The 54372-nt window shown below is 70.9% G+C and carries 49 protein-coding genes; 22 read left to right on the top strand and 27 right to left on the bottom strand.

The features are described from left to right. The coding region (locus tag AC5020_RS12570) for an ATP-binding protein (protein ID WP_464988554.1) at positions 1 to 297 on the top strand (297 nt) is incomplete at its 5' end. Between the two features lie 7 nt (positions 298 to 304). On the opposite strand, the gene AC5020_RS12565 is transcribed toward AC5020_RS12570, so the two are convergent. The 4 genes from AC5020_RS12565 to AC5020_RS12550 all read right to left on the bottom strand — a co-directional run bounded on the left by AC5020_RS12565 (position 305) and on the right by AC5020_RS12550 (position 2660). After that, entirely contained in the window at positions 305 to 1015 is a 711-nt protein-coding gene (locus AC5020_RS12565; protein WP_464988553.1) for a transcriptional regulator, read from the bottom strand. Positions 1016 to 1178: 163 nt separating this feature from the next. Then, on the bottom strand, positions 1179 to 1601 hold the full coding sequence (locus AC5020_RS12560; RefSeq protein WP_464988552.1) for a hypothetical protein: 423 nt from the start codon (positions 1599 to 1601) through the stop codon (positions 1179 to 1181). A 139-nt stretch (positions 1602 to 1740) separates the two neighbouring features. Further along, on the bottom strand, positions 1741 to 2163 hold the full coding sequence (locus AC5020_RS12555) for an organic hydroperoxide resistance protein (RefSeq protein WP_377792552.1): 423 nt from the start codon (positions 2161 to 2163) through the stop codon (positions 1741 to 1743). After that, positions 2160 to 2660, bottom strand: a complete 501-nt coding sequence (locus AC5020_RS12550; protein WP_464988551.1) for a MarR family winged helix-turn-helix transcriptional regulator — start codon at positions 2658 to 2660, stop codon at positions 2160 to 2162. Before AC5020_RS12550 ends, AC5020_RS12555 begins: the two co-directional genes overlap by 4 nt. Before the next feature lie 169 nt (positions 2661 to 2829). Between AC5020_RS12550 and AC5020_RS12545 the strand changes: the two genes are divergently transcribed. Further along, positions 2830 to 3744, top strand: a complete 915-nt coding sequence (locus AC5020_RS12545) for a LysR family transcriptional regulator (protein WP_464988550.1) — start codon at positions 2830 to 2832, stop codon at positions 3742 to 3744. A 52-nt stretch (positions 3745 to 3796) separates the two neighbouring features. Then, the gene (locus tag AC5020_RS12540; RefSeq protein ID WP_464988549.1) at positions 3797 to 4333 is read left to right on the top strand and encodes a hypothetical protein; all 537 of its coding nucleotides are present in this window, start codon (positions 3797 to 3799) and stop codon (positions 4331 to 4333) included. Positions 4334 to 4381: 48 nt separating this feature from the next. On the opposite strand, the gene AC5020_RS12535 is transcribed toward AC5020_RS12540, so the two are convergent. Next, positions 4382 to 4666: a YciI family protein gene (locus AC5020_RS12535; RefSeq protein ID WP_377804473.1), complete on the bottom strand. Its 285-nt coding sequence runs from the start codon at positions 4664 to 4666 to the stop codon at positions 4382 to 4384. Between the two features lie 286 nt (positions 4667 to 4952). Between AC5020_RS12535 and AC5020_RS12530 the strand changes: the two genes are divergently transcribed. From AC5020_RS12530 to AC5020_RS12520, 3 genes are read left to right on the top strand one after another with little or no spacing between them, the layout of a single operon-like run. Next, positions 4953 to 5534 carry an ArsR/SmtB family transcription factor gene (locus tag AC5020_RS12530; protein ID WP_464988548.1) on the top strand — a complete coding sequence of 194 codons (582 nt, stop codon included), beginning with the start codon at positions 4953 to 4955 and terminating at the stop codon, positions 5532 to 5534. Between the two features lie 2 nt (positions 5535 to 5536). Next, positions 5537 to 6727, top strand: a complete 1191-nt coding sequence (locus tag AC5020_RS12525; protein ID WP_464988547.1) for a serine hydrolase domain-containing protein — start codon at positions 5537 to 5539, stop codon at positions 6725 to 6727. Next, positions 6724 to 7104, top strand: coding sequence for a hypothetical protein (locus AC5020_RS12520; RefSeq protein ID WP_377804479.1), 381 nt, complete (start codon positions 6724 to 6726; stop codon positions 7102 to 7104). Before AC5020_RS12525 ends, AC5020_RS12520 begins: the two co-directional genes overlap by 4 nt. A 3-nt stretch (positions 7105 to 7107) precedes the next feature. Here AC5020_RS12520 and AC5020_RS12515 read toward each other — a convergent pair whose 3' ends face one another. Beyond that, complete coding sequence (locus AC5020_RS12515) at positions 7108 to 7884, bottom strand: alpha/beta hydrolase (protein WP_464988546.1); 777 nt, start codon at positions 7882 to 7884, stop codon at positions 7108 to 7110. A gap of 113 nt (positions 7885 to 7997) precedes the next feature. Between AC5020_RS12515 and AC5020_RS12510 the strand changes: the two genes are divergently transcribed. Beyond that, positions 7998 to 9482: an alpha-amylase family glycosyl hydrolase gene (locus tag AC5020_RS12510; protein WP_464988545.1), complete on the top strand. Its 1485-nt coding sequence runs from the start codon at positions 7998 to 8000 to the stop codon at positions 9480 to 9482. 129 nt (positions 9483 to 9611) lie between these two features. On the opposite strand, the gene AC5020_RS12505 is transcribed toward AC5020_RS12510, so the two are convergent. The 9 genes from AC5020_RS12505 to AC5020_RS12465 form a co-directional block, all read right to left on the bottom strand. Then, entirely contained in the window at positions 9612 to 10769 is a 1158-nt protein-coding gene (locus tag AC5020_RS12505; RefSeq protein WP_464988544.1) for a serine hydrolase domain-containing protein, read from the bottom strand. A gap of 72 nt (positions 10770 to 10841) precedes the next feature. After that, on the bottom strand, positions 10842 to 11291 hold the full coding sequence (locus AC5020_RS12500) for a thioesterase family protein (RefSeq protein ID WP_464988543.1): 450 nt from the start codon (positions 11289 to 11291) through the stop codon (positions 10842 to 10844). Next, positions 11288 to 12250 (bottom strand): 3-hydroxyacyl-CoA dehydrogenase NAD-binding domain-containing protein, encoded by a 963-nt coding sequence (locus tag AC5020_RS12495; RefSeq protein ID WP_464988542.1) that lies wholly within the window; start codon positions 12248 to 12250, stop codon positions 11288 to 11290. The genes AC5020_RS12500 and AC5020_RS12495 overlap by 4 nt, the downstream gene beginning before the upstream one ends. An 11-nt stretch (positions 12251 to 12261) precedes the next feature. Beyond that, positions 12262 to 13158, bottom strand: a complete 897-nt coding sequence (locus tag AC5020_RS12490) for a beta-keto acid cleavage family enzyme (RefSeq protein WP_464988541.1) — start codon at positions 13156 to 13158, stop codon at positions 12262 to 12264. 161 nt (positions 13159 to 13319) lie between these two features. Next, positions 13320 to 14192: a TetR family transcriptional regulator C-terminal domain-containing protein gene (locus AC5020_RS12485; RefSeq protein ID WP_464988540.1), complete on the bottom strand. Its 873-nt coding sequence runs from the start codon at positions 14190 to 14192 to the stop codon at positions 13320 to 13322. Between the two features lie 81 nt (positions 14193 to 14273). After that, entirely contained in the window at positions 14274 to 16070 is a 1797-nt protein-coding gene (locus AC5020_RS12480; RefSeq protein WP_464988539.1) for an ABC transporter ATP-binding protein, read from the bottom strand. Next, on the bottom strand, positions 16070 to 17017 hold the full coding sequence (locus AC5020_RS12475) for an ABC transporter permease (RefSeq protein WP_464988538.1): 948 nt from the start codon (positions 17015 to 17017) through the stop codon (positions 16070 to 16072). Before AC5020_RS12475 ends, AC5020_RS12480 begins: the two co-directional genes overlap by 1 nt. Further along, positions 17017 to 17973 (bottom strand): ABC transporter permease, encoded by a 957-nt coding sequence (locus AC5020_RS12470; protein WP_494564437.1) that lies wholly within the window; start codon positions 17971 to 17973, stop codon positions 17017 to 17019. Before AC5020_RS12470 ends, AC5020_RS12475 begins: the two co-directional genes overlap by 1 nt. Further along, the gene (locus AC5020_RS12465) at positions 17973 to 19472 is read right to left on the bottom strand and encodes an ABC transporter substrate-binding protein (protein WP_464988536.1); all 1500 of its coding nucleotides are present in this window, start codon (positions 19470 to 19472) and stop codon (positions 17973 to 17975) included. The genes AC5020_RS12470 and AC5020_RS12465 overlap by 1 nt, the downstream gene beginning before the upstream one ends. A gap of 421 nt (positions 19473 to 19893) precedes the next feature. Between AC5020_RS12465 and AC5020_RS12460 the strand changes: the two genes are divergently transcribed. The 3 genes from AC5020_RS12460 (at position 19894) to AC5020_RS12450 (ending at position 24327) form a co-directional block, all read left to right on the top strand. Next, positions 19894 to 20265, top strand: coding sequence for a hypothetical protein (locus AC5020_RS12460; protein WP_494564436.1), 372 nt, complete (start codon positions 19894 to 19896; stop codon positions 20263 to 20265). A 244-nt stretch (positions 20266 to 20509) separates the two neighbouring features. Next, positions 20510 to 22516, top strand: a complete 2007-nt coding sequence (locus AC5020_RS12455; protein WP_494564435.1) for an ABC transporter ATP-binding protein — start codon at positions 20510 to 20512, stop codon at positions 22514 to 22516. Beyond that, a complete protein-coding gene (locus AC5020_RS12450) occupies positions 22513 to 24327 on the top strand; it encodes an ABC transporter ATP-binding protein (protein ID WP_464988534.1) in 1815 nt (604 codons plus the stop codon). Before AC5020_RS12455 ends, AC5020_RS12450 begins: the two co-directional genes overlap by 4 nt. A gap of 112 nt (positions 24328 to 24439) precedes the next feature. Here AC5020_RS12450 and AC5020_RS12445 read toward each other — a convergent pair whose 3' ends face one another. Both AC5020_RS12445 and AC5020_RS12440 read right to left on the bottom strand, forming a co-directional pair. After that, positions 24440 to 25096 (bottom strand): GNAT family N-acetyltransferase, encoded by a 657-nt coding sequence (locus AC5020_RS12445; RefSeq protein WP_464988533.1) that lies wholly within the window; start codon positions 25094 to 25096, stop codon positions 24440 to 24442. 344 nt (positions 25097 to 25440) lie between these two features. Continuing rightward, the gene (locus AC5020_RS12440; RefSeq protein ID WP_377018699.1) at positions 25441 to 25950 is read right to left on the bottom strand and encodes an Hsp20/alpha crystallin family protein; all 510 of its coding nucleotides are present in this window, start codon (positions 25948 to 25950) and stop codon (positions 25441 to 25443) included. Positions 25951 to 26158: 208 nt separating this feature from the next. Here AC5020_RS12440 and pcp point away from each other — a divergent pair, with 208 nt between their 5' ends. After that, on the top strand, positions 26159 to 26791 hold the full coding sequence (pcp, locus tag AC5020_RS12435; protein ID WP_464988532.1) for a pyroglutamyl-peptidase I: 633 nt from the start codon (positions 26159 to 26161) through the stop codon (positions 26789 to 26791). Between the two features lie 692 nt (positions 26792 to 27483). Here the strand turns inward: pcp and AC5020_RS12430 are convergent. The 3 genes from AC5020_RS12430 to AC5020_RS12420 form a co-directional block, all read right to left on the bottom strand. Beyond that, entirely contained in the window at positions 27484 to 28398 is a 915-nt protein-coding gene (locus AC5020_RS12430) for a rhomboid family intramembrane serine protease (RefSeq protein WP_464988531.1), read from the bottom strand. A gap of 58 nt (positions 28399 to 28456) precedes the next feature. Beyond that, complete coding sequence (locus AC5020_RS12425) at positions 28457 to 29611, bottom strand: winged helix DNA-binding domain-containing protein (protein WP_464988530.1); 1155 nt, start codon at positions 29609 to 29611, stop codon at positions 28457 to 28459. Between the two features lie 192 nt (positions 29612 to 29803). Next, a complete protein-coding gene (locus tag AC5020_RS12420; RefSeq protein WP_377018694.1) occupies positions 29804 to 30340 on the bottom strand; it encodes a peptidylprolyl isomerase in 537 nt (178 codons plus the stop codon). Positions 30341 to 30589: 249 nt separating this feature from the next. Here AC5020_RS12420 and AC5020_RS12415 point away from each other — a divergent pair, with 249 nt between their 5' ends. The 7 genes from AC5020_RS12415 to AC5020_RS12385 all read left to right on the top strand — a co-directional run bounded on the left by AC5020_RS12415 (position 30590) and on the right by AC5020_RS12385 (position 38518). Beyond that, positions 30590 to 31381, top strand: a complete 792-nt coding sequence (locus tag AC5020_RS12415) for a hypothetical protein (RefSeq protein WP_377018693.1) — start codon at positions 30590 to 30592, stop codon at positions 31379 to 31381. A gap of 244 nt (positions 31382 to 31625) precedes the next feature. Further along, positions 31626 to 32174 carry a GNAT family N-acetyltransferase gene (locus AC5020_RS12410; protein ID WP_464988529.1) on the top strand — a complete coding sequence of 183 codons (549 nt, stop codon included), beginning with the start codon at positions 31626 to 31628 and terminating at the stop codon, positions 32172 to 32174. Positions 32175 to 32298: 124 nt separating this feature from the next. Beyond that, entirely contained in the window at positions 32299 to 32925 is a 627-nt protein-coding gene (locus AC5020_RS12405) for a hypothetical protein (RefSeq protein ID WP_464988528.1), read from the top strand. A 26-nt stretch (positions 32926 to 32951) separates the two neighbouring features. Beyond that, a complete protein-coding gene (locus AC5020_RS12400; protein ID WP_464988527.1) occupies positions 32952 to 33695 on the top strand; it encodes a MerR family transcriptional regulator in 744 nt (247 codons plus the stop codon). 1 nt (position 33696) lies between these two features. Beyond that, on the top strand, positions 33697 to 34344 hold the full coding sequence (locus AC5020_RS12395; RefSeq protein WP_377018689.1) for a hypothetical protein: 648 nt from the start codon (positions 33697 to 33699) through the stop codon (positions 34342 to 34344). 54 nt (positions 34345 to 34398) lie between these two features. Then, positions 34399 to 35319 carry a tRNA glutamyl-Q(34) synthetase GluQRS gene (gene gluQRS, locus AC5020_RS12390; protein WP_464988526.1) on the top strand — a complete coding sequence of 307 codons (921 nt, stop codon included), beginning with the start codon at positions 34399 to 34401 and terminating at the stop codon, positions 35317 to 35319. Positions 35320 to 35392: 73 nt separating this feature from the next. Next, on the top strand, positions 35393 to 38518 hold the full coding sequence (locus tag AC5020_RS12385; protein WP_464988556.1) for a YhgE/Pip family protein: 3126 nt from the start codon (positions 35393 to 35395) through the stop codon (positions 38516 to 38518). A 150-nt stretch (positions 38519 to 38668) separates the two neighbouring features. Here AC5020_RS12385 and AC5020_RS12380 read toward each other — a convergent pair whose 3' ends face one another. Both AC5020_RS12380 and AC5020_RS12375 read right to left on the bottom strand, forming a co-directional pair. Beyond that, the gene (locus AC5020_RS12380; RefSeq protein ID WP_464988525.1) at positions 38669 to 40036 is read right to left on the bottom strand and encodes a UDP-glucose dehydrogenase family protein; all 1368 of its coding nucleotides are present in this window, start codon (positions 40034 to 40036) and stop codon (positions 38669 to 38671) included. A 170-nt stretch (positions 40037 to 40206) separates the two neighbouring features. Further along, the gene (locus AC5020_RS12375) at positions 40207 to 43095 is read right to left on the bottom strand and encodes an ABC transporter transmembrane domain-containing protein (protein ID WP_464988524.1); all 2889 of its coding nucleotides are present in this window, start codon (positions 43093 to 43095) and stop codon (positions 40207 to 40209) included. A gap of 450 nt (positions 43096 to 43545) precedes the next feature. Here AC5020_RS12375 and AC5020_RS12370 point away from each other — a divergent pair, with 450 nt between their 5' ends. Together AC5020_RS12370 and AC5020_RS12365 are read left to right on the top strand one after the other, a co-directional pair. Then, entirely contained in the window at positions 43546 to 45036 is a 1491-nt protein-coding gene (locus tag AC5020_RS12370; RefSeq protein ID WP_464988523.1) for a hemolysin family protein, read from the top strand. Continuing rightward, positions 45033 to 46049 carry a CNNM domain-containing protein gene (locus AC5020_RS12365; RefSeq protein ID WP_464988522.1) on the top strand — a complete coding sequence of 339 codons (1017 nt, stop codon included), beginning with the start codon at positions 45033 to 45035 and terminating at the stop codon, positions 46047 to 46049. The genes AC5020_RS12370 and AC5020_RS12365 overlap by 4 nt, the downstream gene beginning before the upstream one ends. A gap of 48 nt (positions 46050 to 46097) precedes the next feature. Here AC5020_RS12365 and AC5020_RS12360 read toward each other — a convergent pair whose 3' ends face one another. The 4 genes from AC5020_RS12360 to AC5020_RS12345 form a co-directional block, all read right to left on the bottom strand. After that, positions 46098 to 47318 (bottom strand): M20 family metallopeptidase, encoded by a 1221-nt coding sequence (locus AC5020_RS12360; RefSeq protein ID WP_464988521.1) that lies wholly within the window; start codon positions 47316 to 47318, stop codon positions 46098 to 46100. A 43-nt stretch (positions 47319 to 47361) separates the two neighbouring features. Continuing rightward, positions 47362 to 48141, bottom strand: a complete 780-nt coding sequence (locus AC5020_RS12355) for an NUDIX hydrolase (RefSeq protein ID WP_464988520.1) — start codon at positions 48139 to 48141, stop codon at positions 47362 to 47364. 80 nt (positions 48142 to 48221) lie between these two features. Then, positions 48222 to 49226, bottom strand: coding sequence for a class II fructose-bisphosphatase (gene glpX / locus AC5020_RS12350; protein ID WP_464988555.1), 1005 nt, complete (start codon positions 49224 to 49226; stop codon positions 48222 to 48224). A gap of 124 nt (positions 49227 to 49350) precedes the next feature. Then, entirely contained in the window at positions 49351 to 50613 is a 1263-nt protein-coding gene (locus AC5020_RS12345; RefSeq protein ID WP_464988519.1) for a multidrug effflux MFS transporter, read from the bottom strand. 200 nt (positions 50614 to 50813) lie between these two features. On the opposite strand from AC5020_RS12345, the gene AC5020_RS12340 reads away from it, so the two are divergent. Further along, positions 50814 to 51749: an aldo/keto reductase gene (locus AC5020_RS12340; protein ID WP_464988518.1), complete on the top strand. Its 936-nt coding sequence runs from the start codon at positions 50814 to 50816 to the stop codon at positions 51747 to 51749. A gap of 256 nt (positions 51750 to 52005) precedes the next feature. Then, entirely contained in the window at positions 52006 to 53691 is a 1686-nt protein-coding gene (locus tag AC5020_RS12335; RefSeq protein WP_464988517.1) for a ribonuclease J, read from the top strand. 83 nt (positions 53692 to 53774) lie between these two features. Here the strand turns inward: AC5020_RS12335 and AC5020_RS12330 are convergent. After that, on the bottom strand, positions 53775 to 54372 hold a 598-nt coding region (locus AC5020_RS12330; RefSeq protein ID WP_464988516.1), incomplete at its 5' end, for an STAS domain-containing protein.

Raw genomic sequence — 54372 nt, 5'->3', positions numbered from 1 at the left:
CGCAACGCTGTCCAGCACGGCCGGGAGCTGCTCCGGGTCCAGGTGCTCGGCGCTGGTGATGGACTCGAGATCCGCGTCCGCAACGGCGTCCCGCCCGGCACCGAGATCGATGCCGAGCGGCTGTTCGAACGCTTCTACACGGCGGACCGCTCCCGCTCCGGGCGCACCAGCGGGCTGGGCCTATCGATCGTGCAGGTGCTGGCCGAGCACCTGGGCGGCAGCGTGGCTGCCGCCCAGGACCGGGAGGCCAGCACCGTGGAGATCGGCGTGAGCATCCCGCGCCCGACGAGCGGATGAGACCGGCTCAGGGCGCGGGGATCTCGAACTCGTGGCGGAACTCCGGGATGGTCTCGTCCTCGCCGAGGATCTCCGTCTCCGGTCGCACGTATGCGGCGGTGTAGGACTCCTGGCGCTCACCCTCGACCGTGAAGCCGATCCACGCCGGCTCCGTGGCACCATCGCGGCGCGGGGCCCTCTCGAACTCGGTGTAGCCGGCCTCGGAGATCTCCTCGCCCAGGGAGCTCTTCGCGTTCTCCTCCTCGTCCCCGTACTGGATGAAGAAGTCACGCATGGAGACGACGCCGCCGAACTCCTCGCCGGGCGTCACCTCGATCTGCAGGTAGAGGACCTCGCCGCCCTCCTCGATGTAGATCGAGTCGTGCTCGGAGGGCATGTCGCGCATGGCGGAGATGACGGTGATCTCGTCTCCGGTCTCCTCATCGGTGAAGGTCTCGTCGATCGGCACCTCGACGGACTCGCCGGCCGGGGCGGAGCCGGTGTTCTCGTCGGACTCGTCCTCCTCGGCCTCGCTCTCGTCGGCCTCGTCCTCCTCGGGCTCGCTCTCGTCGGCCTCGCCGCCGCCGTCGGAGGCGTCGACCTCCGCCGCGGGAGCCTCCTCCTCGACGGCGGGGGCGTCCCCCTCGGCAGCCTCCTCGGGAGAGCCGCCGCAGGCGGACAGGGCGAACATGGCGAGCGCGCCGGCGGCGGCGCTGCGGGTGAAGATCGAGCGGGTCACGGGTTCCTCCATGAGGTCGTGCCGGGCCTCGAGCTCTCGTCGTGCGCCGGCGCTGTTGTGGACGTCATGAACGGTATGTCGGATCCGCCCGACCCGCGATGGGGAGAACTCCCCTCCCGACCTACCCGCGACTATCAGGCTGACCACGTGCCCCCGGCCCGGTTCACCGAAGGCGACCGTGCCGGACGAACCAGAGGAGGATGACGACGAGCGTGGCCGCGCCCAGCAGCAGCCCGTTGACCCACGAGTACGCCAGCGCATAGACCCACGTGAACACCGATAGCACGGACTCAGGGCTGGAGACGATCGCCGGCAGCAACGGCCACATCAGCGCTGCCGCATAGGCGACCGCTGCCGCCGGGAGGAAGAACCGAGCGCGAGCGAGACGGCGATCAGCGAGCATCAGGGCACCGGCCCACACGAGCACGCCGCACGTCGCGCCCAGGCCGAGTTCGAGCAGGACCGAGGAACCCGCCCCGAGCAGCGCCCCGAGGGCGATGATCCACAGGCTCGTGCGCCGCGGTCGGGCGGTCCCGTACCGGACCTCGAGCACCGAGGGCCCCGGGCCGTCGTGCGAGCCGGCCACGATCCACCACCCTCCCTTCGACCCGTGCGATTCCGGGCGCCCGCGCTCATTGTCCTGTGTGGCGGCTCCGGACGACGCGGATTCCTCGCACCACGCGGATTCCTCGCACCACGAGGCGATGGACGACGACGAGCGCTGCTCAGTCGTCCGAGACGGTGACCGTGACCTCGATGTTCCCGCGGGTGGCGTTGGAGTACGGGCACACCTGGTGGGCGGCGTCGGCGAGCTCCTGCGCCTGGTCGTGGGGAAGGTTCGGGATGACGACCTCGAGCTGGACGGCGAGCTGGAACCCGCCCTTGTCGTCCGGGCCGATCTGGACGCGGCCGCCGACGGTGGAGTCGCTGACGTCGGCCTTGGCCTTGCCTGCCACCAGGTTCAGGGCCGAGTGGAAGCAGGCGGCGTAGCCGGCGGCGAACAGCTGCTCGGGGTTGGCCCCGTTGCCCGAACCGCCCATCTCGGTGGGAGTCGCCATGTCGAGATCGACCGTGCCCTCGAGCGTGCGGACGTGACCGTCACGGCCCGTGCCGGTCGAGAGAGCCTCTGCGGTGTAGAGGGCCTTCATGATGTCTCCTTCGCTGTCGCCGAGCCGGGCCGGCGGGTGGCCCCGGCGGGTTCGCCGGGAGAATCGGGGGCGGTGAGCGCACGCATGCTGCGCGTGAGCTCCTGCAGGGTCGAGATCAGGTCTCGGGCCTCCTCGGGGCCGGCGAGACCGCTGCCGTCGGCGATGCAGCCGGGCACGTGGGCCAGCTCGCCTCGCAGGTGGCGGCCCCGCTCGGTGAGCACGACAGTGACCACGCGCTCATCCGGCGCTGTGCGGCGCCGCTCGAGCAGCCCGGCCGCCTCCATCCGCCGAAGCATCGGCGACAGGGTGCCGGAGTCGAGCTGAAGGACCTCCCCCAGGTCCGAGACGCTCTGGTCCCCGTCGCTCCACAGCAGCACCAGCACGAGGTACTGGCCGTAGGTGAGGCCCCAGGGCTCGAGCAGCGCGCGGTACGCCTGGGTCGTGGCGCGCGAGGCCGCGTAGAGGGAGAAGCACACCATCTCGTCCGTCGTCGCCATGGGGCCATCCTGCCTCGGTTCTGTATTGCGCGCAACCTAGTTGCACACAACCTTTCTCGGATCGTCTGTTCTCACGGCATCTCTTCTCATGACCGCGTGCGCGAGCACCGCCCGCGCACATCACACAAAGTCATAAGCACTGCTTGCGACGAGTGCCTACCATGGAAGCATGGACCCTCGACGGCTGCTCATCTTCCGCACCGTGGTGCGCAACGGCTCGATCGGCGCCGGCGCCCGTGAGCTGGGATGGACCCAGCCCGCGGTCTCCCAGCACCTCGCCGCCCTGGAGAAAGAGGTCGGCACCCAGCTGCTGCTGCGCTCCTCCTCCGGGATCACGCCCACGGAGGCGGGCCGACGTCTGTCCGCACACGCCGAGGCGATCGCGGCCCAGCTGCACGCCGCGGAGGAGGAGCTCGCCGACATCACCGCGCTGCGTCGCGGCACGGTGAAGTTCGGGACCTTCCCGTCGGCCGCCGCGGTGCTGCTGCCGCCGGTGCTGGCACACCTCCAGGAGACCGCGCCGGATCTGGACGTCACCTTCGACGAGCTCGAGCCCCCCGACGCCGTCGCCGCGCTGCGCGAGGGCGACCTCGACCTGGCCCTGGTGTTCCGCTACCCCTGCAGCGACATCGATGCCGAGGGCACCCTGGAGTGGACCCCGCTGATGGAGGACCGCGTGATGGCCGTCCTCCCCCGCGACCACCCGCGCGCCGAGGACCCCGACCTGACCCTGGCCGACCTCTCCGAGGACTTGTGGATCGCCGGCTGCGAGCGGTGCCGGGCGAACATGCTCTCCAGCGCCCGTCGGGCAGGATTCGTGCCGAAGGTGCGCCACTCCAGCGACGACTCGACCGTGGTCCAACGGCTGATCATGCACGGTGGCGGAGTCGCCCTGATGCCGGAGACGGCACTGGAGGCGGCCCCGACGCAGGACGTGGTGGTGCGGGCGCTGCCGGATCTGGATACGCGGATGATCGGCCTGATCAACCGCCGCGGCGCCCAGTCGATCCCGGCCGTCAGCGCCGTGCGCGACGCCCTGGTCGCCGAGACCAACAAGCGCTCCAGCACCGCAGCGCTGATCTGAACCGCCACCCGACGTTCAGTCCATCCCGAAAGTCCCTGCGTACCCTGGTGCCATGACCAGCCGCGACGCATCCGCACGCCGAGATCGCCGAGCAGGCCGGCCCCCGGCGCGAGCCTGGCTGCGACCGGGCCTGCTTGCCGTGGGAGGTCTCGCGGTCGCCGCCGCCCTGGTCGTCGCCGACCAGCTCATCGCCGCCATCGCCCTCGCACTGTTCGCCCTGTTCATGGCGTTCTGGACCTCCCCGCTGCGATCGGGCCCGCACACTCCGCTGGCCACGGCGCTGCAGCGGCGCGCCGACGACGTCTCCATCATCCTGTGGGCCCCCGGCAACCCGCTGTCGGCGCGCATGCAGACGGCGATCCGCACACCCCGCGAGGACGTGCTCTGGGTCAACGCCTACCGTGACCCGGAGGCCCGCGCCCTGCTGGACGAGCACGGCGGCGAGGACGCCCTCCCCTTGGTGATCGTCGGCCAGGACGTCAAAGCCACCGCGACCGTCGGCGACCTGCTGGACATGCAGGCCACGGGCCGACGTCGAGCTGCCGGCGAGGGCGACGGCGAGCTCGACGCGGGAGCGACAGGGGCGTGACGGCGCCCTGACGCTTCAGACGCCCTGACGCTTCAGACGCCCTGACGCTCAGGCGCCGGGGAGCTCCCCGATCGAGACGGTCCACTCGCGCGCGCTGCGGTCGATGACCACACCGTCGCGGAGGAACGGATCGCCGTCCACCGCGGCCAGGGCCTCCTCCTCGGAGCCGGCGCGCACGATCAGCAGACCGCCCGGGGTCCCGCCGAGCGGTCCGGCCAGCAGCAGCGTCCCCGCGGCGTGCAGCTCCTGCAGGTACTCGCGGTGCTCCGGCCGCACGGCCTGCACCTTCTCGGCATCGTCGGTGTAGGTGTACTGCACGGCGAAGACGGCCATAAGACTCTCCCGGAGACTCGAGGGGCGCGGGCCGGTGAGGTCCACCGGCCCGACGGTGCACCCCTCATCGTGCCGCATTCGCGGTCGACCCGAGCATGCCGGCTCGTACGCCCCTCCCGCCCCTGTGCACAGCACGCACCCCGCTGCTACTCTGTTATTCCGTAATTGCGTAGGAATTGGCTTCCGCACGTCCGAGATCCGGCACGGCAACGACCCGGCACGACCGCGGTCCGACGGTGATCTGACGCGACCGTGCGAGGCCCCGACGTCGAGGGGGACCTGAGCGATGGATGACGAGGGCAGCACCGGCGAGATCGCGGCTCGCCTAAGACGCCTCGAGCAGCGGGTCGCGAAGCTCGAGAAGGACCGGGCACACTCCTCGACGCGCCCGGACCCGGTCGCGGACACGCGCTCGGCCGTCGCGCAGCCATCGGACCAGGCGACCTCGACGCCGGACCCCGCGGGCAGCCCGTGGTGGGCGCTGAACGCCCTGAAGGGGCAGGTCGAGTCGCCGGGAGCGGTCGTCTACACGGGGACGGTCGACGTCGGCCTCGGTCATCTCGAGTACCAATGGGGACGGCCGACGGAGTTCCTGCTCGCGACGGACTGGGCCGAGCACGCAGAGACCGTGGCCGCGCTGGGCCATCCGCTGCGGCTGGCGATTCTGCGCCGGCTGATCGACGGCGAACGCACCGTCGCCCAGATCGTCGACGAGCTGGAGCTCGGCTCGACCGGCGTCGCGTACCACCATCTGTCCGCGCTGCAGAACGCCGGATGGGCGACCTCTCCCCGACGCGGCACCTGGACGATCCCCGCCTCACGGGTGATCCCGCTGCTGACCATCGTCGCCGCTGCTGAGAAGGGCTGACCATGACCGACCAGCATCCCGACCGCACCGAGGCCGACCCCGAAGCCGACATCGGCACCGACGCCGACATCGATTCCGGTTCCGATCCCGACGCGCCCTCCCGGACGGGCACGTCCTTCTCGCGGCGCACGGTGCTCGCAGCCGGCATCCCGGCTGTGGCCGGCGTCCTCGCCATCACCGCGCTGTCCGGTCCGCGCCCTGCCCGCCTCGGCGATCCGACCGGTGACGAGCAGGTGACCGCCGCCCTGCAGCCCCACCTGAGTGGCCATCGCCGCGTCGCGATCGCCTATCTCGACGGCAGCGGCACCACCCGCTTCGGGGGCTTCGGAGCCGAGGCGACCGACGAGTTCGAGGTCGGCTCGGTGACCAAGACGTTCACCGGCGCGCTGCTGGCCTCAGCCGTCGAACGTGGGGAGGTCACGGTGCAGAGCACGGTCGCCGACGTGCTCGGGGACGAGGCCGAGGGCAGCGCGATCGCCGATGTCACGCTCGCCGAGCTCGCCACCCACACCTCCGGCATCCCGTCGCTCGCCCCGAGCTGGTGGACCGGCAGGTTCACCGGCACGCTCCTGCGCCAGGATCCCTACCCCGCGCGAGACGGCGATGAGGTGATCGCCGACGCGCTGGGCATCACGCCGAACGGCCGCGGCTCCTATGCGTACTCCAACCTCGGCGTCGCCCTGCAGGGCCAGCTGCTCGCACGCGCCGCAGGCACCGACTACGCCACGCTGCTCGGAGACAGGATCCTCCAACCGCTCTCGCTGGCCTCGACCTACGCTCCGATCACCCCGGAAGGCCTGCGGGATACGGCCACGCGCGGCCACACCAGTGCCGGGCTTCCCAACGCGGCATGGACCATGCACGGTGTCGCCCCGGCAGGCGGCATCCGCTCGACCGCCGAGGATCTCGCGCTCTACCTGACCGGCATGATCGAGGGGACCGCGCCGGGCGCGTCGGCCGCCACCGAGGTCCTGTTCACCGAGAGTCAGTCCAGTGAGACCTCGATGAACTGGTTCCACGAGGACATGGGCACAGGGCAGCTGATGACCTGGCACAACGGCATGACCGGGGGTTTCGCGGCGTTCACCGGGTGGGACCCGTCCACGGGCCGCGGCATCGTGCTCCTGACCGACACCGCGCGGTCGCTCGATGACGTCGCCGTGGCCGTCCTGACCGGGGAGGTCGAACTGTGAACACCGTGCTGGCCTCCCTTCCCCTCATCGCCGGCGTCGCGGTCCTCGCGCTGCTGGTCATCTCCATCGTCCAGCTGTGGATCCGATACGAGCATCCGGTTCGCATCTTCCTGCGGACGCTCAGTGCCGCCAGCATCATCGGCATCCTCGGGCTCGCAGGCATCCTGCCGGCGTCGATGTGGTGGGGTCCGTGGCTGCTCTCGCTGGTCACGATCGCCGGCGTGATCGTCGCCTGCCGGCGCGCGCTCGTCAGCTCGCCTCCCGCAGAGCCGACTGCGCGGCAGGCCAAGAATCTGCGGCCCCCGAGCCGGCTCAACCTCGCCGGTGAGGTGATCGTCTATCTCGCCGTGGTCGCGGTCGCGCTCTACGCGGGGTGAGGCTCAGCCCCGGATCGGCAACCAGTCCAGCACGTCCTGGATCCCCTGGTCCCAGAACTCCCAGGCGTGCGCACCGGGGCGGAGACGCGAGGTCAGGCCGACGCCGTGCCGCTCCGCCGTGGCGATGAAACGCCGGTTCTGCCCGACCAGCTCGTCCTCGGTGCCGCAGTCCAGGAACAGCGCCGGCAGCTGCTGCGCGTCCCCGGCCGCGAGCAGCCCGAGCAGATCGTCATCGGTGCCGGCGAGATCGCGGCCGGCCCAGACCCGCTCGGCGAGGTTCCCACGGTTCCCGTGGAGTGACAGCGACGCCGGATCCAGCGCCCCGGAGAGGCTCGCGGCCGCCGCGAAGCGGTCCGGATGGTTCAGCGCCAGCTTGAACGCACCGAATCCGCCCATCGACAGCCCCGCCACGAAGGTGTCCTCGCGGGCGGTGGAGACGCGGAATGTCCGCGCGACCAGCTCCGGCAGCTCCTCGGAGACGAAGGTCCAGTACTGCTCCCCCACCGCTTCGTCGACGTAGAACGAGCGGCGCACCTCGGGCATCACCACGGCGATGCCCTTGTCCGCGGCGTAGCGCTCGATCGCGGTGCGGCGCTCCCACACGGTGCAGTCGTCGCTGAGACCGTGCAGCAGGTACAGCACCGGCGCCGCTGCGCCGTCTGCAGGTCGGCGGTCCGTCCCTTCCATGCCGATTCCTGCGGCGGACTGCGGCATCAGCACCACCATCGAGGTGCCCATACCGAGGGACTCGGCGAAGAAGTCGGTGCGCAGCCGGATCATCGGTGCTCCCTCCCGGGGATGTTGACGGTGGGGGCGCGTCGGCCCGCCTCGAGACCCCATTGAACACCGGGCCGGGCTGGGTGCGCCGGGAAGGCCCCGCCTACGATGGCGGCATGAACACGCCCGCCCCGTCCGAGCCCGCCTGGATCCGCGACGCGATCTGCTGGCAGGTCTATCCGCTGGGGTTCTGCGGAGCGCCCCTGCACCGCGAGGACCTGGTCGGCGAGTCCTACGCCGGGGCCGAGGGAGAGAACGTCGTCCACCGCCTGCGCCGGCTGCAGGGATGGCTCGACCATCTCGTCGGCCTCGGCGCGAACGTGCTGCTGCTGAACCCGATCTTCGACTCCGTCTCCCACGGGTACGACACCCTCGATCATCGACGGCTCGACCCGCGCCTGGGTGATGAGACGGATTTCGACGCCCTGGTCGCCGCCTGCCGCGAACGCGGGATCCGCGTGGTGCTGGACGGGGTGTTCAACCACGTCTCCCACCTGCACACCGAGGCGCGGCGCGCGATCGCCGCCGGCCCCGGCACGCCGGAAGGCGACCGCATCCGCTGGGCCGGGGACCAGCCCTACGGCTTCGAGGGCAACGCCGACCTGGTCGAGCTGAACCTCACCGATCCCGCGGTCCAGGACGCGATCGTCCGGGTGATGGGGCTGTGGCTCGAGCGCGGGGCCGACGGGTGGCGACTGGACGCCATGTACGCCGCGGGCGCCGAGGCCTGGGCTCCGATCCTCGAGCGGGTCCGCGCGGCCCATCCCGACGCCTGGATCCTCGGCGAGGTCATCCACGGTGACTACCCGGCGATCGCCGCCGCCTCCGGGGCGCACTCGATCACCCAGTACGAGCTGTGGAAGGCGATCTGGTCGAGTCTGCGCGAGCACAACCTCTTCGAGCTCGAGCATGCCCTCGGTCGCCACCGGGACTTCCTGGCGGCCGACGGGGACGAGCATCCGCTGATCTTCGTCGGCAATCACGACACCACCCGCATCGCCTCCCAGGTCGCCGACGGCCGGGATCTCGCCGTGGCCTACGCGCTGCTGGCGCTGCTGCCGGGGATCCCCGCCGTGTACGCGGGCGATGAGTTCGGCGCCACCGGCATCAAGGAGGACCGCGCCGGCGGGGACGACGCAGTGCGCCCCGCGTTCCCCGACGATCCGGCCGAGATCGCGGGCGCTGCCGGCAGCGTCGGTGCCTCCGCGCCCACGGAGTCCGCGGCGACCTCACCTCACCTCAGCGTGCTCAGCCGCGAGGCCGTCCCGCGGATCCTCGAGGTCCATCAGCGGCTGTTCTCGCTGCGCCGTCGCGAGCCGTGGCTGGCCGACGCGGAGGTCACCGTGCGCCGCGAGAGCCTCGAGGACACCTTCGCCGAGATCACGCTGTCCCCGCGCCCAGGCGGTGGGGGCGCGCAGGACTCGGCCGCCGGTGGTGGCGCCGCGGCTCAGCCGCTCACCCTCGTCGTGAATCTGGGCGACGCGGACCGACCCGTCCAGGGCGAGGTGCTGGAGGTCGTCAGCGGGGCCGACATGCTCGACGCCGTCGGCCCGCCCGCGCCCGGGGTCGTGCCCGCGCACGGCATCGCCGTGGTCCGCTGACAGCGCCCGCCGACGCCACGAGGCGAGGCGAGGCGAGGCGAGGCAAGGCGAGGCGAGGCGAGGCGAGGCGAGGCCACGCAAGGCGAGGCGAGGCGAGGCCGCGACCGCACGAGCGGCGTGACGCAGCTGTCACGGCACCTCGGCGAGGATCTCCAGCAGGTCCTTGGCGCGACGGTCGACGTCCTCGCTGCGCATCTCGGTGGGCAGGAACGAGAAGGCCAGCTGCCGCTCGGGCCACGCCCCGTGCAGTCCGCCACCGGCGCCGGTGTGCCCGAACGCCGGTCTCACCGGTCCGTAGGTGCCGATCGGGTCGTCGAGCTCGTAGCCCAGGCCGAAGCGCAGCGGACGGTCGTTGATCGCGTCGGTGCCCTCCGACCAGGCGCGGGTGGCCCGCGCGAGGATGTCGCTGGGCACGATCGGCGCATCCGGGGCGATGAGCAGGGAGTACAGCTTCGCCATGGCGTCGGCCGAGCCGATCCCTCCCCCGGCGGCGAGCTCTGCGGCGTGGTAGCGACGGGTGTTGAACGGTGAGTTTTCCGCGGTGAGGCTGCTGCCGTACATCCGGTCGATGATCGCCCGGCGTTCCGGATCGTCCTGGAGGAACGTCGAGATCCGGTAGCCCGCGGCGCGGAACACGGGCGCGACGCGAGGTTCGTCGGCCGCGGGCAGCCCGAGGTGCACATCGAGGCCGTGGGGCTCGGCCAGCTCGGTGCGCACCAGCTCGCCGACGCTGCGGCCACTGGCGGCCTGGAGGATCGCGGACATCAGGTAGCCGTAGGTCATCGCGTGGTACGCCACGCGGGTCCCCGGCTCCCACAGCGTCGGCTGAGCGATCAGGCGCTGGATCATCAGTTCGTTGTCGACGCGTTCGGCATCGTCGGCCGGATCCGGATCGACGTAGGGCAGCCCGATCGTGTGGTCGAGAACGTGGTGGACGCGGGCCTCGCCCTTGCCGGCCGCGTCGAAGCCGGGCACGTACTCGGCCACCGGCGCCTCGGGATCCAGCAGTCCGCGGGCGATGAGGATCGCGGCGACGGTGGCGGTCAGTCCCTTCGTGCCGGAGAACAGCACGGCGATCGTGTCCTCCGCCCAGGGACGGCCCTGGCCGGCGAGCCCGCCGTGCAGTCGCAGCAGCGGCTCGCCGGCTCGGTAAACGGAGAAGGCCATGCCGCCCTCCCCGGCCGCGACATGCTCCTCGAAGGTCGACACCAGGCGTTCGACGATCCCGCCCGGCAGTACGCCCGATTCGCGCACCGTGATGGTCGGGGGGACGGGATGGCGAGTCATCGGGAGCACGTCCTTCGGGGTGAGTGGGATACGAACCGGGTCGGTGCGGAACGCGGGCAGGAACGATGACTGTCAGACCCGGATCGCCCGGCCGACCCAGTCCGGGACGGCCGCATCGGTGCGCAGCTCGGCGATGTTCGCGGCGATCGGCTCGGGGAAGGGCGTCGCCCCGGCCGGGTCCCCGCTGACGTGCAGGCACAGGATCTCCTCGGTGGCCACGAGGTCGCCGTCCACTCGCATCTCGTGCGCCAGGCTGAGCTTCCTGGCCGCCGCGCCGGCGATGGTGGTGGTCACCGTCAGCTCGGCGCCGAGCGGGACCTCCTGCAGGTACCGCACATGGGCCTCGACCGTGTACAGCGAGGAGCCGGTGGCCGCCCGGGCCTCGGCGTCCAGACCGATGCGGTCCATCACCGCGTCGGTGGCGAAGCCGAACACGAGCACGTAGTACGCCTCGGAGAGGTGCCCGTTGTAGTCGATCCACTCCGTGCGGACCTTCGTGCGGTACGGGGCCGGCGCGGTCACGGGGTGCTCTCGCGCAGCTCGTCGATGATCTTGCGGACCGCGATGATCGCCCGGTCGCGTTCGGCGACCAGCTGCGGGACGGTGCGGCCGTCGGCCTCGTCGTCGCAGCCGGCGACCACGGCATCGCGCAGCTCGTCGGTCAGCTCCGGCGCGTCCAGCCGGGTCCACGGGGACTTCAGGGACGGCCCGAAGTGGTCGAGCATGTGCGCCATGCCGCCGGGGCCCCCGGCGAGGTGGAAGGTCAGCATCGGGCCCTGCAGCGGCCAGCGCAGACCGGGCCCGTCGGTGATCGAGCGGTCGATCTGCTCGACGGTCGCCTCGCCGTTGTCGACCATGTGCAGCGCCTCCCGCCACAGAGCTTCCTGCAGCCGGTTGGCGATGAAGCCGGGCACCTCCCGGTCCATGGTGATCACCGACTTGCCCAGGAGTTCGTACCACCGGGAGGCCCACGCCACGGCCGCCGGGTCGGTGGCCTCGCCGCCGACGACCTCGACCAGTGGGATCAGGTACGGCGGGTTGAAGGGGTGACCGACGACGAGCCGCTGGGGATTCGTCGCCGCCACGGCCATCTCGGTCATCGAGTAGCCCGAGGTGGAGGAGGCGATCACGACGCCCGGGGCGGCGTGGGCATCGATGTCGGCCAGCAGCCGCTGCTTCATCTCGAGCACCTCGGGGGCGCTCTCCTGGACGAACTGGGCGCCGTCGAGAGCCTCGGCGAGGTCCGTGTGCACGGTGATGGCATGCGGGTCCGCGCCCTCGGCCAGTCCGAGCTCGGTCAGCGCCGGCCAGGCGGCATCGATCAGCTGCCGCACCCGCTGCGGCGCGTCGGGCGAGGGGTCCCAGGCCCGCACCCGGTAGCCGCGCGCCAGGAAGTAGGCGGCCCACCCGCCGCCGATGGTGCCGATGCCGACGCAGGCGATCGTGGTGATCGACTCCGCCTCGGGGATCGCGGAGGTCATGGTGGCCGCGCTCATGCGGTGGCCGCCAGGCTGTCCAGGGCGAGGATCTCGCGGGCCTCGTCGGGCGTGGCCACGGCCTCGCCCATGCTGTCGACGATCGAGGCGGCCTCTTCGACCAGCTGCGCGTTGGTCGCCTTGACGCCCTTGCGCAGGTAGAGGTTGTCCTCGAGCCCGACGCGCACGTGCCCGCCCAGCAGCACCGACTGCGCCACCCAGCGCAGCTGGTTGCGGCCGATCGCGAACGAGGTCCACTGCGCCCCCTCGGGCAGCATGTTCACCATCGCATCGAGCAGCCCGGGATCGGCGGGGGCGCCGTAGGGGATGCCCATGCACAGCTGGTAGAGCGGCGGCGGAGCGAGCAGCCCTTCGGCGACCATGACGTTCGCGAACCACAGCTGGCCGGTATCGAAGATCTCCATCTCCGGCTTCACGCCCAGCTCCTTGATCCGGGCGGCCCCGGCCCGGAGCATGTCCGGGGTGCTGACGTAGAGCTGGCTGCCCTCGCCGAAGTTCAGCGACCCGCAGTCGATGGTGCACATCTCCGGTCGCAGTTCCTCGACGTGCGTGAGCCGCTCGATGCCGTTGACCAGGTCGGTGCCCGGCAGCTGCTGGGTGGGCCGCTCCGGATCGACCACCAGGTCGCCGCCCATGCCGGCGGTGAGGTTCACGACCGGGTCGACGTCGCTCTCGGCGATCAGTCGCACGGCCTCGCGGTACAGGGCCACGTCGCGCGAGCCCTGGCCGGTCTCGATATCGCGCACGTGGATGTGGACCACGGACGCGCCCGCGCGAGCGGCGGCGATCGCGTCCGCGGCGATCTGCTGAGGCGTGACGGGGACGTGCTCGCTCTTGCCGGGGGTGTCCCCGGCGCCGGTGAGAGCACAGGTGAGGATGACCTTGCGGCTCATTGGTGGCCCCTTTCAGGTGGCGTTGGAGCTGATCCCGGCGGGGCTGCCGGGGTGATCGCGGGAGCCGGTGCTGCTGATCGCAGCCGGCGCTGAGGGTCGTGCAGGATCCGGCCGGCCGTGCGGTGGCCGGAGTGTTCGCGGGTGGCCTGGTCGCGGGCGGTCTAGTCGCCGGTGGCGATGACGCGGGCGATGAATCGGTGGAGTTGGGCGCGCATCTCCTCGACGCTGATGGTGCCGATGAGGACCTTGATGCCGAGGCCGTCCATCAGGCCGGTCAGCTGGGTGGTGAGGTCCTCGACGGGCTCGTCGACGAAGACCCCGGCCTCCTGGCCCTCCCGCAGGATGTCGCGGACGGTGCGGTACCAGCGTCGATAGGCCTCGGCCTGGTTCTCCTGCGAGCCGGAGCCGACGGCGACCTCGGACCAGCTCTGCAGCCAGATCGACCACTCGCTGGTGCCTTCTGCGCCGCCGGGCAGCTGCAGGCCGATCAGGTGCTCGAGTCGCTCGGCGGGATCGCGCACGAGGTGCAGGGAGGCCACCTGGCGGTCGAAGGCCATCTTCACCGAGTAGCGCAGAGCCTCCTCGAACAGCTCGCGCTTGCTGGGGAAGTAGTAATGGACGGCCGACGTGCTGAGCCCGCAGTCGGCGGCGATGTCCGAGGTGCGCACCCCGTGCAGACCGCGGGAGGCGAACAGCCGCCAACCGGCCTCGACGATGCTCTGGCGCCTGCGTACGCTCTCCGGGGTGTCGCGGACCTTGCGCGGAAGGCTGGCGGCGGCCGGCACCGCGGCCGGACCCGACGCGGAGTCGGAGCCGGAGATCAGCCAGTTCACGGTCACTCCGCCGACGGTCGCGATACGGATGAGCTCATCGGGGCTGAAGCGGCGGGTGCCCCGCAGCGCCTTCGACAGCTTGGTCTCGTCCAGGTCGATACGGCGGGCGAACTCCCGCTGCGCCAGCCCGGACTCGTCGATGCACGAGCGGACGCGGGAACGGACGCCCTCGCCGCCATCGGCTTCTTGCGATTTACTCATCACGCCCTGAATCGTAGTCAGTTCTTGCGATACCAGCAATGCGCCCTGAACGCCGTTCGGGCACCACGGGGAGGGCCGGGCTCACAGCGTCGGCACGTTCTGCAGCAGGCCCCGGGTGTATTCGTGGCTGGGGGACTCCAGCACCTCGCCGGTCGGCCCGTCGTCGACGATCTCACCGTGGTCGAGCACCGCGACCCGTTCGGCCACGTGCCGTGCCAGCGCGATGTTGTGAGTCACGAAGAGCATCGAGAGCCCTCGCTCCTCGCGCAGCCGCGAGAGCAGGTCGATGATGCTGGCCTGCACGGACACGTCCAGGGCGGAGGTGATCTCGTCGCACACCAGCAGCCGCGGCATGTTGACCAGGGCCCGGGCGATCGCGGCCCGCTGCCGCTCACCGCCGGAGAGGTCCCCGGGGCGGCGATCGACGAACCGTCGGCCGAGACGGACGGCGTCCAGCGCGTCCCGCACCCGCTCCTTGCGGGCCGCCGCGTCCAGGGATCCGGACATCTCCAGCGGCACGGACAGCGACTGCCCGAGCGTGCGCCGGGGGTTCAGCGAGGAGAACGGCGACTGGAAGACGTACTGGATGTTCTCGCGCTGCTCGATGGTGCGCTGCCTGGTGGAGGTGGCCAGATCATGCCCGTCGTACCGCACCTGGCCCGTCCAGTCCTCGAGCAGTCCGGCGATCGCGCGCGAGAGCGTGGTCTTGCCCGACCCGGACTCCCCCAGCAGCAGCGTGCACTCGGAGGCGCGAAGAGTGAGGTCGACGCCCTTGAGCACGGTCTTGTCCCCGTAGGCCTTGGAGAGGCCGCGGACCTCGAGCACGGGCTCGCCGGCGACGAACCGCGCGGGCTCCGTGGTCTCCGCGGCGCCCGTGGAGGGGGCCGCGGCGTCCGCATCACCGACGTCGGTGCCGACCGCCTCCGCGCGTTCGGCGGCCACGACGGCCTTGCGGCGGGCCTCGAACTCGCTGATGCGGTTCTTCCCGGCCAGATCCGGGACGGCGGCCAGCAGCGTCCTGGTGTAGCGATGCTGCGGGTCACCGAGGATCGTGGCCACGTCGCCCTCCTCGACCAGCTCACCCTGGAGCATCACCGCGACACGATCGGCGATCTCGGCGACCACGGCCAGGTCGTGCGTGATGTAGAGGGCGGCGACGTTGTTGGCCAGCGTCATCTCGCGGATGGTGTCCAGCACCAGCGCCTGCGTGGAGACGTCCAGACCCGTCGTCGGCTCGTCCAGCACCAGCACGTCGGGATACATCGCGAAGGCCATCGCGATGCCGATGCGCTGCTGCTGGCCGCCTGAGAGCTGGTGCGGCCAGCGTCGCCGGTAGGACGGATCGGAGGGCAGGCCGACCTCCTCCAGCACGCCCCGCACGCGCTCGTCGCGGTCGGCGGAGCTCGCCCCGAAGCCGTGGACCTCGAGCACCTCGCGGATCTGCTCGCCCACGCGCATCCCGGGGTTCAGGGACAGGGCGGGGTCCTGGGGGATGTAGGAGACGCGGGAGCCCCGCAGGCGCCGCAGCTCCGCCTCGCCGAGATCGGTCATCTCCACGTCGGTGGTGCTGTTGGAGGGGTGCAGGGTCACGGCGCCGCCGCGATGGGTCAGCCCTCGTCGGACGTGCCCGAGCGCCGCCAGCCCGACGGTGGTCTTCCCGGAGCCGGATTCTCCGACCACGGCCAGGATCTCCGCCCGGTGCAGGCGCAGGTCGACGCCCTTGATGACCGGGGTGTCCTGCGCGGTGGTGTGGATGCGGAGGTCGGCGATGTCCAGGATCTCGCCGCCGGCCTCGGCCTGGGTGTGCCAGGCCGAGCCCTCGACCATCGGGGCGCCGGTGGCGGTCCGGGCCATGTCGCTCTGAGCAGTTCTCGACATCACTTCTCCCCTACGTTCGCGCTCGCCGACGCGCGAGCGACGGAGTCCGCGATCAGGTTGGTTCCGATGGTCAGCACGGCGATCGCGAGCACCGGCAGCATCACGCCCCAGGCCTGCAGGGCCAGGGCGATGCGGTTCTCGTTGATCATCAGCCCCCAGTCGGCGGCGGGAGGCTGCATCCCCAGTCCGAGGAAGGACAGGGAGGCGATGGCACCGATGGAGTACGTCAGCCGCAGCCCGGCCTCGACCGTCAGCGGGCCGGTGATGTTGGGCAGGATCTCGCGGACGAGGATGCGGGCGCGGGGCACCGCGTACATCTCGGCGGCGCGGATGTAGTCCTCGTGGATCACGTCCAGCGCGGCCGAGCGGGCGACCCGGGCGATGCGCGGGGCGTGGGTGATCGCGATGACGGTGACCAGCACCCAGCCCTGGGGGCCGAGCACGGTGATGGCCAGCAGGGCGAACACGAGCTGCGGGATCGCCAGCAGCACGTCGTTGGCGCGCATGATCAGCGAGTCCAGCCGGCCTCCGGCGTAGGCGGCGATCACGCCGAACAGCAGACCGAGGATCAGGCCCAGCGCGGTGGCCAGCACCGCGTAGAGGATCAGGGACGTGCCACCGGCCAGGAAGCGCGAGAGCACGTCCCGGCCGAGGTTGTCGGTGCCGAACGCCCCGGAGCCCTGGAAGGGCCGGTCGGCGAATTCGGTGGCGGTGTAGCCGGTGGCCCACGGCAGCAGCAGCGGGCCCAGGAAGGCCGCGGCGAGCACGGCGAGGGTGAGGGCGGTGCCCACCTTGGCCTGCCCCTGACGCCAGAAGCGGGCGAGCACCGTGTTGCGGGGCTGCCGCGGGGCGTGCAGTGCGGCGTCCCCGCGTGGTGCGGCGTCCTCGCGTGGTGCGGCGTCGTCGCCCGCGCGCTCCGCGGCGGGGTCTGTGGAGAGGTCCGTCATCACTTCTCGCCTCCGGTGCGCAGCTTCGGGTTGGCCAGGATGCCGACGATGTCGGCCAGGAGATTCACCAGGACGTAGATGACCGCGACGATCATCGTCACCGCCTGGACCACCTGCACGTCCCGGTAGTTCACGGCGTCGATCAGGGCCTGCCCGAGGCCCGGGTAGCGGAACAGGAACTCGACGACGACCACCCCGCCGGCCATCCAGGCCAGCTGGATCGCCACCACCTGCGCGACCGGGCCGATGGCCTGGGGCAGAGCGTGACGCAGCAGCACCCGCCGCTCGGGGACGCCCTTGAGGCGGGCCATCTCCACATACCCGGAGTCGAGCACCTCGAGCATGGTCGCGCGCATCATCCGCACGATGTACGGCGTCACGACCAGCACGAGCACGGCAGTGGGCAGGATGAGCTGGCTGGGGAAGTCCCACACCTGGCTTCCCGGGGGCGACATCGTCACCGCCGGCAGGACCGTGAGCACGGTCGTGGAGAAGAAGGCGACCAGCGCGATACCGATGACGAACTCCGGCAGCGCCGCCAGCACCAGGGAGAGACCGGTGAGCACGGTGTCGGCCGCCCGGCCCCGGCGCAGCGCGGACCAGATGCCCAGCACGATCCCGGTGGGAACGCTGATCAGAGCCGCGATGACCATGAGGAACACGGAGGCACCGACCCTGTCGGCCAGCAGTGCGGCCACCGGCTCACCGGAGGCCACCGAGGTGCCCAGGTCGCCGGTCAGCAGCCCGCCGAGCCAGCTGAGGTACCGCTCCCAGGCGGGGGCGTCGAGATTCATCTGCTCGGTCAGCGCCGCGATCCGTTCCGGGGTGGCCTGCTGGCCCAGGATCGCCTGGGCGGGATTCCCGGGCAGCAGCACGGTCGCGAAGAAGACGAGCAGGGAGACGGCGAAGAGGATGACGACGCTGATGGCCAGCCGTCGCACGATGAGTCGAAGGATCACGCCACATCTCCGATCCACACACGGTCCAGTCGGAAGCCCGACAGCGGGATCCCGGTCCTGTTCTCCACCAGACCCCCGAGGTAGCCCTGGTAGGCGTCGATCTGGTTCGCGAAGCCCCAGATGATCTCGCCGCCGCGGTCGTAGAGGATCTCCATGGCCTGCTGGATGAGCTCGGTGCGCGCGGCCTCGTCGGTCTCGGCGCGGGCCTGCTCGACGAGCTCGATGTACTCCGGGTCCTCCCAGTGCGTCTCGTTGAACGGCGCGCCGGGCATCGTGGCGGCGTTGGCCTGGGTCAGGAAGTTGCGGGTGTACCAGAAGGACTGCGAGAAGTCGTAGTCGAGGTAGTCCGTCCAGTACGCCGTGAGGTCCCGGCGGTTGATGCTGACGGTGATACCGGCTCCGGCGGCCTGCTCGGCGAAGACCTGCGCGGCCTCGACGATGCCCGCCTGGATGGGAGCGGTGACCAGCTCCACCTCCAGGCCATCGGGGTAGCCCGCCTCGGCCAGCAGCTGCTTGGCCTTCTCGAGATCCTGGGTGCGCTGCGGGAGCTCGCGGGGATATGCGTCATCGACCTGGGCGAACATGTCGTTGGCGACCACGCCCTTGCCGGAGAGGACCTGCTCGACCATGCCCTCGCGGTCGATCGCCAGACGGAAGGCCTGCCGGACCCGCTCGTCGTCGAAGGGCGGTTTGTCCACGCGCATCGTGAAGGGCATGAACATCCCGGTCTCCGAGTCGAGGATCCGGATCCTCTCGTCGGTGCCGAGGACCTCGGTCAGGGCGGGCGGGACCTGCGCGATGGCGTCGACCTGATTGGACAGCAGAGCGTTGACCAGGGCGTCGGTGTCGTTGAAGTTCAGCAGGGTGACCCCGTCGAGGTACGGGCCCTCCTCGCCCCAGTAGTGCGGGTTCCGCGTCATCACCGTGGACTGGGCCGCCGTGAAGCTCTCGAGCATGAACGGGCCGGTGCCGACGGGGGCGGCCGGGTCGAAATCGGCGGGCACGATGATCGAGGTGTACAGGGCGAACTGCTCGTCCAGAGCGGTGTCCGGGCTGGCGAGGCGGAACTCGAGAGTGCGATCACCGACCTTCTCGATCTCCTCGAGGTGGGCCAGCGCGGCGGCGCCGCTCTTGGGGTCCTCCGGGTCGATGATCCGCTCGAAGCTGGCTATCACGTCCTCCGCCGTCAGCGGTCGTCCGTCGCAGAACGACACACCCTCGCGCAGCTGAACGGTCCACACGGTCGCGTCCTCGTTCGACGTGCAGGCGGTGGCCAGCATCGGCTGCAGGGTGTACTCGTCGTCGAAGTACATCAGCGTGTTGTAGAGATTCACCGCACGGGCGATGTCGCCGATGTTGGTGGCGATGGCGCCGTCCAGGGTGTCCGCGGCGCCGCCGCCGACGGTCCCGATGCGCACCGATCCGCCCTGTGCCGGCGGTCCCTCCAGGTCGACCTTCGCCGCCGGGGCGGCAGAACCGCCGCACGCGGCGAGCATCGCCGTCAGGCTCACTCCCAGGCCGCCCACGGCTGCTCGGCGCGTGATGGCTCCACCCCCGGGAACGAAGCTCGATGCCGCCGTACCGGCAGGCGCTCTACCCGTGCGTTTCGGTGGAGTCATGGACGCCGTTTCCCTCTTCTCGATCTGTCTCTCGTGTGCTGGGCCGGACCCGACCCTAGCCGTGCATTGCGCTAATCGCAATTCGGGCTGAGCGTCATCCAGTCGTTATCGCAAGCCGATGACGCACGCCTCGCCGGCGACATCGGCGATGACGGGGCACCGAGCGACCCGCTCCCCGAGGCGCCCCGACCCTCCCGGAACGCCCTCGCGCACGACCGTCGAACCCCTCCCCGGTCACCGGCCGTCCCGGGCCTCGACCGTGATCGACGACCCGTCGGCCCGGACGTAGACTCATGCCATGAGCACCGGGAAGCGCACAGGCATGACCCTCAAGCCCGCCGGCGAGGTCTCGACGGCCCCGGTCGTCGCCACCGGACTGATCGGCGGCTGGCTCACCGCCCGGGAGACGGGGATCCGCCCCCTCGGTGGCGCCGTCCTCGCCGCGGCCGGGCTGTATGCGGGCCGGACGTGGCTGGCCCGTCGCGGCCCTGCGACCACTGCCGTGCTCGGAGCGACCTACGTGCTCGGCTTCGGACTCTCGCACCCGCTCGCGAAAAAGGTCGGTGCCTGGCCCGCCGTGCTCACCGTGACCGGCGTCGCCGCCGGCGCCGCGGCCCTGCTGTCCGACGCGGCCTACGGGGAGTGGACCCCGGCGAACCCGGACGCCTGAACGGTTCGGCCCGGCGCACCAGCACCGCGCGAACCTCGGACCGTCCAACGCGGCACGTCCCTCAAAACGGCGCGCCCGCACGGCACCGAACGGCCGCGAATCAGCACGTCCTCACCAGTGGCGATGCAGGCCCACCTGAACGGAATGCGCTTAACGACTGTCGGATGCGGCAATAGTTGACTAGGCTAATACTCCGGTCCCGACCGCCGGGACCCCCGCTCCCCCTCTGAGGACTCCTTTCCCCATGTTCGGCACCATGAGCCGCCTCTGGCAGACGGTCCGTCCGATTCGCTTCCGCCTCTATCTCGGCCTGCTCAGCGCCCTCGCCGCCTCGATCGTCGCGCTGATGATCCCCCAGGTCCTCGAGCACATCGTCAACCGCCTGGAGAACGACGCCGTCGCCGCCACCATCCTGACCGGCGGTGCCATCGTGCTCGGTCTCGGTGTGCTCGAAGCCGGCCTCCTCTGGCTGCGTCGCACCTTCGCCGTCGCCCCCTCGACCACTGTCGAGAAGCAGATCCGCGTGGACTTCTACCGCAAGGTCCAGAACCTGCCGGTCTCCTTCCACGACGGGTGGGGCTCCGGTCAGCTGCTCTCGCGCATGCTCACCGACATCAACATCATCCGCCGGTGGATCGCCTTCGGCATGATCATGGCCGTGGCCAGCTCCGTCACGGTGATCGTGGGGATGGCGCTGCTGTGGCGCTCCTCGGCGATCCTCGCGCTGATCTTCTTCCTCGCCGCCGTGCCGGTCTCGATCATCGCCTATCGCTTCCACCGGAACTTCTCGATCCTCTCGCGGCTGTCCCAGGATCAGAACGGCGACCTGGCCACCACCATCGAGCAGTCCGTCCAGGGCATCCGTGTGCTCAAGGCGTTCGGGCGCGGGCCCTCGGCCCTCGAAGGCTTCACCGAGCAGGCGGAGGAACTGCGCCAGACCGAGGTGCGCAAGGCGACGGCCATCGCGCGCTTCGACATGTTCATGTTCATGCTCCCCGAGCTCGCGCTCGGTGTCTCTCTCCTGGTGGGGCTGTACCTGACCGCGAACGGCTCGATCTCCACCGGTCAGCTGGCCTCCTACTTCGCGACCGCGACCCTGGTGGTGGGCCCGGTGCGCATGCTCGGCATGCTCTTCGGGCAGGCCGTCAGCGCCACCACCGCCCTGGATCGCCACTACGAGGTGATGGATCAGTTCAACAGCATCACCTCACCGGAGAACCCCACGCCCATCGACCACGCGGCGGCCCGCGGCGCCGTGGAGCTGCGCGGTGTCCACTTCCGCTACGAGGACGCCCCCGGCCATGTCCCCGACGTGCTGGACGGCGTGGACCTGCAGATCGACCCGGGCGAGACCATGGCGCTGGTCGGGGTGACCGGCACCGGCAAGTCCACGCTGCTGCAGCTCGTCCCGCGGCTGTACGACGTCACCGCCGGCACCATCTCGATCGACGGGGTCGAGACCCGGGACATAGATCTCGTGGACCTGCGCACCCTGACCGCCTTCGCCTTCGAGGACGCCACCCTGTTCTCCGGGTCGGTGCGGGAGAACGTCCTGCTGGGTGCAGATCGGTCGCTGAGCGAGGAGGAGTCCGAGAAGCTGCTCGAGCTCGCCCTGTCCACGGCCGACGCCGACTTCGCCTTCGACCTGCCCGACGCGGTCGACACCCGTATCGGGGAGGAGGGCATGAGCCTCTCCGGCGGCCAGCGCCAGCGTCTGGCTCTCGCCCGTGCGATCGCGGCCCGCCCGGCCGTGCTGCTGCTGGACGATCCGCTCTCGGCACTGGATACCAAGACCGAGGAGAACGTCACCGGCCGCCTGCGCGAGGTGCTCGAGGGCACGACCACGCTGATCGTCGCCCACCGCACCTCCACCGTGGCCCTCGCCGACCGCGTCGCCCTGCTCGATCGTGGCCGGGTGGTCGCCGTGGGCACCCACACCGAACTGATGGCGAGCTCTCCCCGCTACCGCTGGGTGATCGCCAACCAGGAGGAGGAGGTGCGCCGCGACCAGGACATCGAGACCCTCACCGGGGAGCTCGACCTGCGAGGCCTCCAGGGCTCCGCCGACGTGGAGCACGGGCCAGACGGTGACGGCGAGGCGCCACCTGACCTCCGCGCGGGGCAGGACGAGGGCCAGGTCCGCACCGGCGCCGATGCCGATGCCGACACCGATGCCGTGACCGTCACGGCGGGGATCCCTGCCGCCGGCCGTTCCGACCAGGACCACAGCGACCGGGAGGAGGGGCGATGAGCACCGCGACCCTGCAGGACCAGAACGACGACGAACAGCGAGTCCTCTCCCCCGAGGAGAACAAGCTCTCGCGGCAGAGGTCCTTCAAGCTGCTCGGCGAGCTGATCGCCCCCGTGAAGGGCCAGTTCGCTCTGATGGCTCTGATGGTCATCATCGCCCAGCTCGCCGTGGTGGCCGGGCCCGCGATCATCGCCTGGGGCATCGACAACGCGCTGCCGCAGCTGATGGAGGGCAACAGCATCCCGGCCTTCCAGGCCGCGGCGATGCACCTCGGCGCCGCGATCGTCGGCGGCGTGCTCACCTACGGCTACGTGCGGCAATCCGTCGTGGTCGGCCAGAAGATGCTGCTCTCGCTGCGCCGCCGCGTCTTCCGCTTCACCCAGCGCCAGGACCTCGAGTTCCACGAGTCCTACACCTCGGGCCGGATCGTCTCCCGGCAGACCTCCGACATGGAGGCACTGCGCGAGCTGCTGGACTCGGGCGTGAACGTGATGGTGGGCGCCTCGCTGTCCATGGTGTTCACGATCGTGCTGATCGTGGTCATGGACTGGCAGACGGGGATCGTCATGCTGCTCATGCTGGTCCCCTGCGTGATGCTCACCAAGTGGTTCCAGCGGCGCTCGCGGATCGAGTACCGGGCGATCCGTTCCCACTCCGCCCGTCTGATCGTCCACTTCGTGGAGGCCATGGCCGGCATCCGCGCGGTCAAGGCCTTCCGGAAGGAGGAGCGCAATCAGCAGGAGTTCGACGACCTCGCCCAGGACTACCGCGACGCCTCGCTGCGCTCGGTCAACGTCTTCGGCATCTACCAGCCGACGCTGCGCTTCCTGGCCAACGTGACCATCGCGGCCGTGCTGGTCGTGGGCGGGTTCCGCGTCATGAACGGCGATCTGCAGGTGGGCGTGCTGGTGGCGCTCGTGCTCTACTCGCGCCGCTTCTTCCAGCCGGTCGACGAGATCGCGAACTTCTACAACGCCTTCCAGTCCGCGGTGGCCGCGCTCGAGAAGATCGCGAACCTGCTGGCCGTCCAGCCCACCGTCAAGGAGCCCCAGGACCCCACCCCGATGCCGACCTCGAGCGGCCAGATCGACTTCGAGGACGTCTCCTTCCGCTACAGCGCGGACGGTCCGCTGGTACTGAAGCCGATGGACCTGCACATCTCCGCCGGGCAGACGGTCGCGCTGGTGGGCCAGACCGGTGCCGGCAAGTCCACCGTCGCCAAGCTCATCTCGCGCTTCTACGACGCGACCGAGGGCAGCGTGAAGCTCGACGGCGTGGACCTGCGGGACATCTCGATGAAGGACCTCACGCGCAACATCGTCATGGTCACCCAGGAGGCCTACCTGTTCTCCGGGACCGTCGCGGACAACATCGCGCTCGGCAAGCCGGGCGCGAGCCGCGAGGAGATCGAGAGGGCCGCGAAGGCGATCGGCGCCGACTCCTTCATCGAGTCCCTGCCCTACGGGTACGACACCGACGTGAACAAGCGCGGCGGGCGCGTCTCGGCCGGTCAGCGGCAGCTGATCTCCTTCGCCCGCGCCTTCCTCGCCGACCCGCGGGTGCTGATCCTCGACGAGGCCACCAGCTCGCTGGACATCCCCTCCGAGCGCATGGTCCAGGAAGGCCTGACGCGCCTGCTGGGCCAGCGCACCTCGCTGATCATCGCCCACCGCCTGACCACGGTGATGATCGCGGACCGGGTGCTCGTGGTCCACGGCGGCGAGGTGGTCGAGGACGGCTCCCCGCAGGAGCTGGTGCGTGCCGGCGGCCGGTTCGCGGCGCTGTACCAGGCGTGGCAGGAGTCGATGTAGCGGGGATCAGCGGCGTCCGTGGACCGCGACCCGGGAGCCGGTGGACCGCGAGCCGGGAGCCACTGGCGCGGCAGCGCGAGCCCGGGGAGCAGGGGCCGGACGAGTATCCGGCTCAGGCTCCCAGCATCGCTCGCAGCTCGCCGGTGAACCCCTCCACCTCGACCGGCACCTCCGGGCGCCGGAACATCTCCGGCGTGACCAGGAAGCGCTGCTCGAGAACGATCGGATCCCCGTCGGTGGACACGTGCGTCCCGTTGTCGACGTACCCGCAGGCCCGGGAGACGCCGAAGGACGCGTCGTTGCCCATGCCCGCCGAGGACTCGGCCCGCTGCGCTCCGAGGTGATCGAAGGCGAGGACGAGCATCGCCTGGCGCATGAGCTTCCCGTAGCCGTTGCCGTGGGCGTCCAGGGTCAGCCAGGAGCCCGTCCCGACCGTGCGTCGGTCGGCGAAGCGCTGGGCGGAGACGTCCTGGCATCCGATCAGGCGCCCGTCGGCCCAGATCCCGAAGTTCAGGGCCCACGACTCGGGCGAGACGTTCGAGCGCATCCGCCACTGGAACTTCACCGCCTCGCGCACGCGCACATCCGGTTCGGCGCGGTACCAGGGGAACGCGTAGGGCACCTCGGGATCCTCGAAGATCGGCCGACGGATCAGCTCCGCGTACTCCGGCAGATCGGCATCGGCGAGCGGACGCAGAGTGAGGTCGCCCGCGCGGATGCTCAGGCCGAGGGGCGGGTACAGCACGTCGAGGCCGGGGCGCGTCTCCATCGCCCCACCTTAGGCACACCGGCCGCATCCCGCAGCCGGTCCGGATGCCCGTTCCACGACCACGCTCGCGAGGCCGCCGTGGCAGACGCGCGAGCCGGGCTGAGAGGGCGTCGGGCCCGGCGGAGAGGCGTCGGGCCCGGCGGGGAGGGCGTCGGGGTCAGCGGGGACCGCGCCGGGATCAGGCATGAGGAGGCCGGGGCCGGTCGTCGCGCCAGCTGACTGGCTGCGGCGACCGACCCCGGCCTGGGCTGCTGGTCGGGTCCTCGGGCGGGGCGCTGCGCTGACCCTGCCGGCGACCCGGCAGGGTCAGCCTGCTGAACGCACCCGGGTCCCGGCCGGTCCGGTCACACCCCGACGGGTTCCGCCTTCTGGTCCGACGTCGACCCCTCGAGGGTCTGGGCCTGGTTCGAGTCCTGGCCCGAGCCGCTCTCGCTCGAGGTGATCTCCTGCGAACGGTCGCTGTGGCCCACCGCGATCTTGCGCGGCTTGGCCTCCTCGGCCATCGGGATCGTCAGGCGCAGCACGCCGTCGGCGTAGTCGGCCTGGATGCGATCCAGAGCGACCCGGCTGCCCAGTGTCATCTGTCGGGCGAAGGTGCCGCTGGGACGCTCGCGGGTCAGCCACGTGCGCTCGCTCTGCGGGGTCGAGCCCGAGCGCTCGGCGCGGACGGTCAGGGTGCGGTCATCGACGTCCACGTCGATGCTGGAGGGGTCCACGCCCGGCAGGTCGATCTCCGCCGTGAAGCTGTCACCGTCACGGTAGAGATCCATCGGCATGCCGACGGAGGCGGGGGTACGGGTGAGATCGGTGAAGAGTCGATCGACTTCCTGGAACGGAGAGAACGTGCGAGCCATGATGAACCTCCTGGAGTGTCTCGGTCGTACATCGAAGAACCTGCGGAGCGCGCCGTCCCTGGCGCTCTCACCCCGCACAACACCTGGGCCCCACGCCGTATTCCAAAGTTGAGCCCCTAAGACTCATGTGATCTGTATCACGTCTCATGGGTGTCCGCGTGACCGCTCGCGCAGCGGGCCGTCCCGGTGCCGGCGATAGGCTCCGACGATGACCATCGACGTACTCCTGACCGGCTTCGCGCCCTTCGGCGGCGAGCTCGAGAACCCTTCATGGGAGGCGGTGCGGCGGGCGGCGCCCATGCTGCGTGACCGCGGGGTCGCGGTCCAGGACGTCGAACTGCCCGTCGAGTTCGGTCGCGCCGGGGACCTGCTCGAGACGGCTGTGCGCGAACACCGTCCAGGGCTCGTGATCGCGACAGGCGTGGCCGCCGGGCGCACCGCGATCACGCCGGAGCGGGTGGCGATCAACATCCGCGATGCCCGCATCCCCGACAACGCCGGAGCCGCACCGATCGACGAGCCGGTGATCACCGGCGGCCCGGTCGCATACTTCACCGATCTTCCGATCAAGGCGATGGTCGCAGCACTGTCCGCCGAGGCCATCCCGGCCTCGGTGTCGCAGACGGCGGGCACGTACGTGTGCAACGACGTCTTCTATCGGTTGCAGCACCTGGTGGCCACCGGGACCGGGGCCGCCGGCGCGATCCGCGGCGGGTTCGTCCACGTGCCGTCGACCGACGCGGTCGACGTCGGAGTGGCCGCTGCCGGCCTGGTGCGTCTCACGGAGGTCGCACTGGGCGCCCCGTCGGATGTACGAGTCAGCGGCGGCGCGCTGCACTGACCGTCCGCGACCGGCGTGGCCCGGTGGCGCCGCCCGGTCACTGCGAAGGCCTTCCTGCCTGAGCCCCCACATCGGCTCTTCCTGACGGGCAGAGCACGTGGAAAACTCCCGATGGCACTCCGTGCTGCCGCGGCCGACGGCTCGTGCACGGACCGCTGAGCCCGGCTGTCCACATCACTGTCCACAACGGTGGATGAATGACAGACGTGTAGTTCACCAGGTACGAGCCACATCGAGCCCATGTACAGCGTGTCCCCAGGCGAATGGCGGACGAGCGTTGTCCACACCAGCCGCCGGCTCGTGGCCGCCTGCAGGACCGAGAACCGAACGCGCAGGTCATGCGCATTATCAGCCGAGCAGGGGCCCGACGGCCGGATGCGATTGCACCGGACCCGTGCGCGACGAAGACGCTGGCCAGAGCAGTTCAGGCACAGCGCGCTGCGGGAGGCACGGAGGATCGTCGCTCCGGCCGTCCACACCGCGCGTCCACCACGGACGGCGAGTTTTCCACAGTGATGCTCGCTCGGTCCCCCGCCGTTGGCCATTTCTCCACATCCCCGTCCACAGCTGGGGATAGTCACAGCCATGTGATTCGCCCGCGGGGGTCTCTGTGCCGGGCGATCCCGGGGTCCGGCGCCGAGCCCGAGTGCGCCGGCGTCAGGCGTCAGGCGTCAGGCGTCAGGCGTCAGGCGTCAGGCGGGGAGCATGACCGTCTTGGCGGCGACCAGCGCCACGCACAGCAGCACCCCGCACGCCACGATCCCCACGTGGACCATCGCCGAGCGCCGGGCGAGCGCCTGCCGGTCCACCCCCGGTGTCGCCTTGGGACGCAGGGCGAACATCCCGGCGGTGACCAGGCCGCCCATGATGAGCCCGCCCAGGTGACCCTGCCAGGAGATGTTGGGAACGGTGAAGGTGATGACGAGGTTCAGCACGATCAGCACCGCGATCTGGGCGGTCTGCCCGCCCATCCGCCGGTTGACGACGAACATCGCGGCGAACAGCCCGAACACGCCGCCGCTGGCCCCGAGCGTGCCGCCGTACCAGGCCTGGCTGAGCGGGTCGGTGAGCAGGTAGACGGCCATGTGGCCGGCGAGGACCGAGACGAAGTAGACCGCCGCGAACCGCACGTGGCCCATGGTCTGCTCGAGGTACTGGCCCACCACCCACAGGGCCCACATGTTCAGCACCAGGTGCATGATGCCGCCGTGCAGGAAGCCGCCGGTGAGGAAGGTCCACGGCATGACCAGGGCACGGAACGGGGCGAAGACGCCCAGCTGGTAGACGAGATCGCCCGCGACGGTCTGGCCGACGTAGGCCAGGATGCACAGGGCCATGACGGTGTAGGTGACGTAGGGCCGACGAGCCCCGATGGTCCCGCCCATCGCGTTGCGCGGCCGTGCCGATGCCTGCTGCCGGGAGATCTCCCGTTCGCAGTCGACGCAGAGCACCCCCACTGATGTCGGTCGCTGGCAGTCCGGGCAGGCCGGACGGTCGCAGCGCTTGCAGCGCACGTAGCTCACCCGGTCGGGGTGGCGGGGGCAGACCGGCTGGCCCTGCGGGTCAGGGTTGTCCTCGGCGCTGTAGCCGTAGCTGGGGCGTTCCATGGCGTCCATTCCACCACGGGGACCTGGGCCGGAGCCGCGCGCTGCCAAGAGGTTCGGCTCAGGGCGAGGTGTAGGGGAAGGCGGCGAAGAGTTTCTCGTACCGGGCTCGCTGGGAGGCGCTGATCGGGTGCAGCTCGGTGAGGTCGAGCTTCCGTCGGCGGGCAGGGCCCTTCCGGGTCCAGGTCCCGCGCATCTCTCCGCGGCGGATCGCGGCGCGCTTGAAGACGCCGTTGTTGCCGGGCACGAGCGCTTGGTGGCGCTTCTCGTCCATCAGGTACAGGCGGTCCCGGTAGCCCAGGACGAGTTCGTCGAACCCCGGCAGCAGCATCTCCCGCATGGTCTCCTTCTCCCGCGCCGCATAGTCCTCGGCCAGCCCCGGTCGCCACCACAGCTGTTCGCCGCCGCCGGAGCGGGCGTCGGCCGCAGTGGTGTGCAGCCGCCCGTCCCCGTCGGCCCAGCCCGTCTCCAGCCGCTCCGTGATCTGGGGCAGCGCTGAGCGGATCCTTCCCAGCGGGAGCTTCGACCACCAGGCCAGGTCCCGCTCCCCTGCCGGGCCGTGACTGGTGAAGTACCGCCGGGCGAGCTCGGCGATCGCCGCGGTCTCATCGCCCCCGAAAGCCCCCTCGAGGTCCGAGCGCGGTGGCAGCCAGGCAGAGGCCAGCACCACGGCGGTCTCCTGCTCGCGCCACGGGCCGAGAGCGACCAGCCCGGAGGCCAGGAAGTAGGTGAGCAGGTGATAGCCGCGGCCACCGTCGGTCGCCACGCCGGCCGCCTCCCAGGCGGCCATGAGGTCCTTGCGCAGCACGCCCCGTCCCACGCCGCGCTGCGAGGCCGGGGTGACGAGTTCGACGAGCACGTCCGCGGCCCGCCGGAAATGCTCCTCGTCCAGGCCCAGCTGGGCTCGGCGACCGATCGAGGCGCGCAGCGGGCCGGCCGCACACAGCTGGGTGAGCCAGGCGAGGGTGTCCGCGGCGACGGCGAAGACGGTTCCGCGCATCGGGTAGCCGCGCACGATCTCTGCGCGGTCGAAGGCGGCGAGCACCGGCTCGAGCTCGCCGCCGGTGCGCAGCGCCAGCGACGCCATCACGCCGGCCAGGTCCTGTCCCTGATGGGCGCCGAAGGCATGGGCCGCCTCCGTCGGGCTGTCGAAGCAGCGCGGGCCGGCGAGGCCCTGCGCGAGGATCCGGGCACCGGCGAGGTGTCGCTGCGTCATGACGCGAGACTAGTGGCGGGGGCCGACGGACCCGGCTGCATACGACAGCGGCACCTCACGGAGCGTCTCGTGCGAGATCTGCTCCGGGAGGTGCCGCTGCATCGGGCGACGATCCGGCCCGCGGTTACCGGGCCGGGATCGGGCCGAGGTGGCCTCGGGGCTGCGCCCAGGTCAAGTTCGAGGCCGTGGGGCTCACTTCTCGATGGTCACCGAGTTGATGACGATGTCCTCGAGGGGACGGTCGCGCATATCGGTCTTGGCGGCACCGATCTCGTCGACGACCTTCTTGGAGTCCTCGTCGGCCACCTGGCCGAAGACGGTGTGCTTGCCCTGCAGGTGCGGGGTGGGGCCGAGGGTGATGAAGAACTGCGAGCCGTTGGTGCCGGCGGGCTGGCCGGTGATGGCGTTCATGCGCTTGCCGGCGTTGGCCATGGCCAGCACGTAGGGCTCGTTGAAGTTCTTCTCGGAGATCTCGTCGTCGAAGGTGTAGCCGGGACCGCCGGTGCCGGTGCCGATCGGGTCCCCGCCCTGGATCATGAAGCCGGAGATGATGCGGTGGAAGACGACGCCGTCGTAGAACGGACGGGTGACCTTCTCGCCGCTCTCGGGGTCGGTGAACTCGCGGGTGCCCTCGGCGAGGCCGACGAAGTTGTCGACGGTCTTGGGTGCGTGGTCCGGGAACAGCTCGAGACGGATGTCCCCGTGGTTGGTGTGCAGAGTTGCGAACATGGCGTCATCCTCGCACAGACGCTGCTGCAGGAATCCTGCGTCCCCATCGCACAGCAGAGGGACGGCAGAGCGTCGGACGGGGCCAGCGCCGACCGGTCGGCCGGTTCGATCCTGACCGGTCGTCTGGGTGCGTTCATACTCGCTCGCGTTAGAGTTGTGCCACACGGGTCGAGTCATCCCCTCAGGGGTGCCGCGGCCCAGGGACCACCGTCGGCCCGACCCGGCGGATTCGACCGAAAGGGGAAGCTCATGGCGCTGACCACCAAGCGGGAAACCAAGAAGGCCAAGAAGCAGGCCGCGAAGACGGCGGCTGCCGCCGGGGCGACGGCCGGGAGCGCTGACAAGGCCGTCCAGGAGCTGCAGAAGCTCGCGGCCAACGTCGGTCCGGTGGTGTCCGAGGGCGCGCGCGAGGCTCGCCTCCGGGCGAGCGGGCTGGTGGACCAGTACGGTCCCGGCGTCGAAGAGCGCTTCCGTCAGCAGAGCGAGAAGTTCTCGGAGCTCTCGCAGAACCTCGGCCCCCGTGCCGACAAGTTCAAGCGTGACGTGCAGGAGGACTACCTCCCCCGCGCCCGCAAGACCGCCGAGACGACCAACTCCGTCCTGCGCGCCGCGGTCGAGGCCGCTCGCAAGGAGATCGACAAGGGGCAGGGCGACATCAAGGCCGCCGCTCTCGCGCCCACCCCGGCGGCGAAGAAGAAGGGCCGCGCCGGCAAGGTGCTGCTCGTCCTCGGCCTGGCTGCCGCCGGTGCCGCCGCGGGCTACGTGGTGTGGCAGAAGACCCGTCCGGTCGAGGACCCCTGGGCCCCGCCGGCGGACTTCGCTCGCGCCCACTACCCGGCCTCCGCCTCCAGCGAGTCCGATTCCTCCACCGTCTCCGACACCGTCGGCTCGGCCGACGCCGGTGACGTGGCCCAGGCCCTGAAGGGCGAGGATCGTCCCTCCGACGTGGAGCCCAAGGAGGTCAAGGTCGACTCGGACCCGGCCGAGAGCGATGCGGCGCAGGACGACGAGAAACGCGGCACCCACCGCGGCGACTCCTGAGCCCTCACCCCTGACGCGTCGCTCCACGACGCGGGCAACGGAACTTTCAGTGCACGGCGCGGCGATCCCGTCCTCCGACGGTGATCGTCGCGCCGTCGCTGCGTCTGCCCCCGCCGGGCCTGGTCCCGCTGCGTCTGTCCCCGATGCGTCTGTCCCCGCTGGGTCTGCGTCTGCTCCGCGTACGTCCGCTGGGCGTGCGCCCGCTGGATCTGCTGCGCACGGAGCCGAAATCTCCACGCCTCGATTGCGGCTGTCACCGGTCCGCGAGGGCGATCTCGAGGAACTGTTCTCCCTCCACGCCGATGCCCGCGCGTTCGTCGACGACCTCACCGAGCCGCTGACCGCGCGCGCCCAGATGCGCTGGGTGCTCTCCCGCTGGATCGAGCACTGGCAACGGCACGGATCCGGGTACTTCGCGGTGCGCACGCGTGGGAGGACCGGTTTGCCTGCCGGCCTGCTCGGCGTGGTCGGGCTCGCCACGCTCGAGGCCGACGGCGAGCGCGACCGCGCAACCGAAGCAGCTTCCGCCTCCGGTGACTCCGCACTGCTCAGCGCCTACTGGCGGCTGGATCCCGAGGCGGTCGGCCGCGGCGTGGCCACCGAGGCGATGGCCGCTGTGCTCGGCCACCCCGTGCTCGGTGCCCGTGGACGCGAGGTGGTGGCCGTGACGGCGGCCGGCAACGCCGCCTCCCGTGCCCTGGCCGCGCGCCTGGGCTTCCGCGCCGCTGCGACGGACCGCCCCGTCCCCGGCGACCGCCCGGGCGACGTCCTCCTCGTCCGGCCGGGTGCCTGACGAGCAGGTGCGCGCACACCTCTCCTGACGCCTGCGCTTGACCATGTACCGAGAACATGGTGTGCCCTCGTGGTGACCGGCGACCCTGTCGGTCACACCCACCGGTCACCGAGGAGCACCCGCCGTGCGTCTGATCCATGAACCGCTCTCGCTCATGCGAGAGCATCGCCGTGCCTATCGTCTGCTCAACGTCATGGCGTACGGCCTGCTGGTGCTCGGGATGGCCATCGGGATGCTGTTTCCTGAGGTCACCGCGTCGCAGCGCACCGGGTTGCAGGCAAGTGGGGACGCGGACCTCGTGACCTCGCTGCTGTCCTCGCCGTGGCTGTTCGCCCTGACCATCCTCGCCGTCAACATCGGCCGCATCATCGTGGCGACCATCGTGGTCCCGTCGCTGGTGATCCCCTTCTCCGGGATCGCCGTCTTCGCCTACTTCGCCGTGACCACGGGGATGACCCTCGCGCCGGTGGACACGGCCACGCGGATCTCCCTGATCCCACATGTGCCGACCATGGTCATCGAGTTCCAGGCGTACGTGCTGATGATGCTCGGTGCCTATGTCCTGGGCCGGGCATGGCTGCGCCCCGCGACGGTCGGCCAGCAGAGCCACCGGCGGGGCTACCTCGGCGGACTGCGGCGCATGGCCTGGCTGGCCCTCGCCGCCCTGGCACTGCTCGTGGCCGGAGCCGTCTACGAAGCGTTGTCGCTCGTGTACCTGCTGCCCGTGGTCTTCGGTCTGCTTGTGCCATGATGGGTGCACCGGAAAGGAGTGTCCGCATGGTCTGGAGCACCAGTCAGCTGGCGCGGATCGCAGGCACCACGCTCAACACCGTGAGGCACTATCACCGGATCGGCGTGCTGCCGGAGCCCGAGCGGGCCTCGAACGGCTACAAGCAGTACGGCATCCAGCATCTGGTGCAGCTGGTGCGGATCCGTCGGCTCAGTGCGCTGGGGATCCCGCTGACGCGGATCGCCGCCTCGGCTCCGGGCGCCGCCGCATCATCCAAGGAGATCCGCAGCCTGGACGCCGAGCTCGAGGCGAGGATCCGTCGTCTGCAGGGGGCACGCAAGGACCTTGCAGAGCTGATGTCCCATCAGGCTCCCGCCGAGACCCCGGCCGGGTTCGCCGCGGTGGCATCGAGTCTCTCGGAGTCACAGCGTGGATTGCTCGCCGTGTACACCACCGTGTTCGACGGTCCGACGCTGGAGTCCTTCCGGCAGGCCGTCCTCGAACCCGAGCCGACCGATCTCGAGTTCGATCGTCTTCCCGCCGAGGCCACGGACGCGGAGATCGAGGATCTCGCCCGCCGCATGGTTCCCGCGGCTCGACGGACGCGCACGAAGCACCCGGAGCTGACCGACGCCCTGGAGCGCTCTCCCCATGGGGCCGACGCGGCCGGGCTGATCCTCGCGCACGCCCTGGTGGAGCTCTACCACGGCGCCCAGCTCCGAACCCTGCAGCGGCTCGAAACACTGCTCGCCGCCGAGGCACCCGTCACCGAGCCCCCGAGCGAGACGTGAGATGGATCGGAGCCGACGCCACAAGCGGTCCGCACGGCGCATCACACCCGGTACCGGTCGACGCCTCCGGCCGTTCCGCTGGTGGCACCAGCTCTCCCGCGCACTGTTCTACCTCCCTCTGGAGACTCAGCAGGTCTACGCCGTGGACGTCCCCTACTGGCAGCGGATCGCGACCGAGGACGGCAAGGGAAAAGCACACCTCTTCCTCGACGACCGACACATCGCCACCTCCACCTTTCCCGCCGCCTTCCCTGTCGAGGGAGGGGTCATCGAGGTGACCCCCTCGGCCTTCGGGCTGCGCCGCTGCCACTACGTTCCCGAGCACGGACCCCAGCGCCAGCTGCTGCCGGACACGCGCTCGGCCGAAGGACGACGGGCGCGGCTGGAGAAGGAGCACCCCCTTCGCAGTCGGGCGATCGGAGTCCTCTCGCTGCTCGTCCTTCTCACGTGCACGGCTCTCGCCGTTCCCCAGCTCCTCGAAGTGCTCACCGGCATCCCGCCGGTGACCGAGAAGTTCGGACAGTTCACCTCGCCTGTCGCCGTGCCCACGTGGGGCAATGTCGCGCTCGGTCTCGCCGCTGCGACGGCCAGCGTCGAACGAGCGACCCGCCTGCGCTACAGCTGGCTCGACGCGATCGCCCAGGAGTGAGAATCCGCGCCTCCCACCCGGCAGCCGAGCCCGACGGTTCCTAGACTGACGCCCATGCCCGCTCCCCCGAGCCCGCGCGCTGCCGGCCGCTACGCCCCCTCCCCCAGCGGCGACCTGCACCTGGGCAACCTGCGCACCGCGATCCTCGCCTGGGTACTGGCCCGCCGCAGCGGCCGCGCCTTCCACCTGCGCATCGAGGACCTCGACCGGGTGCGAGAGGGCTCCGAACAGCGTCAGCTGGAGGACCTCGAGGCCCTCGGCCTGGACTGGGACGGCGAAGTGGTCCGCCAGTCCGAGCGCGGTGCGGCCTACGACGAGGCGCTCTCACAGCTCCTCGCTCGTGACCTGGTGTTCGAGTGTTACTGCACCCGGCGAGAGATCCTCGAGGCACCGAGCGCCCCGCATGCCCCGCCCGGCGCCTACCCCGGCACCTGCCGCGACCTCACCCCTGCCCAGTGCGAGGCGGGCCGGGCCCGGATGCGGGAGCTGCGGCGCGAGCCTGCTCTGCGCCTGCGTGCCGGTGTTGCCGAGTGGACGGTGCGCGACCTGTGGGCGGGTGAGGTCACCGCGGCCGTGGATGACCTGGTGCTGCGCCGCGGCGACGGGGTGGTGGCCTACAACCTCGCCGTCGTCGTCGATGATGCGGCCGCAGGGGTGGATCAGGTGGCGAGGGCGGACGACCTGCTCAGCTCGGCGCCTCGCCAGGCGTATCTCGCTCATCTGCTGGGGCGTGCGGAGCCGGAGTACGCGCACGTCCCGCTGGCGGTCAACGCCGACCGGGCGCGGCTGGCCAAGCGCGACGGTGCGGTCACGCTGCGCGACCGGCTGGAACGCGGTGAGAGCGCCGCGGACGTCGTCGGCCGGATCGGCGAGTCCCTCGGCCTGAGCGGGTGCCGCACTGCCGCCGACGTGCTCGAGCGGTGGGACCCCGCGTCCCTCCCCCGCGAGCCCTGGGTCGTGCGGCTGCCGGCCTGATGCCGTTCCTCTCACCACACTTTACTACTGATCGGTAACACGCTCGATACACGAATGTATCGTGCTGTTCGTGATGGGAATACTCCGCGCTCTCCTGGCCGCCCTCTCCGCGGTGGCCCATGCCCTCCTCGCCGCCGTCCGCTCCGCCGCAGGCTCCGTCGGTCGCAGCCTCTCCGCCGCGGGCAGCGGCGCGGCCGCGCTGCTGCCGGCTGAGTGGAAGAAGCCGATCGCGGCGCTGTTCGTCGTCGGCCTCGCCCTGGTCCCGGTGATCTACTCCGGGAACATGACGTGGTCCTTCCACGACCCCAGCAACAACCTCGACCAGATCACCGCTGCCGCGGTCGACGAGGACGAAGGGGCCACCGCGACCTCTCCCAGCGGCGAGGAGACGCAGGTCGACGTCGGCCGCGAGTTCACCGACACCCTGGTGGACATGGACGAGGAGAACGTCTTCGATTTCGTGGAGGTCTCCGCCGCCGAGGCGCAGCGCGGCCTGGAGGACGGCACCTACGGCGCCACCGTCGAGATCCCGAAGGACTTCTCCGCGAACGTCGCCTCGCTCGGCGGGGACGCGGAGCAGGCGTCGCCGGCACTGCTGACGGTGACCACCAACGACACCATCAACTACGTCGGCGGGAACTTCTCGAAGTCCGTCGGCACGGCCCTGACCGACTCGCTGCGCGCCAGCGTGCTGGAGGACTACCTCGACAACATCTACGTCGGCTTCACCACCATCCATGGCGGGATCGTCGATGCGGCCGACGGGGCCGGCGAGCTCGCCGACGGCTCCTCCGAGCTCCATGACGGCACCGGCGACCTGGTCTCCGGCAGCACGGAGCTCACCGACGGCACCGGCGAGCTGGTCGGCGGGACCGACGAACTGGCCACCGGCGCCTCCAGCCTGCACGAGGGCAGCCTCGACCTGGTGGTGGGGCTGGATCAGCTCTCGGCCGGCGCGGTTCAGCTGCGCGACGGAACCGCCACGCTGCATGAGGGCGCCGAGGACCTCAGCAGCGGCCTGACCACGCTCGATCAGCAGGGCGCTCCCCTGCGCACCGGGGCCGAGGACCTCGCCGAGGGCACCGACCAGCTCGCCAGCGGCGCCTCGGACCTCTCCGATGGGGCCGGGCAGGTCGCCGGCGGCACGCAGGAGCTCAGCGACACGATCACCGCCGCCCAGCAGCGCGCCGAGGAGCTCGGCGTGACGCCTGAGAGCGTGCAGCGCACCAGCAATGACCTGGTCACGGCCGTCGATGACCTGGAGACGGCCGCCGGCGCCGTCAGCGGCATCGGCGAGGATCTCGACCGGCCCGCCACCGACGCCGGCACGATCTCCGAGAGCGCGAGCAACGTAGATGACGCCACGGGACGCCTCGATGAGACCGCGCAGGGGCTCGCCACGGACACGGAGGACCGCGCTGACGACGCCCGCACGCTGCAGGACGGCGCCTCGAGCATCGCCGGCGACGTCTCCGAGCTCGACACTGCGGTCACCGACACCCAGACGGCCACATCTGCCGCGGCCGACAGCGCCGCCATCTCCTCGGACAGCGTCCAGGAGTACACGCAGTCCGTGGACGACCTCGCCCAGCGCTGCGAGGAATCCGGCGCCGACGCCTCGTTCTGCGAGGAGCTCTCGGCCGTCTCCGACACCTCCGAGCAGACCCGTCAGGACGCCGGCCGGGCCAGCGAGGACGCGACCGCCGCGGACGACGCCGCCGGCACGGCCGCTGAGCAGTCCACCGGCGTGGCCGAGACGGCCGAGGGCATGACCGGCGCCTCCGACCGGATCACCACCTACCTCGACGAGCTCTCAGCCACCACCACGACCCTCGCCGAGGACACTTCGGCCCTCACCGAGGACACCGGCCCCCTGGCCGACAGCACCAGCACCCTCAGCACCGACCTCTCGACCCTGCGCACCGACGCCACCGAGGCCGCCGACGCCGTGAGCGATCCGGAGCAGGGACAGGATGCCGGTGACCTCGCCGATGACCTCTCCGAGCAGGCGCGCACCGCAGCCGAAGCGCTCCCCGCGGCCTACGACACCCTCCAGCAGGGCGCCGATGACGTACAGCGGCTGAACAACGGCGCCCAGGACGTCTCCTCCGGGGCCGAGCAGCTGGCCGAGGCCACCGGGACGGCCTCCAGCGGCGCCGATGAGCTGGCCGACGGTGTGGAGCAGTACACCGACGGCGTCGGCACCGCCCGCACCGGCGCCGAACAGCTCGCCGACGGCTCCGGGGATCTCGTCACCGGCGCGGATCAGCTGGCCGACGGAGCCACGGACGCGCGCAACGGTGCCGAACAGCTCGCCGACGGGTCGGGCGACCTCGAGGACGGCGCCGGTCAGCTCGCAGACGGTGCCCGCCAGGTCGACGACGGCGCCGACGAACTGGCCGACGGCGCCACCCAGCTCGACGACGGGGCCGGGCAGCTCGCCGACGGATCCGCCGAGCTGCGAGACGGACTCGGGGATTCCGAGGACGAGGTGCCCTCCTACAGCGAGGACGAGTCCGAGGACCTCGCCCGAACCGCCTCGGACCCGGTCCAGATGCGCTTCGATCGCGCCCATGAGCTCTCCCGTTTCGGCGAGGGCCTGGCTCCGCTGTTCCTGGCGATCAGCCTGTGGGTCGGCGGGATGGCGATCTTCCTGATGATGCCGCCGTTCTCCGCTGTCGCCGCCTCACGCGGGGTGGGGCCGCTGCAGCTGCTGGCCGGTGGCCTGGTCCCAGCCTTCCTGCTGGGGCTGATCCAGTCCGCGATCGCCGTCGGGGCGCTGCGCTGGGGCGTGGGCATCCAGATGCACGATCTGCCGCTGATGTTCGGCCTCTCGGCGCTGACCAGCCTGGTGTTCGTGGCGTTGAACCACGGCTTCGGGGCGATGTTCGGGCCGGTCGGGAAGTTCGTGGCCCTGGTGCTGGTGGCGCTGCAGATCTCCGGGGCGGGCGGCACCTATCCCACCGGCACCCTGCCGGAGTTCTTCCAGGTCATCCACCCCTACCTGCCCATGACCCACGCCGTGGACGCGTTCCGCGGCGCCATCGGCGGCGGCTGGGTCGATCCCGCCGAGGACCTCACGTGGCTGGGCGGCTGGCTGCTGTTCGGCGTGGCCATGGGTCTGGCCGGCGCGGTCCTCGCCCGGCGCCGGGCCCTGCGGCTCCAGCACGAGCAGCCGGGCGCCCTCCCCGAGGGGTGAGCACCACGGCCCCGCGCCCGGCAGCACCCGTGCCCGCGGTCGGGCGCCGAACTTTGGCCAGTGACGTCGCATTTTCGGGTGATTGTGCGACGGCACTGGCCAATCTTGGACGCGGGAGGGAGCGGGCGGCGCGGTGGCGGCGCCCGCGCGTCAGGACAAGGCGAGCTCCGGCGCGGAGGCCGTGTCCGCGGCCGGGGCGTCGGGGCGGCCCAGGGCGCGGAACTCCCAGCCCGCCTCACGCCAGTCACGCGGGCTCAGCACGCCCCGGCCATCGACGATCCGCGGGGCCGCGACCAGCTGCGCGGTGGCGACGGGGTCGAGCTCCCGGTACTCGCGCCACTCGGTCAGCAGCAGCACCAGTTCCGCACCTCGCAGCGCCTCGGTGGTGTCGGCCACGGTGGTCATGCCCTCGAAGCGGCGCGCGGCGTTGGCCAGCGCCTCGGGGTCGGTGACGGTGACGTGAGCACCAGCGGACATGAGGCGGGAGGCCACCTCGAGCGCCGGGGAGTCGCGCACGTCGTCGCTGTCGGGCTTGAAGGCGGCGCCGAGAACGGTGATGCGGCGGCCGCGCACCGGGCCGAGCATCTCGCGGGCCAGCTCGACCACGCGCACCCGCCGGCGCTGGTTGACGGCGTCGACCTCGCGCAGGAAGCCGAGCGCCTGGCCGGCTCCGAGGTCCTCGGCGCTGGCGATGAAGGCGCGGATGTCCTTGGGCAGGCAGCCGCCGCCGAAGCCGACGCCGGCGCGCAGGAACTTGCTGCCGATGCGGTCGTCCATGCCCAGGGCGCGGGAGATGTCGGTGACGTCGGCGCCGGTGGCCTCGCACAATTCGGCGATCGCGTTGATGAAGGAGATCTTCGTGGCCAGGAACGCGTTGGCGGAGACCTTGACCAGCTCGGCGGTCTCGAAGCCCATGACCAGGCGCTCCACGTCGCGCTCGAGGATGCCGGCGTAGACCTCGTCGAGCATGGCGATCTCGGTGTCAGCACCGTCGGGGTCACGCACGCCGTAGACGAGGCGGTCGGGATCCAGGGTGTCCTTGACGGCGAAGCCCTCGCGGAGGAACTCCGGGTTCCACATCACCCGTACGCCCTCGAGCCGTTCGAGACGGTCGGCGAGACCGCGGGCGGTGCCGGCCGGCACGGTGGATTTGCCGACCACCAGCGTCGGCCGGCCGGCCCGGGCCGGGAGCACCTCGGCGAGGGAGCCGGCGGCGGCGTGCAGCGCGGTGAGGTCCGCGCCGAATCCGTCGGCCCGCTGCGGTGTGCCCAAGCTCAGGAAGTGGACCTCCGCATCGGCCAGTTCGGCGTAGTCGGTGGTGAAGCGCAGCCGCCCGGCATCGAGGCCGCGGCGGAGGATCTCGGTGAAACCCGGTTCGTGGAACGGGGCCTCGCCGGCCGAGAGCAGGTCGATGCGGCGGGCGTCGACGTCCAGGCCGATCACGTCGTGGCCGAGCTCGGCCATGCTGGCGGCGTGGACGGCCCCGAGGTACCCCACACCGATGACGGAGATCTTCATCGTGGACCAGCTTTCTCGCGCTGCCCCGGAGGTCACCGGTTCGGCCGACGAACCCGCCAGGGCTCGGACAGTCCGCTCAGTGTGGCGCGCCGAGATGACCGGGAGGTTGCCGCCCGGTTGAGCGCAGTCGAGAGCCCTGCGACGGTTCGTCGCCGCTCACCGCGCTGCGGTCACCGCACGGAGTCGTCCTGACGGCTGAGCCAGGTCGCCAGGCGGGTGCCGGGATCGGTGGCCAGAGCCGACGGTGCCCCGTCCTCGCGGATGTCTCCGGCCTCCAGCCACAGCACGCGGTCCATCTCCGCGATGGTCTCGGGATCGCGGCTGCGGACGAGCGCGGTGCGGCCTTCGATGAGCGTGGCCAGGGCCCGCAGCACGGGTCTGCGCTCGGGGCCGGAGAGGTCCGCGTCGGCGGCATCGAGCACGACGACCGGGGCGTCGCGCACCAGCGCCCGGGCGATCGCGACCCGTCGGCGCTGACCGTCGGTGAGGACGTTCCCGCGCCGGTACAGCACGGTGTCCAGCCCGTCGGGCAGCTGCGCGACGAACTCGTCGACGCCGGCCTTCCGCGCGGCCTCGAGCACGTCGGCGTCGGTGGCGTCGGGCCGGCCGATGCGGATGTTCTCGCGCACGGTGTCGGTGAACAGCACCGGTTCGCGCTGGACGACGGCGATCTGCCGTCGCAGGTCGGCGAGCGCGACGGTGCGGGTGTCGAAGCGGTCCAGCAGGACTCGCCCGGTGTCGGGCTGGTCGAAGCGCTGGAGGTAGGCGATCAGGGCCGAGGACTCGTGGCCGGTCTCGTCGAGCAGGGCTATGTGCTGGCCGGCGGGCACCACCAGCGAGACCGTGTCGAACAGGTGGCCGCCCTCTGCGTCCTTCGCATCGAGCGCGGAGAACACGATCTCGCCCCGGACACGGCCGACGGGCTGGGTGCGCTGGGGTTCGGCGATGCCGGCGCGGCGCTCCAGGAGTGCGGAGAGGTTCTCGCCCGCGCTGGTCGCGTCGCGGAGAACACCGGTGTGCGGGAGCAGCTCGCGCAGCACCAGGATCGTGATCGCCACGTAGGCGAGGACGAGGACGAGATCTCCGGGAGACATGGAGCCTGCGGCGACCCGGGCCCCTGCCAGGAGCAGCGTGCCCAGCATGCCGATCCCGGCGACGATCTGGGCGAGCAGCTGCAGCAGCGACTGGGAGCGACGGGCCGCGGTCACGGCGCGACCGGCCCGGTTGCCGGCTTCGGTCAGGCCGCGCTCGGAGCGGGTCTCCAGCCCGTAGGACTGGATGGTGCCGGTGGCCGAGACCAGTTCCTCGGCGGTGTCGGCGAGCATGCGCTCCTCGGTGGCGGCCCGGCGATCGGCGGCGCCGGCCCGGCGCAGCACGAACACGGCGGGCACCGCGTAGAGCACCCCGGTGACCAGGAGCACGAGGGCGGCGAGCGGCTCGATGATCACCGTGACGATGACGAGGGTGGCGAGGGTCAGCACGCCGGCGGCGACACGGGGCCCGGAGTGGGAGAACAGGTCGCGCAGACGGGCGACGTCCTCGATGAGCGCGACGGCTGATTCTCCGTCGGCCTCCGAGCCGCTGGATGAGGCGGTTGCGGCCGGTGCGGCGCCGGCCTTCCTCTCCCCGGAGGTGCCGGGCTCGGGCGTGAGCCGGTGGAGGTGACTGAGCAGACGGCTGCGCAGGTCGGTGGCCATCCGTGTGCCGACGCGGCCCAGAGCCGCGATGCCGATGAAGCGGGTGAGGACCTGCAGGGTCAGGAGCACGGCGAGGACGATGACACTGGTCGTCAGGGCGCCGGCGGGATCGCCCCCGACGCCGCGGATGGCGGGGATCTCCGCGCCGGTCGTGGCGATCGCGGCATCGACCGCGTACTTCAGCGGGAACGGCAGGGCGACCAGCAGCCACACGCTGAGCAGGAGGGCGATCGAGCCGGTGATGTAGCCGGGGCGATGCGCCCGCAGATGCGGGCTGAGCAGGTCGAGCGTGCGCTGCAGCGGGGTCGGACCCTTCTCCTCGCTCGCCTGGGCAGCCGGCTCCGCAGTCGGTGTCGTGATCGGCTCACCGCCGGGCGACCCCAGCGTGCCGGGCACGGGATACGCCTTGCCGCGGGCGTCGGCGTCCGCGGGGCGTGTGCGGGGTGGGACGGTTGCCGGCGTGCTCCCCGGGTCTGCGGCGTCCGGGGACTGTTCCGATCCGGCGCTCTCGTCGACGACGGTCCACCGCCTGCCGGTGCCGGGATCTATGTCGAAGGCCTCGGCCGGGTCGTGCTCGATCGGCTCGGGCTCGGCCAGCTCATCCTCGATCGGCTCGGGCTCGGCCGGGTCGTGCTCGATCGGCGCATCCTCGGCCAGATCATCCTCGATCGGCTCGGCCGGGTCGTGCTCGGTCGGATCGTCGACGTCCTCCGCGGCTCCGAGGACTTCTGACTGCGGTTCCTCGATGCCCTCGACCGGACCCTGGACCCAGGCGTCCTCCCCCGGCGAGGCCGAGGCGAAGCCCGTCTCGTCGGCTCCGGCCGGGACCTCCTCGGTACGCTCGCCGACCCCGTGGGTCAGGTCTCCGCCCGGCACAGGTCCGTCTTCCGCGGGCGCCGAGACGCCCGCGCCCGGCACGAGGTGGCGGAAGGGCTGCGGGTTGTGGCTCGCCCGCGGGGGCCGACGCACGCGCACGCCGCGACGGGCGATGGGCGCCGCGACCGGATGAACGCCGGGTGAAGCCACGCGCTCGCGGGTCGCCTGCGCGCCATCCTGCGCGTCGCCGACCGGCGAGTCGCCATCCTGTGCGTCGCCGTGTTCCACCGCGTCGTCCTGGCCGACCCCGTCCGAGGCGCTCCCGGACCAGACGTCGGCCTGTTCCTCCTCCGACCACGGCAGCGACGGCGTGCGCCGCGCCGGCTCACCGGAGTTGTTCTCCGCTGATTCCACGTTCGCCGCCGGTTCCACGTTCTCCGCGGTGCCGCCGTTCTCCGCGGGGCCGCGGTCACCGGTCGCATCGTCGGCCGCGAATCCCTGCATCTGATCCTCGGCGGAATGGTCGGGAGTCGGGACAGTCCTCATGCGAAGGTCACCTCCGAGCGGTGTGCGGGCGCGCCGGGCGCGAGGAAAGGAGACTGCGAAGGCATGGTGGTGGTCCTGGGAGACGTCGGGTCGCGGTCCGCCGGGGATGGCGGCATGACGGTGCTCAGTGTGTCACCGTCGGAGACAGGACACCGAGATCGTCAAAGATACGGCCCCTTCGTCGGCAGTGCCCTCGATCTGCCCAGCCGACGCCGGTCGGCCGCGCCGCGACGTCGCCGAGGACTCTGGACCATTGCTGTATGACGCCGGCCGCCGATCTTGTACGCTCCTGTCACCACACACCAGGAGCGTGAGAATCACCGCCATGGGCCGACCTTCGAGCCGCCCCGGGTCTCCTGATGACCCGGGCGACTGTTGCACCTCGACCACATCCGATGACCTCCTGAGGGCCGGCGACCCCGCCGGCCTCGGCCCCTGGGGGCCGAGGCGATGATCGAGGCCCTCGTCCTGCTCCTGCTGGGGATCCTCGCGATGGCGGCGATCATCGCGGCCAACGGCTACTTCGTCGCCCAGGAATTCGCCTACATGTCTGTGGATCGGGCGCGGTTGCGAGCGCGCGCGGAGGAAGGCGACAAGGCGGCCGCAGCAGCTCTCGCGGTGACGCGCCGTACCTCGTTCATGCTCTCGGGAGCCCAGCTCGGGATCACCGTGACCGGCCTGATGGTCGGGTACGTCGCCGAACCGCTGGTTGGCCGCTCGCTCGGCATGATGCTGGGCGGCGTCGGCGTCCCCTCGGCGGTGAGCATCTCGGTGGGCACAGTCAGCGCCCTGGCCGTGGCCACCGTCGTGCAGATGGTCTTCGGTGAGCTCTATCCGAAGAACCTGGCCATCGCCGCGCCGGAGCCCCTGGCCCGTGCCCTGGCGCGCTCGACTCGCATCTATCTCGCCGCCTTCGGATGGTTGATCACGGTCTTCGATCACGCGGCGAACGCCTTGCTGCGCCTGCTGCGCATAGAGCCGGTCCACGACGTGGACACGACCGCCACCGCGGCTGACCTCGACCGGATCGTCGCCGACTCCCGTGAGAGCGGAGATCTCCCCGAAGAGCTGTCGATGCTCATCGACCGGGTCCTCGAGTTCCCCGATCGCACGGTCGAGCACGCCATGATCCCCCGCTCCCGCGCCGGCACCGTGACTCCGGAGACCACGGTCGCCGAGCTGTACGGGCGCATGGCCGGCGGTCACACCCGGTACCCGGTGCTCTCCGAGGACGAGGAACCCGTCGGAGTCGTCCAGCTCGGGGACCTGCTCGAGCGCGATGACCTCGGGGATGCCCCGGTCTCGGGCGTGATGCGTGATCCCCTCGTGCTGCCCACTCTGGCCCCTCTGCCCGAAGCCCTCGACGCGATGACGGAGTCGGGTCGTCAGCTGGCATGCATCATCGACGAGTACGGCGGATTCGCCGGCATCCTCACCCTGGAGGATCTCGCCGAGGAACTCATCGGGGAGATCGGCGACGAGCACGACGAGGAGCCTCCTCCGTCCATCGAGTCGGAGTCGGAGACGGCGTGGACGATGGACGGTGACGTCCACGTGGACGAGGTCGCACGCGCCATCGGCGCGCAGCTGCCCGAAGGTGACTACGAGACACTCGCGGGCCTGGTGATCGCGACGCACGAACAGCTTCCCGAACCGGGGCAGATCGTGCGTGTCGAGCTCCCGCCCGATCCCCGCGAACTCATCCTCGACGAACCTCCGCGACGGGCCCTGGAGATCGTGGTGCGGGAGGTGGCCCGACACGTCCCCAGCGAGCTGCACCTGCGGCTGACCGAGACGGACGACGCGGCAGAGCGAGCCGACGCGACATCCGAGGGAGTCGTCGAAGCATCCGAGAGTGCTGATGGAGGCTCCGAGGGCGGGGAACCGGACAGCCGCGGTGACCGGTCATCGGCCACGACGGACGAGGAGGAGCAGCGATGACGAATCCCCTCGTGGTCACGGCGGTCACCGTGGCCCTGATCGTGCTCAGTGCGTTCTTCGTGATCATCGAGTTCTCGCTCCTGGGGGCACGCAGGCACCGCCTCGAGACGGAGGCGCCGACGAGTCGCTCGGCACGGGCCGCCCTCCGCGGCATCAACGAGCTGACCATGATGCTCGCCGGTGCACAGCTCGGCATCACTGCCTGCACCTTCGCCCTCGGTGCCGTGACCAAGCCTGCGGTCGACGCGTGGGTCGGACCTGTGCTCACCGGGTGGGGTGTGCCCGCTTCCCTCGCCGACGTCTCCGCCTTCGCCTTCTCGCTCCTGCTGGTGACTTTCCTGCACCTCGTCGTCGGCGAGATGGCACCGAAGTCCTGGGCGATCGCCCATCCGGAGTTCTCGGCGAAGCTGATCGGCGTGCCCTCGCGCCTGTTCGTGGCAGTGGTCCGACCGCTGCTGGTCTTCGTCAATGCCGTGGCCAACAAGCTGGTCGCCGCGAGCGGGGTCACGCCGGCGGAGCGGGCCGCCGTCGGCGGCCAGGACGCGGCCACCATCCGCCAGCTCGTCGAGCACTCCTCCTCGAGCGGCACTCTCGACCCCGTGTTCCATCCCCAGCTGTCCGGTGCCCTGGAACTGGCCGAACTCCGGCTCGCCGACCTCGTCGAGGGACGCGAACGGCCGACGACCGTTCCCGCTGACGCCACGGTCGCCGACGTCCGCTCCGCCGCGGCCCGCTCGCATCACATGCGCATCCTGGTGGAGGACCCGCGCGGCGCCCCGCACGTCGTCCACCTGCGCGACGTGCTCCTGGAATCCGCCGGCCGTCCCGCCCGGGATCTGGCCCGCCCGGCCTTCACCCTGGCCGCCTCCACGCCGGTCTACGACGCGCTCGCACGGGCGCGCGATGGCCGTGAACAGCTGATCGCGGTCATGGACGACGGCGAGCGGTTCGTCGGAGTCGTCACCCTCTCCGACATCTTGCGCCGCGTCCTGCCCGTCGATCTCGCGACCTGATCCCGCTGCTCCTCGATCGGGGACGGACCGGACCCGGCCCGGATCGCCTCAGCCGTCGTTGTGGGCGCCGGCGAGCTCGGCCGCACGGGCGAGGATGGCGGCGCGGCGCTCGGGGTCGGCGGCGACGTCGTGGATCACCCAGGCCATCGCCACGGCCGCATCGTCCATCAGCCGGTATCCCTGCTCGCTGGCGACATGGGTGGCGAATTCGCGCGTGTGCAGGGCACCTCCGGCTCCGGTGATCCCGACGAACGGGTGCAGGCCCGGCACGCGCTGGGACACGTTGCCCATGTCGGTGGAGGCGGCCATGACCCCGAGCGAGCCCTCCAGCGGGCGCCCCAGCACCTCCATGGCCTCGTTCCACGCGGTCCCCAGCACGTCGTCCTGCAGCAGCGGCTCGTAGACGGGCTCGGAGGCGGCGATCTCCAGGGCGCAGCCGGTGCCCACGGCTCCGGCCTCGAGGCAGGCGAACAGACTCTCGCGCAGCTGCTCGAACTCCGGCATCGTCAGCGCCCGGCACTCGAGGTCGATCACCGCGGTCTCGGGGATGATGTTGGTGACCCCGGACTGCTGCGGCACCAGGGCCAGGCGCTGGCCGTCCTTGACCCGCTGGCGCAGCAGGCCTGCCGCGACCTGCGCGATCACCGCGGCATCGTTCGCGTTGACGCCGTCGGTGGGGTCGGCGGCGGCGTGGGCGCCGCGACCGGTGTAGGTCGCGCGCCAGCGGCCGACGGCCTGGCTGGTCGAGCCCAGCACGTCATAGGTCCCGGTGTGCGCGGTGGGGTGGGACATCAGCGACAGATGCACTCCCTCGAACACGCCGCGCTCGATCAGCAGCTGCTTGCCGCCGCCGTGCTCTTCCGCCGGCGTACCGATGACCTGCAGCGTCACGTCCAGGCGATCGACCATGCCGACGAGGGCGAGGGCGGCGCCGAGCGAGGAGCCGGCGATGAGGTTGTGACCGCAGCCGTGGCCGATCTCGGGCAGGGCGTCGTACTCGACGCAGAGGGACGCGACCAGGGATCCGCTGCCGTAGGTGGCGCGGAACGCGGTGGGCAGCTCCGCGATCCCGCGCTCGACGGCGAAGCCCACGTCCTCGAGGAGGTCCGCACAGCGGTCGTGTGCTCGCTGCTCGTCGAAGGCGATCTCCGGGTCGGCGTGGATCGCGCGGGCGAGGGCGTGGACGTCGTCCCGTCGGTCGCGGTAGGACGCGGCGATCGCGGCCTTGGCGGGATCAGGGTGAGCGGGGGCGGCATCGGTGGTGGTCACACAGCGATCCTGCCACGAAGCGCGGTCAGCTGCCGGGAGCCGCCTACTGCCCCGAGCGCAGCAGCGGCGGGATCAGTGCGGTGCCGGGACCGGCGGAGTACAGCCGCGCGGGGCGCCCGCCCGTCGGTGCGGCATGGCGGTCCAGCTCGACCAGGAAGCCCTCGGTGCGGGTGGCCTTGCGATGGAAGTTGCCGGCGTCCAGCTTCGTGCCCCAGACGCTCTCGTAGACCCCGCGCAGCTGGGAGATCGTGAACTCCGGCGGCAGGAAGGTGACCGCGAGCGTCGTGTACTCGAGCTTCGCGCGCGCCCGCTCGACGGCGCTGTCCAGGACGACGTCGTGGTCGAAGGCCAGGTCGATCGCCGCGAGATCGTCGACGGACCACCAGCGGGCGTCGGCGACCTCTTCACCGCGCTGGGGATCGGGAAGGTCCGCGCCCAGGGCCATGAAGGCCACCGAGACCACTCGGCCGCGGGGGTCGCGGTCCGGGGCCCCGAAGGTGCGCACCTGCTCGAGGTGAACGGTGAAGTCCCCGAGCGAGGCCTCGTCGGCCAGCACCCGGTAGGCGGCGTCCTCGAGGTCCTCGTCCAGCCGCACGAAGCCACCGGGCAGCGCCCACGCGTCACGGAAGGGCTCGTCCTCGCGCCGCACCAGCAGCACGTTGAGGCGGCCCCCGCGCAGGGTCAGCACGATCAGGTCGACGGCGACATGGACCTGCTGGTCAGTGGCCTGTTCCGCGACCGGGGCGCGGCCCGTCGCCGGGGCGCCGTCCGTCGCCGGGGCCCGGTCCGGAGCCGGGGCGAGGGCTTCGTCTGAGGAGGGCATGGGTTCAGGTTAGAGCCGCCTGAGCTCGCCCCGGTCCCCACTGCAGTGCGACTCACAGCCCCGGACCGGCGCGCTCTCCCTCACACGGCGATCCAGCGGGCCCACTTCTCGGCACGGTGCTCGGCCTCGACGATCCGCACGGTGCCCGAGGTGGACCGCATGACGATGGACTCGGTGGTGATGCGATCGGCCTGGTACTTCACGCCGCTGAGCAGGTCGCCGTCGGTGATGCCGGTGGCGGCGAAGTAGCAGTTGTCGGAGGTGACCAGATCGTCCGTGGTCAGCACGCGGTCGAGGTCGTGGCCGGCGCCGAGCGCCTGCTGGCGTTCGGCGTCGTCCTTCGGGGCGAGGCGGGCCTGCAGGATGCCGCCGGTGGCCTTGACCGCGCAGGCGGCGATGATGCCCTCGGGGGTGCCGCCGGTGCCCAGCAGCATGTCCACCCCGGCGCCGCGGGCGGCGGCGATGGCCCCGGCGACGTCGCCGTCCATGATGAACTTGACGCGCGCCCCGGCCTCGCGGATCTCGCGGACGAGGGCCTCGTGGCGGGGCCTCTCCAGGACGCAGACGTTGACCTGACTGACGGGCTTGCCGAGCGCCTTGGCCACGAGGTTGATGTTCTGCCGGATGGGCAGGCGCAGATCGACGAACTCGGCCGCTGCGGGACCGACGACCATCTTCTCCATGTAGAACACCGCCGAGGGGTCGTACATGCTCCCCTTCTCGGCGACGGCGAACACCGACAGGGCGTTGTTGTACGCCATCGCCGTCAGGCGGGTGCCGTCGATGGGGTCGACCGCGACGTCGACGTCCGGCCCGTTCCCGTCGCCGACCTTCTCGCCGTTGAACAGCATCGGGGCCTCGTCCTTCTCGCCCTCGCCGATGACGACGGTGCCGTTCATGCGGACGGTGTCCATGAAGGAGCGCATGGCGTCGACGGCGGCGCCGTCGGCCCGGTTCTTGTCGCCGGCGCCGACCCAGCGGCCCCCGGCGATGGCGGCGGCCTCGGTCACGCGGACCAGTTCGAGGGCGAGGTTCCGGTCGGGGCCGTTGGCGGTGTGATCGTCCGAGGGGGCATCGCTGGGCATGGTGTTCACGGGGTCCTCCGTCGTCGTCGAACTCAGGGAGCGGCGCCTGACCGACGGCCTGCCGGAGCGACAGGCCGATCGGTGCCTGACGTGCGCTTGTGACTCTACCCGGGTGCGCGGCCGCTCACACCCCCGTTGGGGTGCGCACCGCCCGCAGATGCCACGCCCAGAACGCCCCGCCGAGCACGGAGAACCCGAGCGAGGCCAGAGCCAGGGAGACGAGGCTGGTGGCGACGAGCGGCGCGATCAGCCCGGCCAGCAGCGCATTGAGGACGAGGGCGAAGAAGGTGCCCAGGGAGGCCGCGGATCCGCGCTGGTGCGGGAACAGGTCGAGCACCTCGAGCTGGATGGGGGCGAAGATCAGGGCGACGGTGAAGGCGATCAGCATCGGCCCGACCACGGCCAGCAGCAGCGACCAGGTCAGCCCGCCGGTGTACTCCGGGGCCAGGGACACCAGCAGCAGGTTCACGCCCGCGGTGAGGAACGTGCCGAGGTAGCCGAACGTGATCAGCCGGCTGCGCTCCATGAGGTCGGCGACCCGGCCCACCACCCAGGCACCGGAGACCATGCCGACGATGAGCGGGACGAACAGCACCCAGAAGTCCTGCTCGCCCAGGCCCAGCAGGTCCACCATGAAGATCGAGGCGGCGGCGATGAACACGAACTGGGAGGCGAAGCCGAACGCGGAGGCCGCGGCGATCCGCAGCATCACCGGCGAGCGGCCGACGTGGGCCAGGGACCCCAGCAGGGCGCCCACTCGCAGCTTGGTGCGCGCCTCCGGCGGCAGGGTCTCGGGCAGCTGCAGCGCCAGGACCAGCACGACCAGGGCGTAGATGCCGACGCCGGCGAACACCCAGCGCCAGTCGCCCAGCAGCAGCAGCCAGCCGGCGAAGATGGGCGCCAGGGCGGGGGCGACGGAGAAGATCATCATCACCCGGGACATCAGCCGCTGCGCCTCGGAGCCGGAGAACATGTCGCGGATGATCACGCGGGAGACGACGGTGGCAGCGCCGGCGCTCATGCCCTGCAGCACCCGCAGCAGCACCAGGCTGCCGATGTTGGGCGCGAGGATGCACCCGAACATGCCGAGGATGTAGATCACCAGACCGCCGACGATGACCTTCTTGCGGCCCAGGGCGTCCGAGAGCGGTCCGTGGAAGACGGACATCACGGCGAAGGCCGCCAGGTAGGCCGAAACCAGCTGCTGGAGGGCGACGTCGTCGCTGCCGAACTCCTCCCCGATCCGAGTGAAGGCCGGGAAGACGGTGTCGATCGAGAACGGGCCGATCATCACCAGCGAGGCGAGGGTCAGGGTGAGCCGGGCACCTGCCTTCTCCCGTCGTGTCGTGGTCGGTGGAACGTGGGAGGAGGGGAAGGGGGTGCTCACTGTATACAGCCTATGCCGGGGCCCGTGCCGGTCGCATCGCCGTCCCGCCCCTCGGAAAACGCTCCCTGACCCGGATCCCCAGCGTACGGGGCCGACGGCGGACCGCCATGCGCCCCGTGCGCCGACGGGCATAGGCTCGACCTCGGCGGCGCCGCCGAGCGGTGCGGCCGATCCGTTCCCCTGCGCCCGGAGGCTCATCCATGAAGCAGTTCACCATGCCGCACACCGACATCGCCGCACCCAACGTGGTGCTGGGACTGATGCGGATCGCGGAGAAGTCCGACGACGAGATCAGGACCCTGGTCCGCACCGCGCGCGATGCCGGGATCGACTTCCTCGATCACGCCGACGTCTACGGCGGGGCCAAGCACACGTGCGAGGCGCGCTTCGCCGAGGCGATGGCGCTGAGCGCCTCCGAGCGCGAGCAGGTCACCATCCAGACCAAGGCCGGGATCGTGCCCGACGGCCCCTACTTCGACTACTCCTACGACCACCTGATCGAATCGGTCGAGGGATCGCTGAAGGCGCTGAAGACCGACTACATCGACATCCTGCTGCTGCACCGTCCCGACGCACTGGTCGAGCCCGAGGAGGTCGCCCGCGCGTTCGACGAGCTGCACCGGTCCGGCAAGGTGCGCAATTTCGGCGTCTCGAACCACACGCCGCGCCAGATCGATCTGCTGGGCAAGCACCTGAACCAGCCGATCGTGGCGAACCAGCTGCAGCTGTCGATCACCCACTCCACGTTCGTCGCCCAGGGCGTGGCGGCGAACATGCAAGGCACCGACCAGGCGCTGGTGCGCGACGGCGGCGGCATCCTGGACTACTGCCGCCTGCACGACATCACCATCCAGGCCTGGTCGCCGTTCCAGGCCGGATTCTTCGACGGCGTGTTCCTGGGCAGCGAGAAGCACCCCGAGCTCAACGCCGTCGTCGACCGCCTGGCCGCGAAGTACGACGTCGCCCCCGAGGCCATCGCGACCGCGTGGATCACCCGGCACCCGGCGCAGATGCAGGTGGTCCTGGGTACGACGACTCCGCAGCGCGTGCAGGATTCGGCGGCGGGTTCGGAGATCCCGCTGACCCGCGCCGAGTGGTACGAGCTGTTCCGGGCCGCCGGCTGGATCGTGCCCTGATCCGGTGATCCTCCGCCCCGCGCACGGGGCTATGCGGCTTGCTGCGGAGCAGCCCGGCACCAGTGCCCGCTCGCCCCTCGACGGGGAGGGCGGGCATTGTCCGTGGAGGGCGCCAGCCAAGAAGCCCAAGAAGCACGGCGTGGTCCCGGTATGCCCGAACTCTGACGTAACGTAATGGTATTAATGCCGCGCCTGCCCCTTGCAGTGCCGCTCGCTCCACGACGCGACAATTTTCCCCCGACAGAAGCGAGTTCCCATGCCGACACCTCCGCGCCGACTCTCGGCTCCCTCACCGCTGCCCCGCGGCGGAATGCGTATCACCGCCCTCGGTGGTCTCGGCGAAGTCGGTCGCAATATGACCGTCTTCGAGCACGCGGGACGGCTGTTGCTCGTCGACTGCGGCGTCCTGTTTCCCGAGGAGCACCAGCCGGGCGTCGACGTGATCCTGCCGGACTTCACCTCGATCCGAGATCGTCTCGACGACATCGAGGCCATCGTGCTCACCCACGGGCACGAAGATCACATCGGCGGTGTCCCATACTTGCTCAAGGAGCGGGCCGACATCCCGATCGTGGGCTCCGAGCTCACCCTGGCCTTCATCACCGCCAAGCTCGAGGAGCATCGGGTGACGCCGGAGACCGTCCGAGTGGAAGCTGGCGATCGCCGATCCTTCGGCCCCTTCGACCTGGAGTTCGTCGCAGTCAATCACTCGATCCCGGACGGACTGGCTGTCGCCATCCGCACCGGTGCCGGACTCGTGCTGCACACCGGTGATTTCAAGATGGACCAGTTCTCGCTGGATGACCGGATCACGGACCTGCGCGCGTTCGCCCGCCTCGGTGAGGAGGGCGTGGACCTTTTCCTCGTCGATTCCACGAATGCCGAAGTTCCCGGATTCACCGTGTCCGAACGCGATCTCGCGCCGGCCATCGACCAGGTGTTCGCCACGGCGCCTCGACGGATCATCGTCTCCAGCTTCGCCAGCCATGTCCACCGCATCCAGCAGGTCGTCGATGCCGCCCATGCCAATGGGCGGAAGGTCGCGTTCGTGGGTCGCTCCATGGTCCGCAACATGGCGATCGCCCGCGACCTCGGCTACCTCACGATCCCCGACGGCCTCCTCGTGGATTTCCGGAGGATCCGATCGATGCCGGACCACAAGATCACGCTGGTCTGCACCGGGTCCCAGGGCGAGCCACTCGCCGCGCTGTCCCGCATGGCTGACGGGGACCATCAGATCCGGGTCGGCGAAGGGGACACGGTCCTCCTGGCCAGCTCGCTCATCCCGGGCAACGAGAACGCGATCTACGGCGTCATCAACAAGCTGACCGACCTGGGCGCGAACATCGTCCACAAGGGCAACGCCAAGGTCCACGTCTCCGGCCACGCCAGCGCCGGGGAACTCGTCTACTGCTACAACATCGTGCGACCCAGCAACGTCATGCCGGTGCATGGTGAATCGAAGCATCTGCACGCCAACGCCGAGCTCGCCCGCCGTACAGGAGTCCCGGAGGACCGAGTGGTCATCGCCCGCGACGGCGTCGCCGTCGACCTCGTCGACGGGCGAGCGCGCATTTCGGGAAAGGTTCCGGCAGGCCTGGTCTACGTGGACGGCCAGACCATCGGAGCCGCGACGGAGGACACCCTGGCTGAGCGCCGGGTACTGGGAGACGGCGGCGTGGTGACGGTTCTGGCGCTGATCGATCCGAAGACCAATCAGCCGGTCGAGCCCATCGAGTTCCTCGCGAAGGGATTCGTCCACGACGAATCGACGTTCACCGGAGCCCGGCGGGCGGTGACCAAGGCGCTCGAGCGTGCCAAGAAGGAGAAGGTCCACGACGTCGGCGCGCTCGAGGAACTCATCGTCGAGGCCATGAGCACCCACCTGCGCCGCACGCACCGCCGGCAACCGGCGGTGATGGCAGTCGTGATCGACGCCTGACTCTGGCCGCGTGCCACGACGGGCCCCGAAACGCGATGTCCCGGGGCCCGTCCGCGTCCGCCCGTGCCCGGCCTTCGGCCGGCTCAGTGGCCTTCGCCGAGCTTTCCTGAGAGCTTCTCGAGGCGCTGGAGGCTCGCACCGTCCAAGCCGATGATGCGGGCCTCCTTGTCCCGTGCGGCGTACTTCGTCTGCACGGCGTCCAGGGTGGCGACGGTGGAGGCGTCCCAGATGTCGGCGTCGGTGAGGTCGATGATGACGGTCTCGGGATCACCGGCGTAGTCGAACTGGTAGACCAGGTCGTTGCTCGAGGCCCAGAAAAGTTCGCCCTTGACGGCGTAGCGGCGGATATCGACGCTGCCGTCGCCGTCCACGTCCGTCTCCCAGACCTTCTCGATGCGCACCAGGTGCGCGACGCGCCGGGCGAACAGGACCATCGCGGCGATGACGCCCAGGATGACGCCGACGGCGAGGTTGTGGGTGGCGACGGTGGCGATGACGGTGACCAGCATGACGGCCGTCTCGGACCAGGGCATCATGCGCAGCGTGGAGGGGCGGATGCTGTGCCAGTCCAGGGTGGCCACGGAGACCATGATCATCACGGCGACCAGCGCTGCCATCGGGATCAGCCCGACGATGTCCCCCAGCACGATGACCAGGATCAGCAGGAAGACGCCCGCGAGG

This window comes from Brachybacterium sp. SYSU DS0246 (assembly GCF_059391765.1).
Note: the sequence above shows the minus strand (reverse complement) of the source record. Positions and strands in the feature narration are given on the sequence as shown.

Bases quoted from the DNA above. Each gene is read 5' to 3' on its own strand.
- AC5020_RS12555 (WP_377792552.1), bottom strand. From the start codon at position 2,163: ATGAAGGCCCTCTACACCGCAGAGGCTCTCTCGACCGGCACGGGCCGT.
- AC5020_RS12550 (WP_464988551.1), bottom strand. From the start codon at position 2,660: ATGGCGACGACGGACGAGATGGTGTGCTTCTCCCTCTACGCGGCCTCG.
- AC5020_RS12545 (WP_464988550.1), top strand. From the start codon at position 2,830: ATGGACCCTCGACGGCTGCTCATCTTCCGCACCGTGGTGCGCAACGGC.
- AC5020_RS12540 (WP_464988549.1), top strand. From the start codon at position 3,797: ATGACCAGCCGCGACGCATCCGCACGCCGAGATCGCCGAGCAGGCCGG.
- AC5020_RS12535 (WP_377804473.1), bottom strand. From the start codon at position 4,666: ATGGCCGTCTTCGCCGTGCAGTACACCTACACCGACGATGCCGAGAAG.
- AC5020_RS12530 (WP_464988548.1), top strand. From the start codon at position 4,953: ATGGATGACGAGGGCAGCACCGGCGAGATCGCGGCTCGCCTAAGACGC.
- AC5020_RS12525 (WP_464988547.1), top strand. From the start codon at position 5,537: ATGACCGACCAGCATCCCGACCGCACCGAGGCCGACCCCGAAGCCGAC.
- AC5020_RS12515 (WP_464988546.1), bottom strand. From the start codon at position 7,884: ATGATCCGGCTGCGCACCGACTTCTTCGCCGAGTCCCTCGGTATGGGC.
- AC5020_RS12510 (WP_464988545.1), top strand. From the start codon at position 7,998: ATGAACACGCCCGCCCCGTCCGAGCCCGCCTGGATCCGCGACGCGATC.
- AC5020_RS12505 (WP_464988544.1), bottom strand. From the start codon at position 10,769: ATGACTCGCCATCCCGTCCCCCCGACCATCACGGTGCGCGAATCGGGC.
- AC5020_RS12495 (WP_464988542.1), bottom strand. From the start codon at position 12,250: ATGACCTCCGCGATCCCCGAGGCGGAGTCGATCACCACGATCGCCTGC.
- AC5020_RS12490 (WP_464988541.1), bottom strand. From the start codon at position 13,158: ATGAGCCGCAAGGTCATCCTCACCTGTGCTCTCACCGGCGCCGGGGAC.
- AC5020_RS12485 (WP_464988540.1), bottom strand. From the start codon at position 14,192: ATGAGTAAATCGCAAGAAGCCGATGGCGGCGAGGGCGTCCGTTCCCGC.
- AC5020_RS12480 (WP_464988539.1), bottom strand. From the start codon at position 16,070: ATGTCGAGAACTGCTCAGAGCGACATGGCCCGGACCGCCACCGGCGCC.
- AC5020_RS12475 (WP_464988538.1), bottom strand. From the start codon at position 17,017: ATGACGGACCTCTCCACAGACCCCGCCGCGGAGCGCGCGGGCGACGAC.
- AC5020_RS12465 (WP_464988536.1), bottom strand. From the start codon at position 19,472: ATGCTCGCCGCGTGCGGCGGTTCTGCCGCCCCGGCGGCGAAGGTCGAC.
- AC5020_RS12460 (WP_494564436.1), top strand. From the start codon at position 19,894: ATGAGCACCGGGAAGCGCACAGGCATGACCCTCAAGCCCGCCGGCGAG.
- AC5020_RS12455 (WP_494564435.1), top strand. From the start codon at position 20,510: ATGTTCGGCACCATGAGCCGCCTCTGGCAGACGGTCCGTCCGATTCGC.
- AC5020_RS12450 (WP_464988534.1), top strand. From the start codon at position 22,513: ATGAGCACCGCGACCCTGCAGGACCAGAACGACGACGAACAGCGAGTC.
- AC5020_RS12445 (WP_464988533.1), bottom strand. From the start codon at position 25,096: ATGGAGACGCGCCCCGGCCTCGACGTGCTGTACCCGCCCCTCGGCCTG.
- AC5020_RS12440 (WP_377018699.1), bottom strand. From the start codon at position 25,950: ATGGCTCGCACGTTCTCTCCGTTCCAGGAAGTCGATCGACTCTTCACC.
- pcp (WP_464988532.1), top strand. From the start codon at position 26,159: ATGACCATCGACGTACTCCTGACCGGCTTCGCGCCCTTCGGCGGCGAG.
- AC5020_RS12430 (WP_464988531.1), bottom strand. From the start codon at position 28,398: ATGGAACGCCCCAGCTACGGCTACAGCGCCGAGGACAACCCTGACCCG.
- AC5020_RS12425 (WP_464988530.1), bottom strand. From the start codon at position 29,611: ATGACGCAGCGACACCTCGCCGGTGCCCGGATCCTCGCGCAGGGCCTC.
- AC5020_RS12420 (WP_377018694.1), bottom strand. From the start codon at position 30,340: ATGTTCGCAACTCTGCACACCAACCACGGGGACATCCGTCTCGAGCTG.
- AC5020_RS12415 (WP_377018693.1), top strand. From the start codon at position 30,590: ATGGCGCTGACCACCAAGCGGGAAACCAAGAAGGCCAAGAAGCAGGCC.
- AC5020_RS12400 (WP_464988527.1), top strand. From the start codon at position 32,952: ATGGTCTGGAGCACCAGTCAGCTGGCGCGGATCGCAGGCACCACGCTC.
- AC5020_RS12395 (WP_377018689.1), top strand. From the start codon at position 33,697: ATGGATCGGAGCCGACGCCACAAGCGGTCCGCACGGCGCATCACACCC.
- gluQRS (WP_464988526.1), top strand. From the start codon at position 34,399: ATGCCCGCTCCCCCGAGCCCGCGCGCTGCCGGCCGCTACGCCCCCTCC.
- AC5020_RS12385 (WP_464988556.1), top strand. From the start codon at position 35,393: ATGGGAATACTCCGCGCTCTCCTGGCCGCCCTCTCCGCGGTGGCCCAT.
- AC5020_RS12380 (WP_464988525.1), bottom strand. From the start codon at position 40,036: ATGAAGATCTCCGTCATCGGTGTGGGGTACCTCGGGGCCGTCCACGCC.
- AC5020_RS12375 (WP_464988524.1), bottom strand. From the start codon at position 43,095: ATGAGGACTGTCCCGACTCCCGACCATTCCGCCGAGGATCAGATGCAG.
- AC5020_RS12370 (WP_464988523.1), top strand. From the start codon at position 43,546: ATGATCGAGGCCCTCGTCCTGCTCCTGCTGGGGATCCTCGCGATGGCG.
- AC5020_RS12365 (WP_464988522.1), top strand. From the start codon at position 45,033: ATGACGAATCCCCTCGTGGTCACGGCGGTCACCGTGGCCCTGATCGTG.
- AC5020_RS12355 (WP_464988520.1), bottom strand. From the start codon at position 48,141: ATGCCCTCCTCAGACGAAGCCCTCGCCCCGGCTCCGGACCGGGCCCCG.
- glpX (WP_464988555.1), bottom strand. From the start codon at position 49,226: ATGCCCAGCGATGCCCCCTCGGACGATCACACCGCCAACGGCCCCGAC.
- AC5020_RS12340 (WP_464988518.1), top strand. From the start codon at position 50,814: ATGAAGCAGTTCACCATGCCGCACACCGACATCGCCGCACCCAACGTG.
- AC5020_RS12335 (WP_464988517.1), top strand. From the start codon at position 52,006: ATGCCGACACCTCCGCGCCGACTCTCGGCTCCCTCACCGCTGCCCCGC.